The sequence below is a fragment of the Arthrobacter sp. NPDC057013 genome, assembly GCF_042674585.1.
Classification (GTDB): Bacteria; Actinomycetota; Actinomycetes; order Actinomycetales; family Micrococcaceae; genus Arthrobacter.
Window position 1 is genome coordinate 444,022 of record NZ_JBHUSE010000001.1, and the last position, 57,671, is coordinate 501,692.

General features: G+C 67.4%; 46 protein-coding genes and 1 tRNA gene (2 of these 47 only partly in view). 28 read left to right on the forward strand and 19 right to left on the reverse strand.

The window, feature by feature from the left end; translation table 11 throughout:
* The 3 genes in view from ACFTSA_RS02060 to ACFTSA_RS02070 are tightly spaced (at most 55 nt apart) and all read left to right on the forward strand, a layout consistent with a single transcriptional unit that may run on beyond the window.
* Positions 1-397: the 3' portion of an ABC transporter substrate-binding protein gene (locus tag ACFTSA_RS02060; protein WP_377949812.1), read on the forward strand. Its footprint begins 734 nt before the window's first position; 397 of the gene's 1,131 nt are visible here — the last part of the coding sequence; the start codon falls outside the window, past its left edge; it ends in the stop codon at positions 395-397.
* 55 nt (positions 398-452) lie between these two features.
* Positions 453-1,178: an ABC transporter ATP-binding protein gene (locus tag ACFTSA_RS02065; protein ID WP_354257471.1), complete on the forward strand. Its 726-nt coding sequence runs from the start codon at positions 453-455 to the stop codon at positions 1,176-1,178.
* On the forward strand, positions 1,168-2,154 hold the full coding sequence (locus ACFTSA_RS02070; protein WP_377949205.1) for an ABC transporter permease: 987 nt from the start codon (positions 1,168-1,170) through the stop codon (positions 2,152-2,154). Before ACFTSA_RS02065 ends, ACFTSA_RS02070 begins: the two co-directional genes overlap by 11 nt.
* A 263-nt stretch (positions 2,155-2,417) precedes the next feature.
* On the opposite strand, the gene ACFTSA_RS02075 is transcribed toward ACFTSA_RS02070, so the two are convergent.
* A complete protein-coding gene (locus tag ACFTSA_RS02075; RefSeq protein ID WP_377949207.1) occupies positions 2,418-4,589 on the reverse strand; it encodes a hypothetical protein in 2,172 nt (723 codons plus the stop codon).
* A gap of 202 nt (positions 4,590-4,791) precedes the next feature.
* On the opposite strand from ACFTSA_RS02075, the gene cobA reads away from it, so the two are divergent.
* Positions 4,792-6,063, forward strand: coding sequence for a uroporphyrinogen-III C-methyltransferase (gene cobA / locus ACFTSA_RS02080; protein WP_377949210.1), 1,272 nt, complete (start codon positions 4,792-4,794; stop codon positions 6,061-6,063).
* An 87-nt stretch (positions 6,064-6,150) separates the two neighbouring features.
* Positions 6,151-7,617: an FAD-dependent oxidoreductase gene (locus ACFTSA_RS02085; protein ID WP_377949212.1), complete on the forward strand. Its 1,467-nt coding sequence runs from the start codon at positions 6,151-6,153 to the stop codon at positions 7,615-7,617.
* Between the two features lie 156 nt (positions 7,618-7,773).
* On the opposite strand, the gene ACFTSA_RS02090 is transcribed toward ACFTSA_RS02085, so the two are convergent.
* Genes ACFTSA_RS02090 through ACFTSA_RS02100 form a run of 3 tightly spaced genes read right to left on the reverse strand, consistent with a single transcriptional unit; the run spans position 7,774 to position 10,387 of the window.
* A complete protein-coding gene (locus ACFTSA_RS02090) occupies positions 7,774-9,213 on the reverse strand; it encodes an SRPBCC family protein (RefSeq protein WP_377949214.1) in 1,440 nt (479 codons plus the stop codon).
* A 34-nt stretch (positions 9,214-9,247) separates the two neighbouring features.
* Positions 9,248-10,075 carry a DUF1206 domain-containing protein gene (locus tag ACFTSA_RS02095; protein WP_377949216.1) on the reverse strand — a complete coding sequence of 276 codons (828 nt, stop codon included), beginning with the start codon at positions 10,073-10,075 and terminating at the stop codon, positions 9,248-9,250.
* A 21-nt stretch (positions 10,076-10,096) separates the two neighbouring features.
* Positions 10,097-10,387, reverse strand: coding sequence for a hypothetical protein (locus tag ACFTSA_RS02100; RefSeq protein ID WP_377949218.1), 291 nt, complete (start codon positions 10,385-10,387; stop codon positions 10,097-10,099).
* Between the two features lie 168 nt (positions 10,388-10,555).
* Between ACFTSA_RS02100 and ACFTSA_RS02105 the strand changes: the two genes are divergently transcribed.
* Positions 10,556-11,089, forward strand: a complete 534-nt coding sequence (locus ACFTSA_RS02105; protein ID WP_377949221.1) for a hypothetical protein — start codon at positions 10,556-10,558, stop codon at positions 11,087-11,089.
* Positions 11,090-11,168: 79 nt separating this feature from the next.
* Here ACFTSA_RS02105 and ACFTSA_RS02110 read toward each other — a convergent pair whose 3' ends face one another.
* The 3 genes from ACFTSA_RS02110 to ACFTSA_RS02120 form a co-directional block, all read right to left on the reverse strand.
* A complete protein-coding gene (locus tag ACFTSA_RS02110; RefSeq protein ID WP_377949223.1) occupies positions 11,169-12,377 on the reverse strand; it encodes an AI-2E family transporter in 1,209 nt (402 codons plus the stop codon).
* A gap of 82 nt (positions 12,378-12,459) precedes the next feature.
* Positions 12,460-13,140: a FadR/GntR family transcriptional regulator gene (locus tag ACFTSA_RS02115; protein WP_377949225.1), complete on the reverse strand. Its 681-nt coding sequence runs from the start codon at positions 13,138-13,140 to the stop codon at positions 12,460-12,462.
* 6 nt (positions 13,141-13,146) lie between these two features.
* Positions 13,147-14,412 carry a CynX/NimT family MFS transporter gene (locus ACFTSA_RS02120; RefSeq protein ID WP_377949227.1) on the reverse strand — a complete coding sequence of 422 codons (1,266 nt, stop codon included), beginning with the start codon at positions 14,410-14,412 and terminating at the stop codon, positions 13,147-13,149.
* A gap of 141 nt (positions 14,413-14,553) precedes the next feature.
* On the opposite strand from ACFTSA_RS02120, the gene ACFTSA_RS02125 reads away from it, so the two are divergent.
* From ACFTSA_RS02125 to ACFTSA_RS02140, 4 genes are read left to right on the forward strand one after another with little or no spacing between them, the layout of a single operon-like run.
* Complete coding sequence (locus tag ACFTSA_RS02125) at positions 14,554-16,170, forward strand: CHAD domain-containing protein (protein WP_377949229.1); 1,617 nt, start codon at positions 14,554-14,556, stop codon at positions 16,168-16,170.
* Positions 16,171-16,181: 11 nt separating this feature from the next.
* Positions 16,182-18,884: a PEP/pyruvate-binding domain-containing protein gene (locus ACFTSA_RS02130; RefSeq protein ID WP_377949231.1), complete on the forward strand. Its 2,703-nt coding sequence runs from the start codon at positions 16,182-16,184 to the stop codon at positions 18,882-18,884.
* Between the two features lie 28 nt (positions 18,885-18,912).
* Positions 18,913-19,191, forward strand: coding sequence for a YciI family protein (locus ACFTSA_RS02135; RefSeq protein WP_377949233.1), 279 nt, complete (start codon positions 18,913-18,915; stop codon positions 19,189-19,191).
* 22 nt (positions 19,192-19,213) lie between these two features.
* The gene (locus ACFTSA_RS02140; RefSeq protein ID WP_377949235.1) at positions 19,214-19,897 is read left to right on the forward strand and encodes an alpha/beta fold hydrolase; all 684 of its coding nucleotides are present in this window, start codon (positions 19,214-19,216) and stop codon (positions 19,895-19,897) included.
* Between the two features lie 30 nt (positions 19,898-19,927).
* Here ACFTSA_RS02140 and ACFTSA_RS02145 read toward each other — a convergent pair whose 3' ends face one another.
* A complete protein-coding gene (locus ACFTSA_RS02145; RefSeq protein WP_377949237.1) occupies positions 19,928-21,364 on the reverse strand; it encodes a PucR family transcriptional regulator in 1,437 nt (478 codons plus the stop codon).
* A gap of 142 nt (positions 21,365-21,506) precedes the next feature.
* Here ACFTSA_RS02145 and ACFTSA_RS02150 point away from each other — a divergent pair, with 142 nt between their 5' ends.
* From ACFTSA_RS02150 to ACFTSA_RS02160, 3 genes are all read left to right on the forward strand, one after another.
* The gene (locus ACFTSA_RS02150; RefSeq protein ID WP_377949239.1) at positions 21,507-22,937 is read left to right on the forward strand and encodes an aminobutyraldehyde dehydrogenase; all 1,431 of its coding nucleotides are present in this window, start codon (positions 21,507-21,509) and stop codon (positions 22,935-22,937) included.
* 46 nt (positions 22,938-22,983) lie between these two features.
* On the forward strand, positions 22,984-24,339 hold the full coding sequence (gene gabT / locus ACFTSA_RS02155; RefSeq protein WP_331574554.1) for a 4-aminobutyrate--2-oxoglutarate transaminase: 1,356 nt from the start codon (positions 22,984-22,986) through the stop codon (positions 24,337-24,339).
* A 303-nt stretch (positions 24,340-24,642) separates the two neighbouring features.
* Entirely contained in the window at positions 24,643-25,509 is an 867-nt protein-coding gene (locus ACFTSA_RS02160) for a universal stress protein (protein ID WP_377949242.1), read from the forward strand.
* A 30-nt stretch (positions 25,510-25,539) separates the two neighbouring features.
* Here the strand turns inward: ACFTSA_RS02160 and rarD are convergent, their stop codons facing one another.
* Positions 25,540-26,577 carry an EamA family transporter RarD gene (gene rarD, locus ACFTSA_RS02165; protein WP_377949245.1) on the reverse strand — a complete coding sequence of 346 codons (1,038 nt, stop codon included), beginning with the start codon at positions 26,575-26,577 and terminating at the stop codon, positions 25,540-25,542.
* 115 nt (positions 26,578-26,692) lie between these two features.
* Between rarD and ACFTSA_RS02170 the strand changes: the two genes are divergently transcribed.
* From ACFTSA_RS02170 to ACFTSA_RS02205, 8 genes are all read left to right on the forward strand, one after another.
* Positions 26,693-27,691: a DNA topoisomerase IB gene (locus tag ACFTSA_RS02170; RefSeq protein WP_377949246.1), complete on the forward strand. Its 999-nt coding sequence runs from the start codon at positions 26,693-26,695 to the stop codon at positions 27,689-27,691.
* Between the two features lie 181 nt (positions 27,692-27,872).
* Positions 27,873-29,309 carry an FAD-dependent oxidoreductase gene (locus ACFTSA_RS02175; RefSeq protein WP_377949248.1) on the forward strand — a complete coding sequence of 479 codons (1,437 nt, stop codon included), beginning with the start codon at positions 27,873-27,875 and terminating at the stop codon, positions 29,307-29,309.
* Between the two features lie 158 nt (positions 29,310-29,467).
* The gene (locus tag ACFTSA_RS02180) at positions 29,468-30,841 is read left to right on the forward strand and encodes a GAF domain-containing protein (protein ID WP_377949251.1); all 1,374 of its coding nucleotides are present in this window, start codon (positions 29,468-29,470) and stop codon (positions 30,839-30,841) included.
* Between the two features lie 203 nt (positions 30,842-31,044).
* The gene (locus ACFTSA_RS02185) at positions 31,045-32,568 is read left to right on the forward strand and encodes an aldehyde dehydrogenase family protein (protein WP_377949253.1); all 1,524 of its coding nucleotides are present in this window, start codon (positions 31,045-31,047) and stop codon (positions 32,566-32,568) included.
* A 170-nt stretch (positions 32,569-32,738) separates the two neighbouring features.
* Positions 32,739-33,761 (forward strand): alcohol dehydrogenase AdhP, encoded by a 1,023-nt coding sequence (adhP, locus tag ACFTSA_RS02190; RefSeq protein WP_377949256.1) that lies wholly within the window; start codon positions 32,739-32,741, stop codon positions 33,759-33,761.
* Positions 33,761-34,219, forward strand: coding sequence for a DUF779 domain-containing protein (locus ACFTSA_RS02195; protein WP_377949259.1), 459 nt, complete (start codon positions 33,761-33,763; stop codon positions 34,217-34,219). The genes adhP and ACFTSA_RS02195 overlap by 1 nt, the downstream gene beginning before the upstream one ends.
* A 352-nt stretch (positions 34,220-34,571) precedes the next feature.
* Positions 34,572-40,064 (forward strand): peroxidase family protein, encoded by a 5,493-nt coding sequence (locus ACFTSA_RS02200; protein ID WP_377949261.1) that lies wholly within the window; start codon positions 34,572-34,574, stop codon positions 40,062-40,064.
* Between the two features lie 216 nt (positions 40,065-40,280).
* Positions 40,281-41,828: an amino acid permease gene (locus tag ACFTSA_RS02205; RefSeq protein WP_377949262.1), complete on the forward strand. Its 1,548-nt coding sequence runs from the start codon at positions 40,281-40,283 to the stop codon at positions 41,826-41,828.
* A 114-nt stretch (positions 41,829-41,942) separates the two neighbouring features.
* Here the strand turns inward: ACFTSA_RS02205 and ACFTSA_RS02210 are convergent, their stop codons facing one another.
* The 5 genes from ACFTSA_RS02210 to ACFTSA_RS02230 form a co-directional block, all read right to left on the reverse strand.
* Entirely contained in the window at positions 41,943-42,578 is a 636-nt protein-coding gene (locus tag ACFTSA_RS02210; RefSeq protein WP_377949264.1) for a DUF2461 domain-containing protein, read from the reverse strand.
* A 114-nt stretch (positions 42,579-42,692) separates the two neighbouring features.
* On the reverse strand, positions 42,693-44,810 hold the full coding sequence (locus tag ACFTSA_RS02215; protein WP_377949266.1) for an acyltransferase family protein: 2,118 nt from the start codon (positions 44,808-44,810) through the stop codon (positions 42,693-42,695).
* Between the two features lie 66 nt (positions 44,811-44,876).
* Positions 44,877-46,082: a polysaccharide pyruvyl transferase family protein gene (locus ACFTSA_RS02220; protein ID WP_377949268.1), complete on the reverse strand. Its 1,206-nt coding sequence runs from the start codon at positions 46,080-46,082 to the stop codon at positions 44,877-44,879.
* Between the two features lie 158 nt (positions 46,083-46,240).
* A complete protein-coding gene (locus ACFTSA_RS02225; RefSeq protein WP_377949270.1) occupies positions 46,241-47,722 on the reverse strand; it encodes a catalase in 1,482 nt (493 codons plus the stop codon).
* Between the two features lie 30 nt (positions 47,723-47,752).
* Positions 47,753-48,214, reverse strand: a complete 462-nt coding sequence (locus ACFTSA_RS02230; protein ID WP_377949271.1) for a Fur family transcriptional regulator — start codon at positions 48,212-48,214, stop codon at positions 47,753-47,755.
* 76 nt (positions 48,215-48,290) lie between these two features.
* Here ACFTSA_RS02230 and ACFTSA_RS02235 point away from each other — a divergent pair, with 76 nt between their 5' ends.
* Positions 48,291-49,562: an MFS transporter gene (locus tag ACFTSA_RS02235; RefSeq protein WP_377949273.1), complete on the forward strand. Its 1,272-nt coding sequence runs from the start codon at positions 48,291-48,293 to the stop codon at positions 49,560-49,562.
* 40 nt (positions 49,563-49,602) lie between these two features.
* A complete protein-coding gene (gene htpX / locus ACFTSA_RS02240) occupies positions 49,603-50,472 on the forward strand; it encodes a zinc metalloprotease HtpX (protein ID WP_377949275.1) in 870 nt (289 codons plus the stop codon).
* Between the two features lie 28 nt (positions 50,473-50,500).
* Here the strand turns inward: htpX and ACFTSA_RS02245 are convergent, their stop codons facing one another.
* On the reverse strand, positions 50,501-50,956 hold the full coding sequence (locus tag ACFTSA_RS02245; RefSeq protein ID WP_377949277.1) for a GNAT family N-acetyltransferase: 456 nt from the start codon (positions 50,954-50,956) through the stop codon (positions 50,501-50,503).
* Between the two features lie 100 nt (positions 50,957-51,056).
* A complete protein-coding gene (locus ACFTSA_RS02250) occupies positions 51,057-51,548 on the reverse strand; it encodes a YajQ family cyclic di-GMP-binding protein (protein WP_306925085.1) in 492 nt (163 codons plus the stop codon).
* A gap of 199 nt (positions 51,549-51,747) precedes the next feature.
* On the opposite strand from ACFTSA_RS02250, the gene ACFTSA_RS02255 reads away from it, so the two are divergent.
* Both ACFTSA_RS02255 and ACFTSA_RS02260 read left to right on the forward strand, forming a co-directional pair.
* The gene (locus ACFTSA_RS02255; RefSeq protein WP_377949280.1) at positions 51,748-52,002 is read left to right on the forward strand and encodes a hypothetical protein; all 255 of its coding nucleotides are present in this window, start codon (positions 51,748-51,750) and stop codon (positions 52,000-52,002) included.
* Positions 52,003-52,120: 118 nt separating this feature from the next.
* Positions 52,121-52,202 (forward strand) — tRNA-Tyr (locus ACFTSA_RS02260).
* 54 nt (positions 52,203-52,256) lie between these two features.
* On the opposite strand, the gene ACFTSA_RS02265 is transcribed toward ACFTSA_RS02260, so the two are convergent.
* The gene (locus ACFTSA_RS02265) at positions 52,257-53,279 is read right to left on the reverse strand and encodes a LysM peptidoglycan-binding domain-containing protein (protein ID WP_377949283.1); all 1,023 of its coding nucleotides are present in this window, start codon (positions 53,277-53,279) and stop codon (positions 52,257-52,259) included.
* 424 nt (positions 53,280-53,703) lie between these two features.
* Between ACFTSA_RS02265 and trxA the strand changes: the two genes are divergently transcribed.
* Positions 53,704-54,138 carry a thioredoxin gene (gene trxA, locus ACFTSA_RS02270; protein WP_331571612.1) on the forward strand — a complete coding sequence of 145 codons (435 nt, stop codon included), beginning with the start codon at positions 53,704-53,706 and terminating at the stop codon, positions 54,136-54,138.
* Between the two features lie 163 nt (positions 54,139-54,301).
* On the opposite strand, the gene ACFTSA_RS02275 is transcribed toward trxA, so the two are convergent.
* On the reverse strand, positions 54,302-54,580 hold the full coding sequence (locus tag ACFTSA_RS02275) for a putative quinol monooxygenase (protein WP_377949285.1): 279 nt from the start codon (positions 54,578-54,580) through the stop codon (positions 54,302-54,304).
* A 33-nt stretch (positions 54,581-54,613) separates the two neighbouring features.
* Here ACFTSA_RS02275 and ACFTSA_RS02280 point away from each other — a divergent pair, with 33 nt between their 5' ends.
* Positions 54,614-56,287: an AMP-binding protein gene (locus ACFTSA_RS02280; protein WP_377949287.1), complete on the forward strand. Its 1,674-nt coding sequence runs from the start codon at positions 54,614-54,616 to the stop codon at positions 56,285-56,287.
* Positions 56,288-56,374: 87 nt separating this feature from the next.
* On the opposite strand, the gene ACFTSA_RS02285 is transcribed toward ACFTSA_RS02280, so the two are convergent.
* Positions 56,375-57,373 carry a DNA-3-methyladenine glycosylase family protein gene (locus tag ACFTSA_RS02285; RefSeq protein WP_377949289.1) on the reverse strand — a complete coding sequence of 333 codons (999 nt, stop codon included), beginning with the start codon at positions 57,371-57,373 and terminating at the stop codon, positions 56,375-56,377.
* A 149-nt stretch (positions 57,374-57,522) separates the two neighbouring features.
* Here ACFTSA_RS02285 and ACFTSA_RS02290 point away from each other — a divergent pair, with 149 nt between their 5' ends.
* Positions 57,523-57,671: the 5' portion of a VOC family protein gene (locus ACFTSA_RS02290; protein WP_377949292.1), read on the forward strand. The gene runs 256 nt beyond the window's last position; only the first 149 of its 405 coding nucleotides appear in the window; the start codon lies at positions 57,523-57,525; the stop codon falls past the right edge of the window.

The following is a 57,671-nucleotide window of genomic DNA, read 5'->3' on the forward strand; positions in this document are numbered from 1 at the left end:
GCTGACCGGCAAGCCCGGCGAGTTCCCCACCACCATCCTGATCGTGAACAAGAAGTTCGCCGCGGAGCACCCGCAGACCGTGGAAGCCCTGCTCAAGGGCCACGTCGAGTCCGTGAAGTGGCTCAACGACACCCCGGCCGCCGAAAAGGCCGCCGTCGTCAATGCCGCCCTCAAACAGGACGCCGGCAAGGCACTTGCACAGAACGTCATCGACCGCTCGCTGAAGAACATCGTGTTCACGGTGGACCCGCTGGCCGGAGCGTTCAAGAAGCTGCTGCAGGACGGCGTCGACGCCGGTACCACCAAGCAGGCCGACCTCAACGGCCTTTTCGACCTCCAGGCGCTGAATTCAGTGGCCACCGAAAAAACCACAGCTGCGGGGCTGGGCCAGGACTAGCCCCGCCCGCATTTGCACCGCCGCATTTAACGCACCACGAACAAAGGACGGGAACATGCCAGTCGTACTGGAAAACCTGGGCAAGCGCTTCGGCGAAGGCGCCCCGGTGCTGGACGACGTCAACGCCACCATCGGCAAGGGCGAGTTCGTCGCCCTCCTCGGTGCGTCCGGCTGCGGCAAGTCCACCCTGCTGAACATCATGGCGGGACTGGAGCTCCCGACGTCGGGCGCCCTTGAGGTGCCCAGCGACGGCGCCGCCTTCATGTTCCAGGACTCCGCCCTGTTCCCGTGGCTCACCGCCCGCGAGAACGTTGAGCTGGCGCTGAAGCTGCGCGGCGTGGGCAAGGCCGAGCGGCGCGTCAAAGCTGCAGAGCTGCTGGACCTGGTCCACCTCGCGGAAGCCGCGGACCGGCGCCCGCACGAGCTGTCCGGCGGCATGCGCCAGCGCGTTGCACTGGCCCGCTCGCTCGCGCAGGACCGCCAGCTGCTGCTGATGGACGAGCCGTTCGCGGCCCTGGACGCCATCACCCGCGACCTGCTGCACGACGAGCTTGAGCGCATCTGGAAGGAAACCGGACGCACCATCGTCTTTGTGACCCACAACGTCCGCGAGGCGGTCCGCCTGGGCCAGCGCGTCCTCCTGCTCTCCTCCCGACCCGGCCGCGTGGTGCAGGAATGGGAAGTCACCGAAGAACACCGTACCGACGCCGGTCTTGCCGGACAGCTGACCGGGGTCATCACCGCCCGGCTGCGAGAGGAGATCCGCCGCCATGCCAAGTAACTCATCTCCCGTGGCCGACCCCGAGTCCCCGCTGGCCGAGCCGTCCACAACGCTGCTCGAGCCCGTCGAGGCCGGTGAATCCACAAAGATCCACGCCGCGCTGACCCGGTCCTCGACCGGCTCGGCCGACCTGCGTGAGCTGGAGTCCGGGCTGGACTCGCTGCAGTCGGATGCGGTCCGCAAGGCCCGGGTCGACTGGAGCCGGATCCTGCTGCCGGTCGCCGCCGTCGTGGTGCTCATCATCATCTGGCAGTTCTACGTTTCGCTGGGCCTCAAGCGCCGCGACCAGGTGCCCGGCCCCATGGATGTGCTGGAGCAGTTCGGCACGCTGTGGGCTGAGGGCTCGCTGCAGGAAGCCGTCTGGACGTCGCTGCAGCGCGGCCTTCTGGGCTTCCTGATCAGCGTCGCGATCGCCACGCCGGTCGGCCTGCTGCTGGCCCAGGTGGCACCCCTGCGCCGGGCGTTCGGCCCGCTGATCTCGGGCCTGCAGGTTCTGCCGTCCGTTGCGTGGGTCCCGGCCGCGATCATCTGGTTCGGCCTCACCGACGCCACCGTGTACTTCGTGGTGTTCATGGGTGCGATCCCGTCGATCATCAATGGCCTGATCTCCGGCGTGGACCAGATCCCGCCGCAGTACCGCAGTGTGGGCACGGTCCTCGGCGCATCCCGGTTGCAGATGGCCGTGCAGATCATCCTCCCGGCGGCACTTCCGGGCTACCTCAGCGGCCTCAAGCAGGGCTGGGCCTTCTCCTGGCGTTCACTCATGGCCGCGGAAATCATCGCAGTGGGCGGCACCATCGGGTTCGGCCTCGGCTCCATGCTGAATCAGGGCCGCGACCTCGCCGACATGACCATCGTGATGTCCGCGATCCTCCTCATCCTGGCCGTCGGCATCCTGATCGAGCTGCTGGTGTTCGCGCCGATCGAGAAGCGCCTCCTCCAGCGCCGCGGCCTCCTGGCAGGCAGCACCCGCTAAGCACCTCCACGCTGCACCTGAAAGCCCGACGGCGACTCCGCCGTCGGGCTTTTTGCTGTCCTGTTTGGTGCCTGCTGCAGTAGCCAACTGCTTGGGCCTCGTCCGAAGGGGGCACATTCAGACGTGAAACGCCGGGGACTCGGCACGCACTGGGGGTGTCGCTCCTCAAAGTGCCCCACGACGGAGCCAGGGCCAGCTCGTCCGCAGGGCACAAGAAAGCCCGACGGCGGTAATCGCCGTCGGGCTTTCTGCTCACAGAAGGGTCAGCCGCGGGTCAATGTGCCGCAGCCGTTGACCTCGAAGCCCCTTGCCCATGACGGGATGGTGACGACAATGTCGGATGAACCGAAGTAGTTGTCGTAGATGTCAGCAAGGGTTCCACCGAAGCCGGTCAGCAGCGCCATGTAGCAAGTGCTGCTGGTGCCGGACCCGTAATAATCACCTGGCAATATATCGATCCCAATTCGGTAGGTTCCGTCCTTGGTGATGCTGGTTGCCCTTGCACCCGTGGACGGGACAGTGGTCCAGGCGCCACAGCCGCTCGACCTGAACCCGACATCACCGGGAAGGATCTGGACGTACGTCCGGGCGGATCCGAAGTAGTTCGCGTTGATGTCGTCCAGAGTGTTACCAAAGCCATTAAGCCGTTCCCAGTAGCAGCCGCTGCCCGTGCCCGTCGCTTTGTACAGTCCCGGCTTGATCTGCGTTCCTACTCGGTACGTGCCGTCGCCGCGAAGGACCGTCACAGCCCAGACCGGCAGCTTCAGCGCCGGGCTCATCGTGACCCGGGTGTCCGAGTAGATCAGGCTGGCGGAGACGCGCACCGTGATGGAGCGGCCGTTGTCCGCGGCGGTGAGCCGGTAGGTGCGGTAGCGCGCGCCGGAGATGGCGGCACCGTTGCGGTACCACTGGTACGCGTAGGCCGACGGCGCGGGGGAGTAGGTGCCGGGATTGGCTGTGAGGACAGAGCCTAAGGAGGTCGCCCCGGTGATGCGCGGCGCCGTCTTCAGGTTGATGAGCGCCCTGCCAACGGTGACTGCGCCGGTGGTTACCGACCGTGTCGCATAGCCCGGCTTGGAAACCGTGACCTTCACGTTCACCCGTGAGCCGATGTAGCTCGCGTTGAAGTACAGCGCGTACCCGGTGCCGCCCCTGACCGCCACGCCATTCCGGTACCACTGGTAACGGATGGTGGTACCGGCGGGCCAGCCCTGGGACACCTTGACGGTGCTGCCGTACCGGTGCGTTCCGACGACCGTCAGGGCCTTGGTGGCGACGATGGTCCCGGCTGCAATGGCGCGCGGAGCCGAGAACTGGTCCTTTGTAACAAAGCCGGCCTTGGTGGCCCGGACCCGCACCTTGAGTGCCTTGCCGTAGTCGGCCGCGGACGTGGTGTAAGTGCGGCTCACTGCGCCAGCGATGGCCGCCGTTCCCCGGTACCACTGGTAGGACAGCACGGCACCGCCGGGAGCCCACGTTCCTGCGTTTGCGGTCTGCACCTGGCCAACACGGGCGGTTCCACTGACGGTGGGCACGGGCGCCGTTGCGAAGGTCGCCGAGACGCCGGTGACCTGGACGGAGGAGAGTTCCGCCGAGGTGAAGCCCGGCGCGGACAGGGTCACTTTGGCCCACAGCTTCTGTCCGACGTCGGAGGCTGTGACCGTGTAACGCGAGGTGGTGGCCGATCCGATGGCCGCTGCACCGCGGAACCACTGGTAGGCCAGGGCTCCCTGGCTGGCCGAGTCATCCCACTGCGGAGTGCCTACCGACAGCTCCTGGCCGACGGCGGGCTTGCCGGACACGGCGTTGCTCCACACAACTCCGGTGAAGGCTGCGGGGCGGACAGCAACGGCCGTGGCTGACGCTTCGGTGCCGGGAGCCTGGGCCTCCGACGACGCCACAACAGTGAGCTGGACGCTCTTGCCTGCCATGGACGGGACGATGTTCAGTACGTCCGGTTCGCCGACCACGTGGCCGGCGGTCTGGACCGGAATGCCGTCGATGATCCAGCGGTACTGGATCCAGCCTGCCCCGTTCCACTGACCGCCGGTGGAAGTGAGGCTGCCGCCGACGACGGGGTCGCCCTCAATGATCGGAGGGCTGACGTTTTTCGGAGCGGCAGGCGACGTCTCCGTGGGCGCTGTCTCCGTGGGCGTGGCTTCCGCCGACGGTTCTCCAGCCGGTGCCGGATCCACGGGCGCCGGGTCAGCCGGTGCCGGGTCCACAGGCGCCGGGTCAGTGGGTGCCGGGTCAGCGGGTGCCGTGTCAGCCGGAGCCGGTGCGGGCTCCGTAACAGTGGCTGTTTCCATCGGCAGCGCCTGTGCTGCCGGAGCCATCAGAAGTCCGGCAAGCAGCGCGATGCTCCCGGCTGTGGCAATGCTCCTGGTCAGAAAACCAGGGCGCGTCCGCGTACGGACGTTTTCGTGCAGAGACAACTAGTGTCCTTCCCCCATGTTGAGACCGATCGGGGAATCCCGATCGGAGTTATTGTAGGGCTCGCCACAGACACTTTTGGCCAGCATCGGCCCGCGGCCCGATAACACAAGCCCCGGAAGCAATGTGACGCAGCGTTACCTCGCGTGAACTGGTGTTTCCGCGCCGTTGGCCGGGCCCGTAACACAGCCCTACCGTTGATCCATGGCAATTCAGGACATTTACCCCACGGCGCTGCGCCTCCTCGGCCGCCCGGTGCTGGTGGTGGGCGGCGGACGCGTTGCTGCGCGCCGCGCGAAGGGCCTGCTCGACGCCGGTGCCCGCGTCACCGTTGTTGCCCCCGAGGCCACCGCCGCGGTCCGCGAACTCGCCGACGCCGGCCTGCTCACCTGGGAGCCCCGCACCTACCGCTCCGACGACGTCGACGGCGTCTGGTTCGTCCAGACCGCCACCGGCGATCCCGCTGTGGACACGCTGGTAGCTTCCGACGCCGAGGCGCAGCGCGTCTGGTGCGTCAACGCCTCCGACCATGAATCCTCTGCCGCCTGGACGCCCGCCGTCGCCGTGGTTGACGACGTCAAGATCGCCGTCAACGCCGGGGGAGACCCGCGCCGTGCCATGGCCCTGCGCGACGCCGTCGCCACAGCCCTGGAGTCCGGCGACCTGCCCCTGCGCCGCCGCCGTGCCCACCGCGGATCAGTCGCCCTTGTCGGCGGCGGCCCCGGCGACACCGGCCTCATCACCGTCCGTGGACGCCGGCTGCTCGGCCAGGCCGACGTCGTGGTCGCCGACCGCCTCGGCCCCCGCGAACTGCTCAACGAACTTGCCCCGGACGTCCGCGTCATCGAGGTCGGCAAGACCCCCGGCCACCACCCGGTGCCGCAGGCCGAGATCAACCGCATCCTCGTCGAGGAAGCCCTGCAGGGCCACCGCGTGGTGCGCCTCAAGGGCGGCGACCCCTACGTCCTGGGCCGCGGCGGCGAGGAAGCAGAATTCTGCCGCCAGCACGGCATCGAGGTGGAAGTGGTTTCCGGAGTGACCTCCGCGATCTCCGTCCCCGCGGCTGCCGGCATCCCGGTCACGCACCGCGGCCTGGCGAAGGGCTTCAGCGTGGTCACCGGCCACGAGGAACTGTCCGAGGTCCCGGCCCGCGCCGACCACACCGTGGTGCTCCTCATGGGCGTCGGCCAGCTCCGCGAATCCGCGTCCGCCCTCGGCAAAGCCGGCCTGCCCGGTGACACACCAGTTGGTATTGTTGAAAACGGCTACCTGCCGGACCAGCGCGTCACCATCGGCACCCTCGGCACCATCGCCGACCAGGCCGAGGCCGCCGGCGTCGCCAATCCTGCAGTGATCGTCATCGGTGACGTTGTCCGCGTCAGCCCCTTCGCGCCGACGCACTTCAAAACCGCTGACTACAGCACCACCAGCCCCAACAAGCCCCGCACAAGCACCACCCGCGTTCTCACCCCCTGAAACCCACCGATTGCTCCATAACTGCCCTTGTGATGGTTCAAAAGGGCGCCTACGGAGCAATCGATGCAGAAGAAAAGGAACACAGCCGTGTCAACCAGCACCACCGTAGGAACCGCCGCCCGCCCGTTGCGTGTGGCCGTCATCGGATCCGGCCCGGCCGGCGTCTACGCAGCGGACATCCTCACCAAGAGCGAGGCCGTCAAGAGCGGCGAGCTGACCGTGAGCATCGACCTCTTCGACCGCTACCCGGCACCCTACGGCCTGATCCGCTACGGTGTGGCTCCGGACCACCCGCGCATCAAGGGCATCGTGAACGCCCTGCACAAGGTCCTGGACCGCGGCGACATCCGCTTCTTCGGCAACGTTGACTACGGCACGGACCTCTCCATCGAGGACCTGCAGACACACTACGACGCCGTCATCTTCGCCACCGGCGCCATCAAGGACGCCGACCTGAACATCCCCGGCATCGAACTCGAGGGCTCCTTCGGCGGCGCCGACTTCGTCTCCTGGTACGACGGCCACCCGGACGTTCCCCGCGAATGGCCGCTGGACGCCAAGGAAATCGCCGTGATCGGCAACGGCAACGTGGCCCTCGACGTGGCCCGTGTCCTCTCCAAGCACGCCGACGACCTGCTGGTCTCCGAGATCCCGGACAACGTCTACGCCGGCCTGAAGAACTCGCCCGTCACCGACGTCCACGTCTTCGGCCGCCGCGGCCCCGCCCAGGTCAAGTTCACCCCGCTGGAACTGCGAGAACTGTCCCACTCCAAGGACGTGGACATCATCCTGTACCCGGAGGACTTCGAGTTCGACGAGGAATCCGACCGCCAGATCCAGACCAACAACCAGACCAAGACCATGGTCGGAACGCTCACCAACTGGATCGCCGAGCAGCCCGAGGACGTCTCCGAGCTCAAGGCATCCCGCCGCCTGCACCTGCACTTCCTGCACAGCCCGGTGGAAATTTACGACGACGCCGAGAACCCCGGGCGGGTCAGCGGCATGAAGTTTGAACGCACCGAACTGGACGGCACCGGCAACGCCCGTGGCACCGGCGAGTACATCGACTACCCGGTCCAGGCCGTCTACCGCGCCATCGGCTACTTCGGTTCCGCCCTGCCGGAGATCGAGTTCGACCACAAGAAGGGCGTCGTCCCGAACGCCGGCGGCCGCGTCCTGGACGCCTCCGGCGAGCACGTCCCGGGCATCTACGCCACCGGCTGGATCAAGCGCGGACCCGTCGGCCTCATCGGCCACACCAAGGGTGACGCCCTGGAGACCGTGACCCTCCTGCTGGAAGACCGCGAGAACCTGCCGGTTGCCGAAGCACCCGCTGCCAGCGCCGTCGTCGACCTGCTCGAAAGCCGCGGCGTGGAATACACCACGTGGGAAGGCTGGCTGGCACTGGACGCCCACGAACTCGCCCTGGGCGCCGAGGCCACCGCTGCCGGGGGCTCGCACGGCGTTGAGGTTGTGCGTGAGCGCATCAAGGTGGTGCCGCGCGAGGACATGGTCTCCATCTCCCGTGACGGGATCGCCGCCAGCGTCTAGCTTCTAACAGCAACGCGCGTCTAAACAGCAACGCGGGGTCACTTAGCGCCCATTCCTACCGGAATATTGGGCTAAGTGACCCCGCCCGCACCTCGCAAGCTCAGCCAGGGAACCCTGCGGCCGTGGGCCCACCCGCGTTGGTTTAAGCTGCCGTGTTTAAGCTCCCGCGCCGCCGGCGGCCATGAGCTCGAGGCGCTGCAGGGTTTCCCGGTTGCGCACGGTGATGATCGGATCCCGCAGCGCCTTGGGAACAGCCAGGCCAGGCCCGCGGACGGCGTCCTCAATCATCGTCACGCGGCACTGCTCGCCCAGATCCTCGAGGTTGATGACCACCTTGGCCTCGCCGATCGGCCAGCCGCGGGCAATCAGTTCCAGCCGCTTCCCCGGATCGGCCGCCGTCACTTTGGTTGAGTCGTTGATGAGCAGCGGCCAGGCGCCCACCGAGTGGTGGAGCTGAGCTCCGACCTCGGGCCAGCGCGCGTCCACGTCGCGGATTCTGGAGGCGCCGACCACCCAGCCGGAGTAAAGCCACCCGTCCGCGATCACTGTCCAGACTGCCGATGCCGGTGAATTGAAGACCTGCGTGACGGTTGACATGGTGTTCCTTTCGTCGGGCAAACCCTGGCGCCGGGTGGCGGAGGTCCGGTCTGCAGCGGTGAACCCGGCGGGATCCGGGGCACCAATGATGCCGGCGGCGGGGCGCCGGGCGGCCCGGTACGAGCGTTCCCGCAGCCGGCGGGCCCATGGGTAGGTCCCGGCGCCGGGCAGGGTGTGCTTCAGCGGATCGAAACGGATGGCGGTGTCCCCAGCACCGCCGTCCCCAGCACCGCCGTTCTCAGCGGCAGCGTCCACAGCGGGAGCGCCCCCAGGGGCGGTGGCAGTCGCGGCGGCTCTGAGGTGCAGCAGGCCCGCGTGCACCCACCGGCCTGCCGGGCTGGCGTACGACAGCGCCAGGGTCCAGTCTCCGCTGGCCAGCGATTCCTTGAAGTTTCCGCCGGTGTCCGCCCGGCCGGTCGCACGCCCGGGCAGGGACAGCGTTCGCAGCCCCAGAAGGACGGGGCCGTTGACTCCCCTGTATGGCATCAGCGTGGTGAACCTGGCGGTATCAACATCCAGCTTGGGCAGCAACATGTAACGGCCCGGCACGCCCCAACCGGTGGAAGCGAACAGGACATCCCCGACGTCGGCACTGTCGCCGACGCCGTCAAACTCACCGGCGCCGCCGGCACCGGGAGAACCTGCGCGGGTGGGAGCGGCGGAATCGGGAGAAATCCTCAGCGCCAGGCCCAGAATGTCAGGCAGCGACTCAGGAAGGCCCACCGACCGGGAAAACCGCCCGCGCACCCGGCAGGTTCCGGCGTCGTCGAGCCAAGTGATCCCGCTGGCTCCCGGGAGTCCGGCAGCAGCGCGTCCCGCGGCGCCCGTGAGGACGAGTTCGCCGACCAGGCTGATGCCCCGCGGATGGATGGGTCGGACGGGGCGCACGGCCTTGATGGCCCGGAACGCGGCAGCAAAAGCGCGCCCGGCGAGGTCTGCCGTGCGGTTGGAGGTCCGGTTCGGCGCCCCCGCCGGATCGCCGCTGAATCGCCTTTTCATGCTTCGCCTTCCCCTGACCGGACCTTTCCCATGGCTACATCCTTCCGAACTTCGACCGGACCAGCGCGAAGATCCCGTAGCAAATGAAGCCTGCACCGATGGCAAACAGCAGGTAGGGCCCGTACTCGTGTTCGCGGAGGGCCTTCAGGCTGCCGTCGAGGCCGGTGGATTCTTCAGGGGTGTGCTTGGCTGCGGCGATGGCGAAAAGCAGCCCGGCAAGGAAGAGTGCGATGCCCTTCGCCACGTGGCCGGTTACGCCCAGCGAATCGATGAGTTTGCCCCGGCGGGTGCCGTCAAAGTGGAAGAGTTCCTCCTTGAAGCCCCGCCGGAAGCCCTTCACCACAAAGTAGATGCCCACGCCTATGACGGTCAGGCCCAGGGCACTGAGGATCACGCCGCCAAAGGGGTTGGTGAGCAGGGCTGCGCTCACGTCCCTCGTTGACTCGCCGGAGTCGCCGCGAAGCCCCACGGCAAAGCCGCCGAAACTGAGCCCGACGCTGCCGTAGGCGATTGCCAGGAACCCGGAGGAGATCAGCTTCCCGATCCGTTCCTTGCGGCGCAGGTGGCGGGCCCGGAGGGTGGCCTCGCTGAGCTGCCAGAGGGAGAGCCCCGCACAGCCGATCATGCCGGCCCACATGAGTGCCGGGCCCCAGGGGTTGGCGGCCAGCTGTTCGATGGCTCCGGTGGGCTCGGCCTCGCCGGGATGCCCGAAGGCCAGGGCAATTGCGATGGCGCCCACGATGATGTGCAGCAGGGCCATGACAGCGAAACCGGAACGCGCGACGACGTCGAGCGCTTTGGTGTTCGATGCAGCCTCAGCGGCGTCGGCCGCTTCGCTGATCGTCGAGTCGTTGTCCGTCATGCTCCGGTTTAGCCGTTCCGTTTAGCCGTTCATCGGCCCTTCCGCATGGATGCGCTCCGAGCCTTCACCGACGAGCCTTACCGTGCAGCGCACCACGAGGTCGTCCGGTGCCGTGTCAATGTCGACGAGCGCGTCGCCGGCGCTGAGGATGGTGAATACTTCCGAGCCGGCCTCGACGTCGAAGCCCTTGCTCTTGGCGGCCTGCGTTGCGTTGGCCAGCGCCTCGCCCTTCAGCCCGTCCACATATGCCTGGTCGTCCTCGCGTTCGGAGTCGCCGAATGCCCAGCCGAACAGTGTTCCTGTTGATCCCATGGCGTCGATTTTACGCACAGAACCACTGATATTACGGGCTACCGTAACGTTAGTAAGTGTGCTTACCATATGGGGACCATGTCTTTGGTGCGGCTTGCGGGTATCTGAACCTTGGGCCCGCGGAAGCCACTGTTCCCGGATTGAACCTCTTGCCTTAGGAAGGACATCATGGCTGGAAATCTTTTTGCGCGGTCTGTTCACGACCTCACGGCGGCAGCCTGGTTTGGCGGCTCGCTGATGGGCGCCATCGGCCTGAACGGGGCCGCTGCAGAGGCGAAGGACCCGGCCGAGCGTACGCGCCTCTCAAGCCGCGGCTGGATGAAATGGGCGCCGGTCCAGACGGCCGCCTTCGCAACGCACCTGCTGGCGGACCTCTTCATCGCGCTGGAAAACAGGGACAGGATCGCAAGCCAGGAGGGCGTGGCGCGGGACACCGTTTACAAGACGGCCGTCACGGTGGCGGGCGCTGCCGTGACCCTGTATGCGGGCGTGCTCGGGAAGAAGGTGGACAAACTGGCCGATGAAGGTGCCGAGGGTGCCACAGAGCCGCGGTCCGGTTCCTCGGCCAAGCTGCAGTCGGCGCAGAAGCAGTTGAAGGCGCTGCAGTGGGCCATCCCCGCCTTCGCCGCCTCTGTGATCGTCCTCGGCGCCAAGCACGGCGAGATGCAACGGCCCAAGAATGTATTCAAGGGACTGCGCTGACGGCTTCTTAAACCGATAACGCACGACGGCGGCCGGGCACCCAGGTGCCCGGCCGCTTCACCTCCGTTCCGCGGAGTGCCTACGTGGGCTGGCTGTCCGCCGGCGGCAAGTCAGGGTTCATGCCCTGGAGATGCGGATCCTCGGCGGTCCACACCTGAATGATGGCCCACGCCACGGCTGCCAGCGGAACGGCCAGCACAGCGCCGATGATGCCCGCCAGGATAGTGCCCGCCGTCAGGGCCATGAGGATGACGAGGGCGTGGAGCTGGAGGGACTTGCCCATGACCACTGGCTGGAGCAGGTCGCCTTCGAGCTGGTTCACGGCGATGACCACCGCCACCGCGATCAGCGCCGCCACCGGGCCGTTGGCAACCAGGGCCACCAGGGCGGCGAGAATCCCGGCAAAGGTGGCCCCGACCAGGGGAATGAACGCGCCGATAAACACGATGATGGCCAGCGGGATGGCCAGCGGCACCTGCATGATCAGCAGGGCGGCGCCGATGGCCACGGTGTCCACCAGTGCCACGATGGCAGTGCCGCGGACGTAGCCGCCCAGCACCTCAAGGGTCCGCTGGCCCACCCGCCGCAGCCTGGCCTCCCGTTCCCCGGAGAAGGGCCGCAGAAGGAAGTTCCAGATCCTCGCCCCGTCCTTGAGGAAGAAGAACAGGATCACCACCATGAGGCTGGCGCCGGCCAGAAACTCCGTGACCACGGAGAGGCCGGTGATGGCTCCCGACCGGACCTGGCTGCTCGTGGCGAACTGGACGGCGCCCTCCCTTGCCTGGTTCAGCTGCTCGCGGTCAATGGGAACCGGGCCGGAGAGGAGCAGGCTTTCAAGTTCGTCGAGGCCCTCGGAGGCCTGCTGCACCAGCTCACTCCACTGGCTGCGGACCGAGAAATAGATCACGGTGCCGAGGGCCGCCAGCAGAAGCAGCAGGGCAGCGAATGCCACCGCTGTGGCCGCTCCGCCGGGCAGTCCGCGGCGGCGCAGGAGGTTGACGAACGGCCCGATGGCGGCGGCGAGGATCAGTGCGATCAGCACCGGAATGACGAGCAGGCGGACCTGCAAAAGGCCGTAGATGGACACGGCCGCCACGGCAAGGACCAGCAGGATCTGGCCGCAGCGGATTCCCGCCCTTCCCAGATTGTCGGACCACAGCTCCCGGGCCGGCTTGTGCTCCGGCGGCCGGGCAGCCTGGCTGGGCGAATGCGGACCGGATAAGGGCGCTTGGGCCGGATCCTGCCCGGACACCGGATCCTGCTCGGACAGGCGTGCTGTTCGGGCCATGGGAACTCCTACTCATCAGGTCAATCAGTCGACTGGCTTGATTAGTAAGCCTACTGACGTTTTCTGTTGAGGCGAAAGCCCGTTATTCCCCCAGCCACTCCGCGCAGGAGTTGAGGTTCCGGAGCACGCTGGCCACGGCCGCGTCGCCGTCGTGCGCTTCGATAGCGTCCACGAGCTCGCCGTGGCCCGCGTCCGGCAGGCCGTTGAAACCGGCGCGCCGGTGCTGCTTCAGAAGATCTGCGTGGAAAACGTCGCCGAAGCTGACGTACAGCTCGTGCAGGAGGGGATTGCCGGAGGCCTGCGCCACCCGCTCGTGGAAGCCCCAGTCGGTGCGGGCCCAGCGCGCGAAGTCTTCGGCGTGCCAGGCGTCCCCGCGTTCGCTGAGCAGCCTGCGCATGGCCGCGACGTCGTCGGCCGTTGCATGCCGCGCGGCGAGGCGGGCCGCCTGCGTGTCCAGCCCCACTCGGACCTCGAGGACGTGCACGTCCGTGTGTTCCTTGTAGAGCCGCCGGGCGGCCCCCGAGATCTCGCTGGTGGCCCGGACGTAGGTTCCGTCGCCCCGGCGGACCTCGAGCATCCCGCTGTGGGCCAGTGCCTTAACAGCTTCCCGGAGCGTCCCTCGGGATACGCCCAGCCCTGACATGAGCTCGGTCTCGGAGGGTATGCGCTGCTGCAGCGGCCACTCGCCGGTCTGGATCATCCCGCGGAGTTTGGCGGTGACTTCGTCCGTCAGCGGCGGGCGGTGCGACGTGCTCAGGGTCATGGCGTCCTATTCTTTCATTCCGGCGGCGTCGGTGCCGGCGTCGCTGCCAGTGGCGCTAACGCCGGCAGCCCGGCCGCTGCTGAGCAGGTGCGCCACGGCGATCTGCACCAGGGCGATGACCAGGAGCAGGGCAAGCGGCAGGGTCCAGCTGCCCGTCGCGCTGTGTAGCAGTCCCATCCCGAACGGCCCCACGGTGGCGAGGAGGTAGCCGGTGGACTGCGCCAGCGTGGACAGGGCCGTGGTCTCTGCGGTGTTCCGGCCGCTGCGGCTGATGATCACCATCACCAGGGGGAAGATGCCGAGGCCGAAGCCCAGCAGCACCGCCGGGATGACGGCCAGTGAAACGGGAAGGACAAGAAGCGCGGCAATGCCGGCCGTCATGGTCAGGGTGGCCAGGTAGACGGCGGGGCGCAGCATCCGCGGCCGGGAACCGATGGCGATCAGCGTCATGCCGGCAGGAACCGAAACCAGCTGCATGACGCCGAACATGAGGGCGCTGTCCGCCGGGCTGAGGCCCATGGTGGTGAGCATGTACGGGAACCAGCTGAGCAGCGCATAGGCGAGCAGCGCCTGAAGGGTGAAGATACCGGTGAGCAGCAGCCCGGTCTTGGTGCGCAGCAGCGGCCACGGGGACACGTGTCCGGCCGTCTTCCGGACGGTGTTGCGGTGGGCGTGCAGCGTCACGGGCAGGAAGCCCAGGAATGCCGACAGGGCGAGGATCCCGATGGTGCCCAGTCCGGCCGACGGCGAGCCCAGCAGCTGCGACAGTGGAACCACCACCACAGCCATGACGGTGGCGCCGCTGGTCATGGTCACCGTGTAGACGGCCGTCATCAGCGAGGTGCGTGCGGCAAAGTGCTCCCGGATGAAGGACGGCATGGATACGTTGCAGACGGCCAGGCCGGACATTCCAATCACCGTGCCCACCACCAGCATGCCGGTGGTGGGGATGCCCCGGACCAGCAGCCCGCCCGCCAGCATGCCGAGCGAGAGCAGGATGGCCTTCTCGACGCCGAGCTTCCCGGTAAGCCACGACGTGCCCGCTCCGGCCACGGCGAAGCACAGTGTGGGGATGGACGGGATGAGCGAGGCGACCAGCGGCCCGTAGCCCAGAACCTGCTGCAAATCGTGCAGCAGCGCCGAGGCGCCGGTGATGCCGGCCCGCAGGTTCAGGCCAATGAGGACCAGGGCAATAACACCGGCGACGACGGCGGTGCGCGGCTTGGCCGGGTATGTGGCAGTGGTCGGGGGTGCTGAAGAAGTGGTCGCCATCCCTTAACGTTAGACGTTTGACGTTTGATGTCTAGAACTTTGTGGGGAAACTCTCGCGGGTACCCTGACCCGGGCATAGACTCGGGCCAACAGGCGCATCGAGCGCAGTAACCCGGCAAGGGGAAAGGACGCCGCCCGGCCATGACTGCCGAAGGCCTTGAAACGGAGAAGAAGTACGACGTCGACGCCGGTACGGAACTGCCCGATCTCGCCGCCATCGCGGGGGTGGGGCGTGTGGGTGACCCGCACGGTGCTGAACTTGAAGCCGTCTATTTTGACACGGAGGACCTGGTTCTCGCCTCCCGCCGGATCACCCTGCGGCGCAGGACCGGCGGAACCGATGCCGGCTGGCATGTGAAGCTGCCAGCGGAGCCTGCATCAGGGTCTGAGGAGGAGCCAGGGCCGCGCCGGGAGATTCACGCCCCACTCGGCCAGGCCAACGTGGTCCCCGAGAAACTGCTGGCCTACCTGCACGCCTACCTCCGCGGATCCGATCCGGTGCCCGTAGCCCGCCTGAACACCCGGCGCACCACCCATGCGCTTTACGGGGACGACGGCGTGCACCTCGCCGACTTCGCCAATGACACCGTGGACGCCGAGCTTCTTCACGGGTCGGGTGGGAAACCGGCAGGCCAGAAACAGCAGTGGCGCGAATGGGAACTCGAGCTGGTTCACGGCCAGCCGGAGGTGTTCAAGGCAGCGGCGCCGGTGCTGGCGTCGGCCGGTGCCCGGCCGTCAGGGCACGTATCCAAGCTGAGGCGCGCGCTGGGGGAGGCGACTGACAGCACGGCAGCAACTGCCGCAGGGGCGAAGCAGCCCGGCGGCAGGAAACCGGGCAAGAAATGGCCGGCGTCCGCCGTCGTTAGCGCATACCTGGCCGGGCAGATCAGCGAAATCCTGGCCAACGACGCCCGGGTGCGGCTGGAGGAGCCGGATGCGATCCATGCGATGCGCTCGGCCACCCGCCGTGTGCGGTCGGCCCTCGCTGTCTACCGGAAGCTCTATGGCAAGGGCGCCGTAGGCCGGCTGCGCGACGAGCTCAAGTGGCTGGGCCGGATCCTCGGAACGCCCCGCGATGCCGAAGTCATGCAGGACCGGCTGCGGGCGCACTCGGAGAAGCTTCCGCCGGGGGAGGGAACCGACGACGTCAAACAGCGGATCGAGCGGGAGCTGGGCGCCAGGCTGGACGCCGGCTACCGCAAGGCGCAGGAGGTGCTCCTGACCGACCGCTACTTCCGCCTCCTCGACGACCTCGAAGACTTCCGTGACCACCCGCCCGTCCGCCCGGCCGCTTCCGCACCCGCCCGCAAGGCCGCCGGCAAGCTGGTGGGCAAGTCGGCCAAACGGCTGCGCCGCGCCCACAAGTCGGCTCGGCGGGTCAAGGACGGCGCCGGCGAAAAGCCCGGCATGGAGCTCAAAGATGCCACGGCTCACGAAACGGCGCTGCACCAGGTACGGAAGGACGCCAAACGGCTGCGGCATGCCGCCGAGACCGTGGATCCAGTCTTCGGCCGGCGCGCCGCCAAGCTGGCCAAGGCGGCGCACAAGCAGCAGACGATCCTCGGCGACCACCACGACAGCGTGATGGCGCGGATTTTCCTGGGGAAGCTCGCCGGCGGCCCTGACCTGCCGGAGCCGGTGCATGCGGCCTACGGCTCGCTCCTGAAGCGGGAACAGAAGATGGCAGCCAAGGCCGAAGCCAAGTACCGCAAGGCGCACCGGAAGTCCCGGAAGGCCATCCGGCGCGGAGTGGGATAGCGCGGCGGCCGGTGGACGAGCACCCGTCACGCCCGGGGGACACAGTCATCAGCCTGGCCCTGGTGGACGCCGGCATGGTGCCGGAGGTGGGCGGCAAGGCTGCCAACCTCGGTGTGCTCCTGGCAGCAGGGCTGCCGGTCCCGCGCGGATTCTGCGTCACCACCGCGGCATACCGGCAGGTGGCGGCCGCAGCCGGAGTGGATCCTTCCGGGCCGGCGGAACAGTCGCGCAGCAGGCTGGCGTCGGCCTCCATGCCCGGGGACACCCTCAGCGCTATCCTTGCCGCCTATGCCGCCCTGGGCGAAGACGCTACGGTGGCCGTGCGTTCCTCCGCCACCGCCGAGGATCTCCCCGAAGCCAGCTTCGCCGGCCAGCTGGATACCTACCTCAACGTCGTCGGTCCTGACGCGCTGGCGGACGCGGTCCGCCGCTGCTGGGCGTCCCTGTGGACGGACCGGGCGGTGGCCTACCGCGCCGACCACGGGATTGACCAGCGCCCAGTCGGGATCGCCGTCGTTGTCCAGGAGATGGTGGACGCGCAGGTGGCCGGGGTGATGTTCACGGCGAACCCGCTGACCGGTCGGCGGAAGGAAACGGTGATCGACGCCGCGCCCGGGCTCGGCGAGGCCCTGGTCAGCGGTTCTGTGAACCCGGACCACTTTCGGGTCGATGCCGCCACCGGGGAGATCCTTGAGCGCAGCCTGGGCGACAAACTTGTCCAAAGCCCGTCCGCCCCGGACGGGGGGACACGCCTGGTGCACCGGCAGGACGGCGGCGGGCGGCAGGCCTGTCTGACGGACGCACAGGTCCGCTCGCTGGCCAAGGTCGGCACCCGGGTGGAGGAGCTTTACGGGGAGCCGCAGGACGTGGAATGGGCCATCGATCCGGCCGGCGGCATCCGGGTGGTGCAGTCCCGTCCGATCACCACACTGTTTCCGCTGCCCGAGCCTGACAACCACGACGGCGGCACCCGCGCCTACCTGTGCGCCAGCCTGCTGCAGGGGCTGACCCGGCCGCTGACACCCATGGGCCTGGCGTCCTTCACCCTGATGAGCAACAGCTACCGCTCAGCCGGCGGCGGACCTGCCGCCTACCGCTCCGCCCAGGTCGGGATGCGCATGTATGTCGACGTCACGTCCCTGCTGCGGAGCAGGGGCGGGAGGCGCAGCCTTAAGCGAGCCATGAAGGTGGCGGACGCCAGGTCCGTGGATGTGCTGGCGTACCTGGCGGCGGATCCACGGTTTAGCCTCACCAAGGCACCCGGGCTGGCGTCGCTGAAGACGGGGCTCCGGGCGTCGCCGCCCTTGGGGCTGCTGGGGCAGGTCCTCCGCGCGATGGTCGATCCCGCCGGCGCACTGGAGAGGGTCAACGAGGCGGACTCTGAGATGGACCGGATGCTGGCACTGCCGGAGCCGGCCTCCGGCGTCCGGCGGCTGGACTTCGTGGAACGCGTCCTGACCAAAGAGATCACACCCGCCGTGATGCGGGTCCTGCCGCCGGCAGCCGCCGGGTATATCTGGCTGGGCCTGGCCCGGCTGCTGCTGGCCCGGCTGCTGCAGCCCGGCGAGCTGCAGGCCGTACTGCGCGGCTTGCCGCACAACGTGACCACAGAGATGGACCTTGAACTCTGGCGGACGGCCACCGCAGTCCGGCAGGACGCGGACTCGGTCCGTGCACTGACAGGGGAGGATCCGCAGATTCTCGCCGGCCGCCACTTTGGGGAAACGCTGCCCGCTGTCTGCCAGGGCGCGCTGGGCGGCTTTCTCGCCAACTACGGACACCGCGCCGTGGCCGAAATAGACCTCGGTGTTCCCCGCTGGGGCGAGGACCCCGCCCACATCATCAACGTCCTGGCCAACTACCTGAAACTGGCCGACCCGGAGGTCGCACCGGACCGGCTCTTCCAGCGGGCCGCAGAAAAGGCCGACGCCAAGGTTGCCGAGCTGGCGGCCCGTGCCGCCCGGTCCAGGGGCCGGTTGTACGGCAGGATGGTTGACCACAGTCTGCGGCGCGCACGGGAAACTGCCGGCATGCGCGAATACCCCAAGTTCAGGCTGATCACGGCCTTCGCAGTCCTCCGCGGCCAGCTCCAGCAGGTGGGCAAGGAACTCGCGGACGCGGGCCGGATTGCCGTGCCGGACGACGTCTTCTTCGTCGACCTCACCGAAGCGCGGGTGGCATTGCGCGGCGCGGACCTGCACGGACCCGTCGCCGAACGCCGCCAGAGCTACCAGCGGGAACTGCGGCGCCGGCACATCCCCCGCCTGCTGCTTTCCGATGGCACCGACGTCGAGGCGGCCATGGCCGCGACCCAAGCGGCGTCGCCGGCCGACGGCAAGCTGCGGCCGGGAACCCTGGCCGGGGCGCCGGCTTCGGCCGGCACCGTGACAGGCAAAGCCAGGGTCATCCTGGACCCGGCCGGCGCCCACCTCGAGCCGGGCGAAATCCTCGTTGCCCCGTCGACGGACCCGGGCTGGACGCCGCTGTTCATGACCGCCGGGGCGCTGGTCATGGAAATGGGCGGACCCATTTCCCACGGTGCCGTGGTGGCGCGCGAATACGGAATTCCCGCCGTCGTCGGTGTTCCAGACGCAACGCTACGGATCCGAACCGGGGACACCGTCACCGTGGACGGGGCGGCCGGGACGGTTGTGGTTGACGCCTCCCTTGCGTCCGACGGCGTCCCCCGCGCTTCCGGCGGCGGCCTCCCGTGAGTTCGGGACGGCCGGTAGGATCGCGTCCATGGAATTCGTCGTGTTGTACAGCCTGCGCGAGGGCGTCGACCGCTCGCGCGTGATGGAGACGTACCCCCGCCACAAGGCCTACTACGAGGAGTTCCGCGCCGCCGGTGGCGGGCTGGTCGCGCTCGGGCCCTTCCAGGCCCCCGACCCGGCCGGCTCATCGATGGGCATCTTCACGTCGCGCGAGGACGCCGAACGCTTCATCGCCGGTGACCCGTTCACCACTGAGGGACTGGCGGAGCCGCGGATCCTCGATTGGAATGCGGTGCGTTTCGAGTAGGCGTGCCAGAGCAGGAGGACAGGTGAGCACTTTCGTTCTTGTTCCGGGCGCCGGGGGAGCGGGCTGGTACTGGCACCGGCTGGTTCCTGAGCTGGAACGGCTGGGGCACCAGGCCGTCGCAGTGGATATCCGCGAGGACGATCCAGGCCTTGGGCTGCAGGACTACGCCGACATCGTCGTCGCGGCCACCGGTGACCACCGCGATGTGGTTCTCGTGGGCCAGTCACTGGGCGCCTTTACGGTCCCGGTTGTCGCGGGGCGGGTGCCGGTGAAGCTCATCGTCTTGCTGAACCCGATGGTCCCCCTGCCAGGTGAGACACCCGGCGAGTGGTGGGAGGCCACCGGCCAGCCAGAGGCCCTGGAGCTCAATGACAGGCTGAGCGGGCGAAGCGGTGATTTCGATGAGCGTGTGCACTTCCTGCACGACGTTCCCCCGGAGGTAGTGGCCGCGGGCGCCGGGGTGCAGCGCGCCCCGTCCGGCACGCCCTTCGGGCAGCCCTGCGAAATCGACCGCTGGCCCGACGTGCCCACCAAGGTGCTGGTTGGACGCGACGACCGCTTCTTCCCGCTGGACTTTCAGCGCCGCGTGGTCCGGTCCCGGCTGGGTTTAGGGATTGACGAAATCCGCGGCGGACACCTGGTCGCCCTGAGCAACCCGGTTGAGCTCGCAAGCCGGCTGGACGGCTACGCCCGCACACTGCAATGACCGGGCGGATCCGCTTACCCGTGCTCCGGGTCAGCCGGCGTGCCGCGCGCCCAGCCTGGCGACCGCCAGGGCCAGCCACAGCTGCACCCGGTCAGCGGTGACGGAGGGGTCGTACCCGGTCAGTTCGGTGATCTGGGCCAGCCGGTAGCGGACGGTGTTCCGGTGCAGGGTCAGCGCCTCGGCGACGGCGGCAACGGAGCCGTTGTTGTTCAGGTAGCTCTCCAGCGTGGCCATCAGCTCGGCGCCGTGGGCGGCATCGAAGCTGCGGAGCGGATCGAGTGATTCGCTGGCCATGTCGGCCAGCGGCACGTCTTCACTGGCCAGCAGCAGCGAGGTCAGGCTGAGCCGTTCGGGCTCGTTGACGGGCAGCCCGTGGCTGGCGGCGTCGCGCGCCTCGAAGTAGCTCCACCGCAGGCCGTTCGGCTTGGTGTACGCACCGCCGATGCCGATCGTCGCGTGGATGCCGGCCTCGGCGAGGTGGTCGCTGAGGCTCCGGGCCATCGCCGTGGCGCCCCGTCCGTCGTCGGGCACCACCGTCACCAGGTCCTTTCCGACGACGGCGGTCACCGCGTTCTCCAGCGCCTGCGGCAGTGAGGAACTGACCAGCTGCTTGTGGTGCGCCTCGGAGCCAGCCAGAATCACCACGTTCTTGCGTGTGCTGTTGATGCCCGTCCCCGCGAGGCGGCGCTGGGCCTCGCTGGGGTCAAGGGTCCCGTGGATCACGTCCTCCAGCACCTGCCCGCAGAGCGCCCGCTCGGCCTGGCGCTGCTTGACCATGTTGTTGAGCTCCACGCTGATCAGGTTCTGCGCGTAGCCGATGATGCCGGAATCCTCGAACGGCTGCTTCACCCAGAGTGTGCAGGCATCGCGGCGGCCGGTGGGGATGGGGTACGTGGTCCAGGAGTCTGCGGACGGCGGTTCGCTGCCGCTGTTGTACAGCTGGGCGGTGAACTGGCTGAGCGCGATCTCGGTGCGCAGCATGCCGCCGAGGTGCCGCAGGAGTTCGGCCAGGCCGCCGCCGGTCAGCAGCGCCCGTGCCAGGATCTGGTGCCCGGCGATGAGCCGCTCAAGCTTCGAATAGTGGTCCGCGGACTGCGCGTCGGCCACGAGCTTGCTGATGGCGATGAACGGGGTGCCGTACGGGACTTCGACCACCGGCAGCCCCCACCGGTTCGCCTCGGCGATCAAAGCCGGCGGAACGGCGTCGTGCGAGAGCCCTACGCCGAAGCCGATGCCTACCGCGCCGGCCCGCTGGACCTGGCGCACGAACCGCCGCTGTTCGGGCGCACTCTTCATCCGCAGCCCCGTGGTCAGCACCAGTTCGCCCCCGTTGAGGAAGCGCTGCGGGTCCTCCAGTTCGGTGACCGCAACCCAGCGGATGTCCTGGTGCGAAGTGGTCTCCGCCAGGCTGGATTTCTTGAGTCCCAGAGACTGCACGGCCAGCAGCGCCGCGAGGGAAATTGCCATGGATCAAGGGTAGCCGGATGCTGGCCGATCGCACTAAAGCACCGGTTCAAGGGTGTGCAGGTGGCTATTCCCCGGGATGGGGAGCTGGAATAGGCTCGAGTCAGCCGCATCACACCATTCAGGACGAAAGAGGTTGTACACCGTGGTTCAAACCTTGCAGAACTTCATCAACGGAGAGTTCGTAACGCCCGCAGGCACGGGCCTGATCGACATCGTGAACCCGGTGACCGGCGACGTCGTGGCCAAGTCGCCCGTTTCCGTTGAGGCCGATGTCGACGCCGCCATGGCCGCCGCCAAGGACGCCTTCAAGTCCTGGAAGCACGTGACCCCCGGACAGCGGCAGCTCATGCTGCTCAAGCTCGCCGACGCCATCGAGGCCAACAGCGATGAACTCGTCGACGCCCAGCACCGCAACACCGGCCAGGTCCGCGCCCTGATCGCCTCCGAGGAAGTGGCTGCCGGCGCCGACCAGCTGCGCTTCTTCGCCGGCGCCGCCCGCATCCTTGAAGGCAAGTCCGCCGGTGAGTACTTCGAGGGCCACACCTCCTTCGTCCGCCGCGAGCCGATCGGCGTCGTGGCCCAGGTGGCCCCGTGGAACTACCCGTTCCTGATGGCGATCTGGAAGATCGGCCCCGCGCTCGCAGCCGGCAACACCGTGGTCCTGAAGCCGTCCGACACGACGCCGGAATCCACCCTGGTCCTGGCGCGCCTGGCCGCGGACATTCTGCCGGCCGGCGTCCTGAACGTCATCCTCGGCACCGGCGAAACCGGTTCGCTGATGGTGGAGCACAAGGTCCCGGGCCTCGTGTCCATCACCGGGTCCGTCCGCGCCGGCATCGCCGTCGCCTCGGGCGCTGCGAAGGGCCTCAAGCGCGCGCACCTGGAACTCGGCGGCAAGGCCCCGGCCATCGTCTTCAAGGACGCCGACATCAAGAAGAGCGCCGCGGCCATCGCCGAGTTCGCGTTCTTCAACGCGGGCCAGGACTGCACCGCCATCACCCGCGTGCTGGCTGAGGACTCGGTGCACGACGACCTCGTGGCAGCGATGGTGGAACACACCAAGACCCTGCACACCGGTTCCCAGAACGACGAGGAAAACTACTACGGCCCGCTGAACAACGTCAACCACTTCAAGGCGGTCAGCGCCGTCGTCGATTCACTGCCGGCGCACTGCCGGATCGAAACCGGTGGCCACCGCGCGGGCGAGAAGGGGTACTTCTTCGAGCCCACCATCATCACCGGCGCCAAGCAGACGGACGACATCGTGCAGAAGGAAACCTTCGGACCCGTCATCACCGTGCAGAAGTTCAGCACGGAGTCCGAGGCAGTGGAGCTGGCGAACGACGTCGAGTACGCCCTGGCGTCCAGCGTCTGGACCAGTGACCACGGCACGGCCATGCGCCTGAGCCGCGATCTTGACTTCGGTGCGGTCTGGATCAACACGCACATCCTCCTCACCGCCGAAATGCCCCACGGCGGCTTCAAGCAGTCCGGCTACGGCAAGGACCTCTCCATGTACGGCGTCGAGGACTACACACGCATCAAGCACGTCATGTCCGCACTTGACGCCTGACCCGCTCCGCACCCCGCGCCCCCTCCGCAGTAAAGAAAGAAACACCATGACCACCACTGCCAACGAAATCACCTACCGCCTTGAGCAGAAGCGCCGCGTCCAGGCCGACTTCCCGGGCCCCAAGTCCGTGGCCCTGACCGAACGCCGCAAGGCAGTGGTCGCCGCCGGTGTCGCCTCCAGCGTTCCGGTCTACGTCGCGGACGCCGACGGCGGCATCATCCACGACGTCGACGGCAACTCCTTCATCGACCTCGGCTCGGGCATCGCGGTGACCAGTGTCGGCGCGTCCGATCCCGCCGTCGTCGGTGCCGTGAAGGAGGCCGTGGAGCACTTCACCCACACCTGCTTCATGGTCACCCCCTACGAGGGTTACGTCGCGGTCGCCGAGCAGCTGAACAAGCTCACCCCGGGCACCCATGAGAAGCGCACCGTCCTCTTCAACTCGGGCGCCGAAGCCGTGGAAAACGCCATCAAGGTGGCCCGCCTGGCCACCGGCCGGGACGCCGTCGTCGCCTTTGACCACGCCTACCACGGCCGCACCAACCTGACCATGGCCCTGACCGCCAAGGCCATGCCGTACAAGACCAACTTCGGCCCGTTCGCGCCCGAGGTCTACCGCATGCCCATGAGCTACCCGTTCCGCGAGGAAAACCCGGAGATCACCGGTGCCGAGGCCGCCAAGCGCGCCATCACCGCGATCGAGAAGCAGATCGGCGGCGACCAGGTGGCCGCGATCATCATCGAACCGATCCAGGGCGAGGGCGGCTTCATCGTCCCGGCCGAAGGCTTCCTGCCGGCGCTGTCCGCCTGGGCCAAGGAAAAGGGCATCGTCTTCATCGCCGATGAGGTCCAGTCCGGCTTCTGCCGCACCGGCGAATGGTTCGCAGTGGACCACGAGGGCATCGTTCCGGACATCATCACCATGGCCAAGGGCATCGCCGGCGGCATGCCGCTGTCCGCCATCACCGGCCGCGCCGACCTGCTCGACGCCGTCCACCCGGGCGGCCTCGGGGGCACCTACGGCGGCAACCCGGTGGCATGCGCCGCCGCGCTGGCCTCGATCGGCTCAATGCAGGAGTACGACCTCAACGCCCGCGCCAAGCACATCGAGGAACTCTCCTTCGGCAAGCTGCGCGAGGTGGCCTCTGAAGTTTCCGTCATCGGCGACATCCGTGGCCGCGGCGCCATGCTGGCCATCGAGCTGGTTCAGGCCGGTTCCAAGGAACCGAACCCGGAGCTCACCAAGGCCGTTGCCGCCGCGTGCCTCAAGGAAGGCGTCATCATCCTGACCTGCGGAACCTACGGCAACGTCATCCGCCTGCTGCCGCCGCTGGTCATCAGCGACGAACTGCTGCTGGACGGCCTGGAGGTGCTCGCCGCGGCCATCAAGGCCAACGCGTAATTCCACTCCGCTTTTAGCGCGAACTGGCAGGTAATGCCCTCAAAACGCTCCCAACAGGTCATTAGCTGCCAGTTCGCGCGCTGACGGACGTACGACGACGGCGGGCCGGGTACCAAAAGGTGCCCGGCCCGCCGTCGTTGTTGCCGCCGTCGTGCTCACCATTGTGATCCTGCCGCCGGCTTCCCCATCCACCGGCGGCAGTGCCGCGGTAGAGTCATCCTCACCACTGCACTTCACGCCGCAGGCCGGTGACCGCCGCCGGAAACCGGGGACCGGTCTGCACTACCCAAAGAGGGGTTTCGCATGCGATACGTAGTCGGTTACACACCCACCGAGCGCGGCGCGGACGCCGTCGCCCTGGCCACATCGCTGGCCCTGGCCCAGGGCGCCGAACTGGATCTGGTCTATGTGGTGAAGCCGAGCATGCCGTACCTGGCCCTGAACCCGGAGGGCAGCCGGGTCAGTGCCGCGGAGCAGGAGGTGCTGACGGCCGAACGGGAGGGCCTGGCCCTGGTTCCGGAGGGCCTGCCCGCGAAATTCCATGTGCGGGAGGCCGATTCCTTCGCCGGCGGGCTCATCGACGCGGCGGAGGAATATGAGGCCGGGCTCATCGTGGTGGGCGCCGCCAGCACGGGCCTGTTCAAGCGCTACACGGTGGGGTCAGTGGCCAATGCGCTGCTGCACGCCTCGCCGGTCCCGGTGGCACTTGCGCCGCGCGGCTACCAGCGGACGGCGCCCGTCACCCGGCTGACGCTGGCCGTGGGGCAGCGGGCCGGCGCCGAGGCTGCCATTGAGACTGCCATCCGGGCGGCGAAGCGGAGGGGAGTGCCGCTGCGGCTGGTGTCACTGGTGGAACTCGATGCCGCCGGTGACGCCGGGGAGGCCATCAACGCCGCGCACATCCACGCGAGCACGGTCCTGACGGCAGCATCGGGGAAGGTCCCGGCCGGTCACGAGGTCGGCGTGGCCGTGGCCCACGGCCGCACCATCGAGGAAGCCATCGACGGGCTCGAATGGGACGACGGCGAGATCCTCATCGTCGGGTCCTCGCGCCTGGCCGAGAAGAACCGCATGTTCCTCGGCAGCACCGCCAACAAGGTGTTGCGCGCCCTGCCGGTGCCGATGGTGGTGGTGCCGCGCGACTACGACCGCGCGGACTCGGCCCCCTGAGCGCAAACGGACAGTTGCAGCGCCCGGGGCTTAAGTGTCCGCTCGCGCTTCCCTGCGGGCGAGCCGCTTGGCCGCTGAACTCTTGCGTGTCGCGGCCAGCATGTCCACGGTGAGCACCAGCAGGGCAAGCCACACGACGCCGAAGCCAATCCACCGGGCCGGCGTCATGGCCTCGCCGAATACCACCAGGGCAACGATGAACTGCAGCACCGGTGCGAAGTACTGCAGCAGCCCGATGGTGGTCATCGGCAGCCGGCGGGCAGAGGCGCCGAAGAACACGAGCGGCACGGCCGTGATGACACCCGACGCCAGGAGCAGCCAGAAATGTCCGGCGCCGTGGGTGGTCAGGGAGGCGGCGCCGGTCACCGCGAGGAAAATCATCGTGGCCCCGGCCAGGGGAGTGAGAACGATGGTCTCCACGGTGAGGCTGGTGACGGCGTCGGCCCGGGGGCCCACCCGCTTCTTCACGAAACCGTACAGGCCGAAGCTGACGGCGAGGGTCAGGGCGATCCACGGCAGTTTCCCGTAGGACACGGTCAGCACGCCGACAGCGATGAAACCGATGGCGACGGCGGCCCACTGCAGCGGCCGGAGCGTCTCCTTGAGGACGAACACGCCGAGGAGGACGGACACCAATGGGTTGATGAAGTAGCCAAGCGAGGTCTCGACCGCCTGCCCCGTGGTGACGCCGTAGGTGTAGGTCAGCCAGTTCACCGCGATGAGGCCGGCCGCGGCCGCCAGGGTCCAGAAAACGGAGCGGTTCCGCAGGGCGGCACCCAGCACGCGCCAGGCCCTGGTCACCGTGATCAGGAGGGCGCAGAAGATCAGCGACCAGACCACGCGGTTGGCCACGATTTCCACGGCGCTTGCCGGCTGCAGCACGAAGAAGTACAGCGGAAGCAGCCCCCACAGCCCGTAAGCGCCGATGCCGAACAGCATCCCCGCCGTCGTGTCCTTGTCCAGGGCCTTGGGGGCTGGGCTGGTCACGCCCGGGGGCGCGGCGCCGGGTGGTGGGGCAGTCGGAAGGGCGGAGGAGACGTATCCGTCGGGGTTAGGCACAAGACCCATAACACCATCTTAGGGAGCGGTATTCCGCCTGCCTCGGGCCAAAAGTTGCCTGCGGAAAGGAATTAGTCAGTAGGCTTGCCATTATGAGGACGACTCACCGCAGGGCGGCGGCCCCATGAGGCTCCGCCACAGCAACGCTTCCGGCCGCGGATACCGGCGGGTGCGGGCCGGTACGGGGTTCAGCTACCGGGACCTGGACGGCTCCACGCTGCCGCCCGGTCCGGTCCGGGACCGGCTGGAGAGCATCGGCATTCCGCCCGCGTGGACGGACGTGTGGATCGCGCCGTTCGAGAACGGGCACATCCAGGCCACGGGACTCGACGCCGTGGGCCGCCGGCAGTACATCTACCATCCGGAGTGGCGCGAACGGAAAGACCGGGTGAAATTCGACCGCGCGCTCCAGCTCGCAGAATCGCTGCCCACCGCCCGCCGGCTGGTCACCATGGATCTGAGGTCCGACGGCGTGACCCGGCAGCGCGTTTTGGCCGCGGCTTTCAGGATGCTCGACAGCGGCTCACTGCGGGTGGGGTCGGAGCGGTACACAAACGAAAACGGCAGCCATGGGCTCGCCACCCTGCTCTGCGCCCACGTCCGTGTCCGGAAGGGCTGCCTGCACCTGAGTTTCCCGGCCAAGAGCGGCAAGACCTGGGAATCGCTCATCGACGATCCGGACCTTGCGGCGCTGGCCCAGACCCTGAAGCGGCGCGGCGGCAACGCGCGGCTGCTGGCCTACAAGAATGGCCGGGCGTGGCACCCGGTCACCAGCGCCGACATCAACAGTTACGTCAAGGAACGTACGGGCGACGACTTCACCGCGAAGGATTTCCGGACCCTGCGGGGCACCGCCGCGGCCGCCGTGAGCCTGGCCCGGAGCGGGCCGCAGAAAACCGAGGCAAAGCGGAAGCGGGCCATCAGCGTGGCCATGATGGAGGCCGCGGCGGTGCTGGGGAACACGCCGTCGATCGCTCGCAAAAGCTATGTGGACCCGCGGCTGCTGGACCACTTCGCGGCCGGCGAAACCATCGACCCCAAGCGGTTGGACTCGGCGGAGTCGGAGCTGCGGGCGCTGCTGTACCGCGAGGGCGGCGTGGTGGCCCTGCGCAAGAGCGGTTGACGCTGGCGGATCCGGGCCTGAGGCGGCGGGCTGCCGTGGCCCGGGCCCCCGGCGTCCCGGTGCCGCGGGCCGTCACGGACCGCCGTGCACCGTCACGGGTGGGACGCCCGGCCGGGCGGACAATTAGAATTGAAAACTGCGCGCCGGTGGGGCGCGGTCTCCCGTTCCGGAAGGGCTTACGGTGTCCAACACAGCTGAATCCACGGCCAAGCGGCCGCTCCGCGTCGCGATCGTCGGCGCCGGACCCGCAGGCGTCTACGCTGCGGACATCCTGACCAAGTCCAACGAGGTCAAGGACGGCGACTTCGAGGTCAGCATCGACCTTTTCGAGGCGTACCCGGCACCGTACGGCCTGATCCGCTACGGCGTGGCCCCGGACCACCCGCGCATTAAGGGCATCGTCAACGCCCTGCACAAGGTCCTGGACCGCGGCGACATTCGGTTCCTGGGCAATGTCACCTACGGCCGGGACTTGACACTGCACGACTTCCGCGCCTTCTACGACGCCGTCATCTTCTCCACCGGTGCCATCAAGGACGCCGACATGGACATCCCCGGCATCGGCCTCGAGGGCTCCTTCGGCGCCGCCGACTTCGTGTCCTGGTACGACGGCCACCCGGACGTTCCCCGCGAATGGCCGCTGGACGCCAAAGAAATCGCCGTCATCGGGAACGGCAACGTGGCCCTGGACGTCGCACGGATGCTGGTCAAGCACGCCGACGAACTCCTCGTCACGGAAATCCCGGACAACGTCTACCAGGGCCTGAAGAATTCGCCCGTCACCGACGTCCACGTCTTCGGCCGCCGCGGCCCCGCCCAGGTGAAGTTCACCCCGCTGGAACTCCGCGAACTCAGCCACGCACGCGACGTCGACATCGTGCTGTACCCGGAGGACTTCGAATTCGACGAGGCCTCCGACGACGCGATCCGGAGCAACAACCAGACCAAAACCATGGTGAACACCATGACCAACTGGCTCGTCGAGGAGCACGCCGAGGCCGAGCAGCCGTCGTCGCGCCGTCTGCACCTGCACTTCCTGCACAGCCCGGTGGAGATTTACGACGACGGCGGGTCCGGCAAGGTTGCCGGCATCAAGTTCGAGCGCATGCAGCTGGACGGCACCGGGAACGTCAAGGGCACGGGGGAGTTCATCGACTACCCGGTGCAGGCCGTTTACCGCGCCATCGGCTACCACGGCTCTGCGCTCGATGAACTGGAATACGACGCGAAGCGCGGGGTCATCCCCAACGAGGGCGGCCGGGTCCTCGACGCCGACGGGAACCCCGTCCCCGGCATCTACACCACGGGCTGGATCAAGCGAGGGCCGGTCGGCCTGATCGGCCACACGAAGGGCGACGCCCTGGAAACCATCGGCTTCCTCCTCGAGGACCGGCTCACCCTGCCGCCGGCGCAGAACCCCGACCCGCAGGCGATCATCGACCTGCTCGAGGAGCGCGGCATCGAGTACACCACGTGGGAAGGCTGGAACAAGCTGAACGCCCACGAGGCGTCCCTCGGCGCATCCTGGACCGAAGCCGCCCAGGCGGACGGCGGCGTCGTGCGTGAACGCATCAAGGTGGTGCCCCGCGAGGAGATGATCCAGATCTCCCGCGCCTAACCCCGCCCCCGGCTGACGAGTTTTTGTCCAGATAATGGCCGTTTGGCACGTTTCAACCCCCATTATCTGGACAAAAACTCCGACGAGGAGGGGCCTACTGCCGGCGCGGCGGCTGGACTAGACTTTTGCGGGCAAGCGTTTGGGCGAGTGGGAGTTCGATGAAGAACCTGATCCAGCCGGCGGCATCCGAAACCAACGATGCGGTGCTGCTGCAGCGCCGCGCCCTGGCAGGCCACGAATTCCTGGGCAGCTGCGCGCAGAGTGACGCGTTCCCCGATGCCGAGGAAATCCCCGGGCTGCGCCGCCTGATCCGGGAATCCTGGCAGCGGTCCGCCAGGCTGCGGGCCAACCCGGACAACCCCGAGGCGCCCCTGGCCATCGCCGCGGACGAGCTGGAGGAATACCGCCGCCAACACCCGCTCGCCGCCATCATGCCCGTGATCCAAAAGCTCCTCATCCGGCCAAGCCATGACAGCGGCCTGCTGGTTGCTGTCGGCGACGAGGTGGGCAGGCTGCTGTGGGTGGAAGGCGATACCGGCGCCCGCAGCCGCGCGGAAGGCATGATGTTCGTCCCGGGCGCGGACTGGTCGGAAGCGACCGTGGGGACCAGCGCCCCCGGAACCGCCCTCGCCCTGGGCCGGGGAATCCAGATTTCCGGCGCCGAGCACTACCAGCGGTCCGTCCACCCGTGGAGCTGCACAGCGGTGCCGTTCCAGGACCCCGACTCCGGCGCGCTGCTGGGGGTCGTGGACATCACGGGCACGGAGGCGGCCGTGGCGCCGCACACGCTCTCGCTCGTCGAGGCCACGGTGGCGGCGGCCCAGGCCCAGCTGCGCGTGGAACGCCTGCAGCTCGCTGCCGCCCAGGAACGGACCAAAGCACGACGGCGGCACCCGGGTTCGGGGGCTGCCGGCGGTTCCGCGCGGGAAGGCAGCCTGTACCGCAACAGCCTGCAGCTGCTGGGCCGCGATCAGGCACTGTTGAGCATCGAGGGCCGCAGCGTGGTGCTGTCCGCCCGGCACAGCGAGATCCTGGCCCTGCTCAGCACCCACCCGGACGGCCTCAGCGCCGAGGAACTGAGCGTCCTCCTGTACCCGGGTGACGGCTCCACGATCACCCTGCGCGCCGAGATGGTGCGGCTCCGGAAGGTCCTGCAGCAGCTGAACGCTGCCTCGGTACCGGAGTCGCGGCCGTACCGGCTGCCCATGGACCTCCTGCCGGACAGCAGCCAGGTGCTCACCTGCCTGCAGCGTGGTGCCCACCGGATCGCCCTGGACATCTACCGCGGCGCCGTCCTGCCCCGCTCCGAGGCGCCCGGCGTCGTCGAGCTCCGGAACCGGGTGTCCGCGCTGCTGCGCGAGGCCGTCCTGACGGACGGCAGCGCGGACTCGCTGCTCAAGTACGCGGAACTGCCGGAGGCAGCCGACGACGCCGGCGTCCGCCGTGCCGCCCTGAAGCTCCTGCCGCCGCGCTCACCCAAGCGGGCCGCCGTCGTCGCCGATCTGGAACGGCTGGAAGCCGAACTGGGCTAGCATCCGGACTTGGGCCCACGCCTGCAGGGGTTCCCTGGCCGAGCTGGGCCCACGACTTCCGGGTTACCTGGCCGAGCTTGCGAGGTTAGGGAGCAGGTGGGGATGCAGTTGCAACCTGGCTGCAACCTGCACGCTCCTACGCTCGATGCATCGGCGAACACCATGATGGATCGCCACCGTGTTGCAGAGCAAAGGAGCTAGCAATGACCGTTTACGCACAGCCCGGCACCGAGGGTTCGAAGGTCACCTTCAAGGACCGCTACGAGAACTGGATCGGCGGCGAGTGGGTTGCACCCGTGAAGGGCCAGTACTTCGAGAACATCACGCCTGTCACCGGCAAGGCGTTCTGCGAGGTGGCCCGCGGCACGGCAGAGGACATTGAACTCGCCCTCGATGCCGCGCACAAGGTGGCTCCCTCCTGGGGCCGGACCTCGGTAGCCGAGCGCGCCGCGGTCCTGAACAAGATCGCCGACCGCATCGATGAGAACGTCGAACTCCTCGCCGTCGCCGAGACCTGGGACAACGGCAAGCCGGTCCGCGAGACCCTCAACGCGGACATCCCGCTGGCCGCCGACCACTTCCGCTACTTCGCCTCCGCCGTCCGGGCCCAGGAGGGCCGGCTGTCGCAGCTCGACGACGACACCACGGCCTACCACTTCCATGAGCCGCTCGGCGTCGTCGGCCAGATCATCCCGTGGAACTTCCCTATCCTGATGGCCGTCTGGAAGCTGGCGCCGGCACTCGCGGCGGGCAACGCCGTCGTCCTCAAGCCCGCGGAACAGACGCCGACGTCGATCCTGGTGCTGATGGAACTCATCGGCGACCTGCTCCCGGCGGGCGTGGTCAACGTGGTCAACGGCTTTGGCGTCGAGGCGGGCAAGCCGCTGGCCTCCAGCCCGCGGATCCGCAAGATCGCCTTCACCGGCGAGACCACCACGGGCCGGCTGATCAGCCAGTACGCCTCCAACAACCTGATTCCCGTCACGCTGGAACTCGGCGGCAAGAGCCCGAACATCTTCTTCGACGATGTCGCCGAATCCAACGACGCGTTTTACGACAAGGCGTTGGAGGGCTTTGCGCTGTTCGCCTTCAACCAGGGCGAAGTCTGCACCTGCCCGTCCCGTGCCCTGGTCCAGGAAGGCATCTACGACTCCTTCATGGCCGACGCGCTGGCACGGACCGAGAAGATCATCCAGGGCAACCCGCTGGACACCGAAACCCAGATCGGTGCGCAGGCCTCGAACGACCAGCTGGAAAAGATCCTCTCCTACATCGACATCGGAAAGCAGGAGGGCGCCAGGGCGCTCACCGGCGGTGCCCGGGCCGAACTGTCCGGCGACCTGGCCGGCGGCTACTACGTCCAGCCGACGATCTTCGAGGGCCACAACCGGATGCGCATCTTCCAGGAGGAGATCTTTGGCCCCGTTGTGTCCGTGACCCGCTTCAGCGACTACAACGACGCCATGGGCATCGCCAACGACACCCTCTACGGCCTCGGCGCCGGCGTCTGGTCCCGCAACGGGAACGTCGCTTACCGGGCAGGCCGCGAAATCCAGGCCGGCCGCGTCTGGGTCAACAATTACCATGCCTACCCGGCCGGTGCCGCGTTCGGCGGCTACAAGTCCTCCGGCATCGGACGCGAGAACCACGCCATGATGCTGGACCACTACCAGCAGACCAAGAACCTCCTGGTCAGCTACAACGAAAACAAGCTCGGCTTCTTCTAGAGCCCACTCAGGCCGGGCGGGGACGGATCAGCTCCATCCGTCCCCGCCCGCACCACGCTTCCCGCCCGCACTGTGGCGGAAGACCGGCCCCTGGCCACCCCCCAGGAAGGCAGCACCACCCGTCCCGCACCACCTACGAACAACGCTTCAACGACGCAAGGATTTCGCCAATGACGACGACAATGCAAGCAGCCGTAGTAACCGAATTCGCCAAGGATCTTCAGATCAAGGACATCCCCGTACCCACCCCCGGCCGCGGCCAGGCACTGGTGAAAGTGATCACCAGCGGTGTCTGCCACACCGACCTCCACGCTGCTGAAGGGGACTGGCCGGTGAAGCCGTCGCCGCCTTTCGTGCCCGGCCACGAAGGCGTGGGCGAGGTGGTGGCCGTGGGCGAGGGCGTCACGGACCTCGCCGTCGGTGACCTGGTGGGCAACGCCTGGCTCTGGTCCGCCTGCGGTGACTGCCAGTACTGCCGCACCGGCTGGGAAACGCTCTGTGAGTCCCAGCAGAACGCCGGCTACAGCGTGGACGGCTCCTTCGGCGAGTACATGCTGGTGGACAGCCGGTTCGCCGCCCGCATTCCGAAGGGCTCGGATCCCGTGGAGGTGGCTCCGGTGCTCTGCGCCGGCGTCACCGTCTACAAGGGTCTGAAAATGACGGAGGCCAGGCCGGGGGAGTGGGTCACCATCTCCGGCATCGGCGGCCTGGGGCACATTGCCGTCCAGTACGCCGTGGCCATGGGCCTGCGCGTCGCCGCCGTGGACATCGCGGACGACAAACTCGCCCTGGCCAAAAAGCACGGCGCCGAACTCACCGTGAATGCGCTGCATGAGGACCCCGCGGAAGTCATCCAGCGGGAAACCGGCGGCTGCCATGGAGTCCTGGTCACGGCGGTGCACCCGTCGGCCTTCGGCCAGGCAATCGGCATGGCCCGCCGCGGGGGAACCATCGTGTTCAACGGCCTGCCGCCGGGCGACTTCCCGGCACCGATCTTCGAGATTGTGCTCAAGGGCCTGACCGTCCGCGGCTCCATCGTGGGAACACGGCAGGACCTGGAGGAAGCACTGGACTTCTACGCGCAGGGCAAGATCCACCCCACCGTTTCCACGCGGGAACTCTCGGAAGTCAATGCGGTCCTTGACGAGATGAAGCACGCCAAGATCGACGGCCGTGTGGTGCTGAGGTTCTGATGCCCGTCACCAGGCTCGACGCCGCCGTGACGCTGCCCGGGGAGGACTTCTCCCGGGTGGCGCTCACCGCCGAGGCAGTGGGGCTGCTGCGGAAGCTCTGGGCGCAGCACGGCCCGCTCATGTTCCACCAGTCCGGAGGCTGCTGCGACGGTTCCGCCCCCATGTGCTACCCGTCCGGGGACTTCCTCACCGGGGAGTCGGATGTGCTGCTGGGGCGGTTTAATCTCTTCGCGGACGACGGCGAAGGGTCCGGTTCCCCGGACGACGGCGGCTACCGAGGCACTCACGACGGCGGCCAGCCGCTGGAATTCTGGATGTCCAGGGAACAGTTTGGCTACTGGAGCCACACCCACCTGACAGTGGATGTGGTGCAGGGCCGGGGGAGCGGATTTTCCGTCGAGGCACCGGAAGGCAAGCGCTTCCTGATCCGTTCCACGCTCATGGACTGGCCGGTGTAGCCGGTAAGAGAGGACTCCTGAAGTCCAGCTTCACAATACGCAGGCGGGGCCACAAGTTAGTGGCCCCGCCTGCGTATTGCCTGTTAAAACGCCTGAGGAAAACCCCCAATTTGGGGTGGCTCAACAGATAAAAGAACTCCGGACCGGCCGCATCCACAAGGTTTTCACGGGCATGGCCACGGACTATGGCACGGTTACATCCCTCCTAGCGGCAGGTTGTGCCATGAATGTCTCAGCATGGAAGTCAGACGGGGGCACGGATCAAAGTCGATCCGCTGCACCCACCAATCCACCAACAAACCGGCGTCAACGACGCAAAAAGCACCGCAAGCAGTCCATCTCCTTCCGGACGGTGGCAGCAGTAACCACGCTCATGATGCCGATCGCCATGGGGTTGCCTGTCGTGGCAGCCAACGCGGTTCAGGCACCTGTGGGGGAGGGATTTACCATCACTCCCTCCGATCTCTCGTTCATCCTCAAGCAGATCAAGATCGCCGAGGCGCACGTGGCCAACACGACGTCGGCCACGGGCCCCTGCGGGGCGCTGATCGGGACCGGCCCCAACCAGATTCCGAGCCCCCTGGTTTCCCAGGGACTCCGGACGGTTGACGGGTCGTGCAACAACCTTCAGGCGGGCCAGGAAACGTTCGGTGCGGCGGACCAGAAGTTCCCGCGCCTGACAACACCTTCGTTTAAGGATGCCGAGAACTCGCCTCCCGCGTTCGGGCCTTCCCAGCCCACGTCGTATGCGCAGAAGAAGGGCAACGTCTTCGACTCCGAGCCCCGCGTGATCAGCAACCTGATTGTGGACCAGACCTCGACCAACCCGGCTGCAGTCGCCGCGGCAGGCAACCCGGTCCGGACACAGGGCAACGAGGGGGTCGTTCCCTGCACGACTGACCCGGATCCGCTGGCAACCCCGCCCGTGGCCGGTGTTCCCGCCGGCTGCGTGCCGTCCCACAGCACGCTGTTCATCGAGAACGTGACCACCGACGTCGGCCTCTCCCCGCCCTACAACTCGATGTTCACGCTGTTCGGCCAGTTCTTCGACCACGGCGTGGACCAGACCGTCAAGAGCGGCGGAACCGTCTTCGTTCCCCTGAAGGATGACGACCCCCTGATTGCAGGCCCGGACCACGTCTTTGGCAACGCGGACGACCTCGATCCGAACCTGCGCTTCATGGTGCTGACCCGCGGCCAAAACCAGCCCGGTCCGGACGGCGTCCTGGGTGACAACCCCGCGACTCCTGCGGACGAAAGCGCCGACGACATCCAGGATGCGAACAACACGGACTCGCCCTGGGTCGACCAGAGCCAGACTTACACCTCGCACTCCTCGCACCAGGTATTCCTGCGGGAGTACGTCAACAACACCGACGGCAAGCCTGTCGCCACGGGCAAGCTGCTCGGCGGACCTGCCGGACCCACTGCCGGCGGCATGGCCACCTGGACCACGACCAAGGCCCAGGCCTCGGCGCTCCTCGGTATCCAGCTGCTGGACAAGGACGTCCTGAATGTTCCGATGGTCGCCGCGGACCCTTACGGCAAGTTCATCCCCGGTCCCGCCCGCGGGCTTCCGCAGTTCGTGACAGATACCGGACTCGTAGAGGCCAACCGGGCCGACAACGGCGGCCTGGGCACCCTGGTGCCGGCGAACGTCAAGTACTTTGACACGCCGTTCCTGACGGACATCGCCCACAACGCGGACCCGAGTCCGCAGGACACCGACCACAACCCGGGGACGCCGAAGGTGACGCCGGCACCGGATGCTGACAACACGGCTTCTGCCGACTTTGCGAACCAGCCGGCGGGCACCTATGACGACGAGATGCTGAATGCCCACTTCATCGCCGGTGACGGCCGCGTCAACGAGAACATTGGCCTGTCGGCCATTCACCAGATTTTCCACTCCGAGCACGACCGACTCGTGGACGACATCGAAAACATCCTCACCAACGACACGTCCGCCAGTGGCGTAGCCGCGCTGCCCGAGTGGAAGCTGGGTGCCGGGGCCGGCGGCTGGAACGGAGAGCGGCTCTTCCAGGCCGCCCGGTTCATCACGGAAATGGAATACCAGCACCTGGTCTTCGAGGAGTTCGCCCGCAAGGTCCAGCCCGCGATCAACCCCTTCGAGCCGTTTGCCTTCACCCAGACGGAGCTCAACCCCGCGATCCACGCAGAGTTCGCGCACGCGGTGTACCGCTTCGGCCACTCGATGCTGACCGAGACGATCTCGCGCCGGAACGAGGACGGCGCCGGTCCCGACGCCGTGTTCGGCACGTCCGATGACACCAAGGGCAGCCAGAACGACATTTCCCTGCTTGACGGGTTCCTCAACCCTCCCGAGTACACCAACGGCGGGCTTGCCGGGCCCCTGACCTCGGAAGAGGCCGCCGGAAGCATCATCATGGGTATGTCGGATCAGGCGGGTAACGAGCTTGACGAGTTCGTAACCGACACGCTCCGCAACAACCTCCTGGGCCTGCCCCTGGACCTTCCCACGATCAACATGACGCGTGCCCGCTCTGAAGGAATCCCGCGGCTGAACGTCCTGCGCCGTGAGCTCTTCAACAAGACGAATGACGGCCAGCTGAAGCCCTACGTCAACTGGGTCGACTTCGGCGAGAACCTCAAGCACCCGGAGTCGCTGGTCAACTTCGTCGCGGCCTACGGCCTGCACCCGTCCATCACTGGTGCAACCACGCTGGCGGCCAAGCGCGAGGCTGCACGGCTGATCGTCAGCCCCGCCGCCGGGGACGTTCCTCCGGCTGACGCCGCAGCGTTCATGAACAGCACGGACGCCTGGGCGAACAATGGCGCCAGCTCGATCACCGGCCTCGACAACGTCGATCTCTGGGTCGGCGGTCTCGCGGAGACGACGGTTGTCTTCGGCGGCCTGCTGGGCAGCACGTTCAACTACGTCTTTGAGAACCAGCTGACGGACCTGCAGAACGGCGACCGGCTGTACTACCTGGCGCGGACCCCCGGCATGAACCTCAGGACGCAGCTGGAGGGCAACTCGTTCGCCGAACTGATGATGCGCAACACGAACGTGAAGAGCCTGAAGGCCGACGCGTTCGCCACGGCGGACTGCAAGTTTGAACTGAAGAAGCTGGAAGGCACCACAGCCGGCTTTGCAGCCTCGGGCAACACCGTACTGGATGACCCGGACTCAGAATGCGATGAGGGAGCTGTGCTGATCCGCATGCCGGACGGCACGATCAAGTACCGTGGCAGGAACACTGTCGACCCCTCCGGCATCAACGGACAGAGCGTCTACAACGGCACTGCCGGCGTGGACCGCATCTTCGGTGGCAACGACAGCGACACCTTCTGGGGTGGTGAAGGCAACGACATCATCGAAGGCGGCGACGGAGCCGACGTCGCGCTCGGTGGCGAAGGGGACGACATCATCACCGACCTTGCCGGTGACGACGTCCCGAAGGGCGGACCCGGCAATGACGCGATTGACGCCGGCCCCGGCCTGGACATCATCATGGCTGGCGAGGGCAAGGACTTCACGAACGGTGGAGCCAATGCCAACGAAACCTTCGGTGGAGCCGGCGACGACTTCATCATGCTCGGCCAGAGCCTTGACGCCGCGTTCGGCGACAGCGGCGATGACTGGGAAGAGGGTGGCGACCAGCCGGACCTGATGCAGGGCGACAGCGGCAACCTGTTCTTCCTTGATGATTCCCAAAAGCCCGGACACGACATCCTCGTCGGCCAGGGCGGCGACGACGACTACGACATGGAGGGCGGCGACGACATCGGCGTCGGCGGTCCTGGCATCGAGAAGGTCGCCGGAGCCTCCGGTTACGACTGGGAGACCGGTCAGGGCGATCCACAGGCCCAGGACCTGGACCTTGCCCTGCCGCTTGTTCCCCTTGACATCCTGACCGTTGACGTCCGCGACAAGTTCAACGAACTCGAGGCCGCGTCCGGCTGGAAATTCAATGACAAGATCCGCGGCGACAACGTCGTTCCCAGTGCCGTTGGCGGCGGCGGTTTCATCGGGTGCAACGTCCTGAACCAGGAGGGCCTGGACCGCATTGCCGGTCTTGACGACCTGGTGCCGGCACTGAACACTCCGGCGGACACGGTCATCGCGGCATCGGCGTCGAAGGACTGCCCGCTGCTCACGGCGGGTTCGAACGTCTGGGGCGATGGCAACATCCTCCTTGGCGGCGGCGGCTCCGACCTCCTTGAGGGACGCGGCGCCGATGACATCATTGACGGCGACCGCTACCTCGGTGTCCGGCTTAGTGTCCGCACCGACCCGAACAACCCCGCAACCGAGATCGGCAGCGCCAGCATTGAAGCGCCGGGGCAGAGCGCCATGACCAGCCGATACCTGAGGGACGCCAACGGCAACCTCACAGGACCGACGCTCCAGGAAGCTGTCTTCGCGGGAACGGTGAACCCGGGCAACATCGTGGCAGTCCGCGAGATCCTCACGGGTTCCGGCGGCACCGACTCGGCAGTGTTCACCGGACCGGAAGCCGACTACACGGTCACCACGACCGGCGGCGACGGCACCCTCGGCTCCCCGGGATCCACCACCACGGTGACCGACAATGTGGGCAATGACGGTACAGACACCGTGCGGAACGTCGAGCGGCTGGTGTTCGCCGACACCGTTGCACCGTCGGCGCCCGTCATCGGCGCGGCAACCACTACCGGCAGCGGCCAGGCTACGGTCAACTTCACCCCGGCAGCAGGCGGCCTCGCCACCAGCTTCGAGGTGCGGGTGGTCAACGCAGCCGGAGCCCAGCTGGGCGCACTTCGGACGGCAGACGCCGGTTCCACCAGCCTGCTGGTTACGGGTCTGGCCAACGGAACGCCTGTCCGCTTCCAGGTTCGGGCAGTGAACGCAATCGGTGCCAGCGCCTTCTCGGCACTGTCCAACGCAGTCACCCCGTCCGCTCCCGTCCTTGCCAGCGCTCCGGCGATCGGCACGGCGACCGCGGGCAATGCCCAGGCCACGGTGCGGTGGACCGCCCCCCCGGCAGTACCCAGCGCGCCTGTCACGCAGTTCCGGGTCCGCGTCTTCGTGGGAACGGGAGCCACTCCGACCCGCGAAATCACGGTCGGCAACGTGACGAACACAGTGGTCACCGGACTGATCAACGGCACCGGCTACACGTTCGATGTTTCGGCGATCAACTCGGCAGGCACGGGCGCAGCTTCAGCCCGCAGCGCGCTGACCACGCCGCGGACCGAATTCGTGGCACCGACCGTCACAGCCAGGACCCCCGCCTCGGGCGCCACGTCCGTCAGCCAGACGAACAACCTGACCGTGACCTTCAGTGAGCCGGTGGCGAATGTGACCACGACCACCGTGGTGCTGCGGCTCGGCACCACTGTCATCCCCGCCTCGGTTACGTACAACAACGCGACCCGGACGGCGACTGTGAACCCGACCGCCAACCTGCTGGCTGACCGCACCTACTCGCTGGCTGTCTCCTCAGTCCGCGACACTGCCGGCAACACCATCGCGTTCACGTCATGGCAGTTCACCACCGGCCCTGCCCCGACGGTCGTTTCGGTGACGCCGGCCATCGGTGCCAGCAATGTGAGCCGTACGGCGAACGTGACGGTCCGCTACAGCGAGCCCGTGACGAACGTCAACACCGGAACCGTGGTGCTGCGGCGCGGCGGACTGACCGGCCCGGTCGTTACGGCGACGGTGACCTACAACGCCGCGACGCGGACCGCGACGCTCAACCCGTCGGCAACGCTGGCGGCCAACACCACCTACACCGTGGCAACGTCCTCCGTACGGGATCTGGCGGGCAACCCGCTGGCGTTCCGGTCCTGGACGATCCGGACGGGTGCCGTGTAGTCGAGTTGGGGGCTGGCGGCCCAAGCAGGGGCCGCCAGCCACCAGCAAGGAACCACGCCCGGCCCTCCACACCGCGCAGCCGCAGCGCGGGAGGAGGGCCGGGCGTGGTTTTGCGTTGCTGCCGTCTCAGTATTTGGGACAAATGTGGCCGTCCACTGGATGGACACTATCCTTGATAGGTCTGTTTCCATCCCCTATCAGGACTGTGGACTTCCAATGAACCTTTTCCGGACCAAATCCATCGAGCAGTCAATTGCCGACGCCGATGAGCCCGGACGCAAGCTGAAGCGCTCCCTGAGCACCTGGGACCTCATGATCATGGGCGTCGCTGTTGCCGTCGGCGCCGGCATCTTCTCCGTGGGCGCCAAGGCCGCTGCGAACTTCGCCGGCCCCGCCGTCACCATCTCCTTCCTGGTCGCCGCCATCACCTGTGCCCTGGCGATCATGTGCTACGCCGAGTTCGCCACCGCCATCCCGGTGGCCGGCTCCGCCTACGTTTTCACCTACGCCACCATGGGCGAGATTCTGGCCTGGATCATCGGCTGGAACCTCATCCTGGAACTCTTCACCGCCGCTGCGGTGATTGCCAAGTACTGGGGCATCTACCTCAGCAAGGTCTTCGCCCTCATGGGCGTGGAAATGCCGCCCGCCATATCCATCGGAGGCGTCGACCTGTACTGGGGCGCCTTCCTCATCGTGGCGGTCTTCACCGTGCTGCTGGTGCTCGGGACCAAGCTGTCCGCCCGTGTCGGCAACATCTTCACGCTGATCAAGATCGCCGTGGTGGTGTTCGTGATCATCGTGGGCTTCAGCTACGTGAGGTTCTCCAACTACACGCCCTTCGTCCCGTCCTCTGAGCCGACGGCCAACGCCGGCGCGGCCGACGTTCTGAAGCAGTCGTTCTTCGGCTTCCTCACCGGCGCCGCCCCCGCGCAGTACGGCACCATGGGCATCTTTGCCGGCGCCGCGCTGGTGTTTTTCGCCTTCATCGGGTTCGACGTGGTGGCCACTTCGGCGGAAGAGGTCAAGAACCCGCAGAAGACGCTGCCCCGCGGTATCTTCGGGGGGCTGGCCCTGGTGACCCTGCTGTACATCCTGGTGTCCCTCGCCCTGACCGGCATGGTCTCCTACACGCAGCTCGCCGAGGCGGAGAGCCCCACCCTCACCACGGCGTTCGAGGCAGTCGGCAACACCGACGCCGCGAAGGTGATCGCCTTCGGCTCCCTCGTGGGCCTGACCACCGTGATCATGGTGCTGCTCATGGGTCTGGCCCGCGTGGTGCTGGCCATGAGCCGCGACGGCCTGCTGCCGCGTTCCCTCTCCAAGACCAGCGAAAAGCGTTCGACGCCCGCGCGCCTGCAGATCATCTGCGGCGCCGCCGTTGCCCTGGTTGCCGGGCTCACCAACGTGGACCTGCTGGAGGAAATGATCAACATCGGCACGCTGTCAGCGTTCGTGATGGTCAGCCTGGGCATCCTCGTGCTGCGTAAGAAGCGCCCCGACCTGAAGCCGGCCTTCCGCGTGCCGTTCGGCAAGGTCCTTCCTGTCGTATCCGCGGTGCTGTGCCTGTACCTGATGACCAACCTCGCTGTGGAGACCTGGATCTTCTTCGGCATCTGGCTGGTAGTGGGCATTGCCATCTACTTCGCCTACGGTCAGCGGCACTCCCGCCTCAACGAGAAGTTCGCTGGCGCCAAAGCAGCCGTGGACGGCTCCGCAGGCGGCCTCGACGACCGGGACGACGACGCGCTGACCAAGGTCTAGCTGCCTGTCCAGGTTCGGGCCGGCCAACGTCCGGCATGGTCCGGGCCGCCCTGAAGCGGCCCGGGTCTGGCCCCGGCCGGAGCTATTGTTGGCGACCGCCCGCTGGTGCTTCTGTTACGGGGCGGCATGCCGCCCCACCCAGTCCACCAGCGGGCGGAGCTGTTCCCAGCGGGCGGCGATCTCGCGTTCGGCCTCCGCCGAGCCGAGCCACTCGGGCTCCCCGAGGGTAACACCCGCGGAGAGCGACTTGTGCTTGAGCAGTTCGGCCCGGGGATGGTCCTTCGGGAAGCCCCGCGGAACGGTTTTGAGTTTCTCGCCCTCAATGGCGAACCCTGCGGCCGCGATGGCATCCACGATGTGCTGCAGCTGCTCGCCGGTATTTCCCGCGTCCACGGAATTCCGGTAGCGGACCAGCTGCGCGGGTGAATGTGAGTGGTAGCCGCCGCCAACCAGCAGGCCGTCGGCGCTGATCTGGAGGTAGTAGCCAAGGCCTTCCTGGTATGAGGCGAAGGCGCCCTGCGCGGTCTTGTACGGCGACTTGTCAGGTGAGAAGCGGACGTCGCGGTTGGGGCGGAAGATCCTGCCCGGACCAAAGCGCGGCTCGAGGTCAGCGAGAAGCGCCTGGAGCGGGGCTTTGACGGACTCCTGGTAGACCGTGGAGTGGGCCTGCCACCAGTCGCGGTTGTTGTTCTCCTCCAGCTCAGCGTAGAACTTGGTTGCCGCGGCGGGGATGCCCTCGAAGGTGCTCATGGTTGAAGCCTAGGGACTCAGCCCCGGCCCGGCCATGGGCCCGGCCGCCTATGTGGAAAACAGACAGGTCCGGCAACCGCACGCACAAACGCCCGGGCCACTGTTACAGCCGGGCTATTTCGGCAGCCGGTCCAGCAGCATCGGTGCCAGGAGTTCGCTGTACACGCGGTTGAGGTGGTTCGCGTCGTAGTAGACATTGACGCCGCCCACCACGGTGTAACACCTGGCCGGATCACAGAAGTAGTCGGTGAAGTCCAGCAGCCGAATGTCCTTGACGTAGCCTGCCTTGGCAGCGACTGACAGGGGGTCCTCCGGCTGGGCCACGGCGCGGTCGACGGCGCAGGCTGCAGGATCGGAGGTGTGGAGGCTGGTGCAGTCAGGAGGCCTGACCGCCTGGTTCAGGGGCGGATCGGCGAGCACATAGACCTTCGAGCCGGCGTCGGTCCAGCGCCGCCACGTTGCCTGCAGGCCGTCGGTGAACTGCTCCAGCTGGGGCTTTCCGGAGCCGTCGTCGACCGTTTGCGCGCGGGCAAACATTGACGTGAACACCGCCATCGGGCGGTCGCGGGCAACGGTCTCGGTCACTTGGTCAGCCCATTCGGAGCAGATCCTGGCCGCGCCGGGGTCGTTCTTTCCCTCATAGGCCTTGAAGACCACGTCCGCCACCGGGCATCCGCCGAGGAAGGCTGTGTTGACTATCCATCCCCGCTCCTTGGCCGCGGCGAAGACCGCACCCTGCCACTGCTGGCCGTGCGAGTCGCCCACCAGCCAGACGACCGGCGCGCCGGCCTTGCCCTGCGAGAAGTCGCAGCGCAGGTGCGTCTTGGTGCCCCCGGCCTTCAGCTCGTCGCGCAGGCTGCACTCGTCCGGCGACTTCCAGTACTGGTTCTGCTCCGCCATGACCGGAGCCGCGGACGGGCCAAAGCGGTCCGCGCAGTCTGCTCCCGGCAGCTGCGCAAGCGGGCCGTAGCACGGCTGCGATGCGGCGGCCGCCGCCGCGCTCTCTGCGGCGGAGTTGCTGGCCTTCTCGAGCTGCAGCTGGACGACGGCAAGGCCGGCCAGGACGGCTATGCCCACCGCCATCGCTGCAAAGGTCCGCCGGGAGGACGCCGTGAGGATCCTCGCCGACTGGCCGTAATCCTCCACGAAGGCCTTCGTCAGGCCGGCCAGAACAACGGACAGCAGGATGATGGCCGCCTTGTCCATCGTGCCCAGCGGCCGCGCGAGCGCGAAGGGCAGGAGGACGATCAGGGGCCAGTGCCACAGGTAGAGCGAGTACGAGATGTTCCCCAGGTACTGTACCGGGCGGGAGCCGAGGAGCGGCTTCAGGGCAGGTTCGCGGTTATCGCACCCGGCCAGAATCACCAGCGCCGTTCCCAGCACGGGAATTGCCGCAAGCCAGCCCGGAAAGGGCGTCCCGTCGTCGAACATCAGGGCAGAGCAGGCGATCAGTGCGAGACCGGCGAGTCCCGCCGCCCTGGCGTAACGGACGGGAACCCGAATCCGTCCGGCGGCGAGGGCCACCAGAGCCCCCGCACCGAACTCCCAGGCCCGGACCGGGGTGACGAAATAGGCCTGGTTCGGCGCCAGGTTGACCATGGCCGCGGAGCTAACAAGGCTGATGGCAGCCACCGCGGCAAGTCCCGTCAACAGGACACGCCCCACCGGCTTGTCCCGCCGGCCGGCGAACGCGAAAAGGGCCAGGAGCAGCAGCGGCCACAGCAGATAGAACTGCTCTTCCACCGAGAGGGACCAGTAATGCTGCGCGACGGTGGCCGACGCCGTCGACGCCGAGTAGTCCACGGACTTGGCGGCCAGCATCCAGTTTTCGGCGTACAGTGCGGCCGCGAGGACCTCATGGGCAGTGTCGCCCCAGCGCGAGAAAGGCAGCCAGAGCATGGTAGCCGCGAGGGAGACGGCCAGGACAAGGAACGCCGCGGGCAGCAGGCGGCGGATCCTTCTGGCGTAGAAAGCGGCAAGCCGGATGCGTCCTGTAGAGATCCGTTCCTTGAGCAGGTGCGACGTGATGAGGAACCCTGAGATCACGAAGAAAACATCAACGCCCACATAGCCGCCCGTCAGCCGGGTGGGCCACAGGTGGTTCAGGACAACCAACGTCACGGCGAGGGCCCGGAGCGCCTGGATGTCGACGCGGAACGTCTTCCTGCGCCGGGGGCGCAACGTGGTCCCGGCCTTGGCGGTGGGCAGGGGCGCGACTGCGACGGTGCTCATCGGGGTGTCCTTGTGCAGCTGGTGGGGGATGTCCTGACAGATGGTGCCCGGCCTGGCGGGCGGCTGTCAGCCTGCCTGGTGCCGCGTCCTGGTTCTCCTGGCCGCACCCAAGGCGGCGCTCAGCAGCCGTGCGGAGCCCGACGGCGGTGCCTTGGGGTGGCTTGCCGCGGGAGGGTAAATGCGCGCCGCCTCGGCGCGTTTTCGCGCCACGTGCGCCGGCAGTTCACCGTACAGCGGACCCCGGTCCGCGGGAATTCCGGGATCGTCGCCGTCCAGCGCGAGCGACCAGCCGCTGCCCAGGGAGGTCAGCGACTCGTGCTTGACGTCGTAATACCCCTTCTTCATTCCGACGGCGAGACCCCGGGCGCCTGCGGACGCTGCCAGCAGGTGGAAGTGGAAGCGGCTGGTCACCCAGGTCTGGTGCTCGGACAGCGGCAGGCCGTGGGCCCAGATGTGCAGGAACGGCAGGAACCGCTCTTCCGGAATAAGGTCAGCCAGCTGTTCGTAGGCGGCGCGGTCGGCGCCGGGGATGGCTTCCACATAGTAGGCGTTGGTGCCCTCGCCGGCGGCCTTTTCGACGGCGGCCCTCGCCACTTCCACAGCCGTCCCGAAACGCTCGGGGTCCGCTGTGTCGCTCTGGATGCAGACGTAGAGGCCGGGTTCGGCGGTGGAGCGAGCTATTTCGGCGGTGACGCCGAGGAAGGCATCGTCCAGTTCCTGGCTGATGCCGTAAGCCCGGGCGCCGGCCTCGTCGCGGGCGGCCGCGTGGGCGAAGTCCTGGAACAGGGGCATCTCGGCGGGGGCCGACGTGAGTTCGGGCATGAGTCCCTGGCCGGTGGCGATCAGGCGGGCGCCTGTGATGCCGTGTACGGCGCGCATGGCCAGGACCAGTCCGGCGTGGTGGGACCAGTTCTCGTTGATGAAGCCGCCGCCGATGAGGTGCAGCGATTCAGCTTCGCGCAGCTTGAGGAGGCCAAGATCGTAGGAAGGGGAGCCGAGGCCGGTGACCCGGGCCCTGATGGTCTCCGCCGCTTCCTCGAGCGGCAACTCAGCGGTCTCATGCACCAGGCGCCACAGTGTGTTGGTGACGTGCAGGCGCGGGTGCAGTCCCTCGAAAAGTACCTGCGCCAGGCCGGGCTGGGGGCAGTCCAGCCAGACGTCGGCGTCAGGCCGCACCTCGGCGAGATACTTCAGCCACGCGGCGGCGATGAACTCGTCGCCGAAATTGGGGTTGCCCGAAGGGCCGATCAGATAAAGAGGACCCGACTGCATGCTGATGACTATATCTTCCTGCGAACGTGTTGCCCGCGTCGGCGGCGTAAGGTTGCGGCCGGCGGTTTTTTCAGTGTGAACCCGGACGCAGGGAACCCCGCCGCGGCCGTGAACGGGTCACTGTGCCGCGGCGGGGTTCCTGTTGCGCTCTGGTGCTGTTAGCCGATCTTGTTGGCGGCCTCAGCGTCGGAGAGCGGTGCAGCGCCGAGGTTGGCGCGGAGCTTGGCGCCGAGTTCGGCGTCAACGTTGGTCCAGTACTGGATGGCGCGTTCCTTGATGTCGGCGCGCTTCACGCCGCCCACGGCACCGGTGATGGTGTCCAGGAAACGGGCCTTCTCGGCGTCGTTGTAGACCTCGCGGTACAGCGCACCGGCCTGGACGAAGTCGCCGTCCTCAGCGTGCAGGGAGTGCGCGGCGTGCGTCAGCGCGCCGTCGTTCTCCCAGCCGCCGCCGACAACGTCGGTGTCAAGAGCAGCCGGGCCACCGAACGTGTTCGGTGCGTAGACCGGCACGGACGGAGCGTTGAACAGGAAGCGTCCAGCGCCGTCCTGGCTGTAGTTGTTGACCTGGTTCTTCGGCTGGTTCACCGGGATCTGGGCGTGGTTGGTGCCCACACGGTAGCGGTGCGCGTCGGCGTAGGAGAAGATGCGGGCCTGGAGCATCTTGTCCGGGGACGCGGCGATGCCCGGAACGAAGTTCGACGGCGCGAAGGTGGCCTGCTCGATCTGCGCGAAGTAGTTCTCCGGATTCCGGTTCAGTTCCATGGTGCCGACCTTGATCAGCGGGTAGTCCGCGTGCGGCCAGACCTTGGTCAGGTCGAACGGGTTGAACCGGTAGGTCTTGGCGTCCTCGTACGGCATGACCTGGACGTGCAGGTCCCAGGAGGGCAGGTTGCCGGCTTCGATGTTCTCGTGAAGGTCGCGGATGTAGAAGTCCGCGTCCGAGCCGGCAAGGGCCTCGGCCTCTTCGCCGGTGATGTTCTTCACGCCCTGGTTGGAGTGGAAGTGGTACTTGACCCAGAAACGCTCGCCCTCGGCGTTGATCCACTGGTAGGTGTGCGAGCCGTAGCCCTGCATTTCGCGCCAGGAGGCGGGCAGTCCGCGGTCACCCATCAGCCAGGTGACCTGGTGTGCGGACTCGGGGGACAGCGTCCAGAAGTCCCACTGCATGTCGGCGTCACGCAGGTGCGTGCCCGGCAGGCGCTTCTGGGAGTGGATGAAGTCCGGGAACTTGATGCCGTCGCGGATGAAGAACACCGGGGTGTTGTTGCCCACGAGGTCGTAGTTGCCCTCGGAGGTGTAGAACTTCACCGCGAAACCGCGGGGGTCACGCCACGTGTCGGGGGAGCCGTTCTCGCCTGCGACGGAGGAGAAGCGGATCAGCATCTCGGTTTCGACGCCGGGCTGCAGGAACGCGGCCTTGGTGTACTTGGAGATGTCCTCGGTGGTCTTGAACGTACCGAAAGCGCCGCCGCCCTTGGCGTGCACCACGCGCTCCGGAACCCGCTCGCGGTTGAACTGGGCGAGCTTTTCCACCAGGTAGTGGTCCGTGAGGATGATCGCGCCGTCAGCGCCGACAGCCTTCGAATGCGCGTCGGACGTGACCGGCGCACCTGACTGGGTCGTTGAAATGGCAGTCATTGTTCTCCTTATTACTTAATTACTTGTTATTTACGTTGCAGGAAGTTTTTGGGCCCGCTGGCACTCTCCGCAGATCCCCTGGTACATGACATCCGCGATCTGGATGGTCATGGGGTGGGAATCTTCGCTCCAATGCGGGGTGAGGCACGGTGCGTGGCCGACAGCGCAGTCGACATCCTCCACCCGGCCGCAGCTGATGCAGATCGCGTGGTGATGGTTGTCGCCCACCCGCGTCTCATACAGCGCCGGCGAATGCGGAGGCTCGAAGCGGCGCAGCATCTGCAGGTCCGTCAGGTCACCCAGCACCACGTACACGGACTGCGCCGTCAGTTCCGGCAGTTCCTCGCGGGCAGCCGCCAGGATGTTTTCCGCCGGGGAGTGCGGGTGATGCTCGACGGCGGCCAGGACCGCCAGCCGCTGCTTGGTCACCCGGCGCCCGTGGGCGCGCAGGGCCGCGGCCCATGCTTCGTGGCTTTCCGGGTGATCGGTCATGACTCCATTGAATCACTTATTTTGACTAGATCACAATAAGGCGGGGCTAAGTTCCTGCCGACGCTAGAGTTGCCGGGTGGGAAAACTTCTGGCTGACATCACTCCGCTGCGCGAAAGCCCTGATTTCCGGCGGCTGTGGCTGGGGTCGGCGGTTTCCAACGTGGGCAGCCAGCTCACTCTCGTCGCGGTCGGCCTGGAAGTCTACCGGCTCACCCAGGACAGCCTGTACGTCGGGCTGCTCAGCATCTTTGCCCTGGTGCCGCTCGTCGTGGGCGGCCTGCTGGGCGGGTCCGTCGCCGATTCCCATGACCGCCGCACGGTGGCCCTTCTGTCGTCCGCGGTGCTGTGGCTGACCACCGGCGGGCTCGCCCTCCAGGCATGGCTGGAGGTGGGCAATGTGTGGCTGCTGTATGCGCTGGTGGCCGTGCAGAGCGGTGCGCAGGCGATCAACCAGCCGGCCCGCAGCGCCATCATTCCCGCGCTGCTGCGGAAGGAGCTCCTGCCGGCCGCCAACGCGCTGAACATGGTGACGTTCGGGCTGGGCATGACGGCGGGGCCGCTGTTCGCCGGTGTGCTGGTGGCCAGCGTGGGCTTCGGGTGGACGTACACGCTGGATGTCGTCAGCTTCGTCTTTGCGTTCTGGGCCCTGCTGAAGCTTCCGCCCATGCCTCCCGGCGAACACGCGGGCAGGGCCGGGATGCGCTCCGTGGTGGAGGGCTTCCGCTTCCTGGGCACACGGCCCAACCTGCGGATGACGTTCATCCTCGACCTCATCGCGATGATCCTCGCCCAGCCGCGGGCAGTGTTGCCGGCCATTGGCGCACTCATGATCGGCGGCGGGGAAACCACGGTGGGCATCCTGCTCGCGGCCGTGGCGGTGGGGGCCTTCCTCGCCGGCCTCTTTTCCGGGCCGCTCGGCGCGGTGCGGCGGCAGGGGACGGCCGTCGTCTGGTCGGTCATGGGGTGGGGCGCCTCGTTTGCGGCGTTCGGCCTCGTGGTGGTGCTGGCGGGGCGGTCGGGCTCCGGCGGCGTGACGTTCTGGCTGATCCCGGCAGCACTCTGCTGCGCCCTGGCGGGAATTGCCGACTCCGTGAGTGCCGTCTTCCGCACCACCATCCTGCAGGCCGCGACCCCGGACCACCTGCGCGGCCGGCTTCAGGGGGTCTTCATTGTGGTGGTCGCCGGCGGCCCACGGCTGGGCGACATGCTGGCAGGCGGCGGCACTAAGATTCTTAGTGAGGGCTGGGTCCTGCTGCTGGGCGGCCTCCTGTGCATCGTGGTGGCCTGGTTGGTGGCGCGGTGGCAATCCGGTTTCCTGAAGTACGACGCGCGGAATCCCGTTCCGTAGCGGCGGTGCCGGTTCCGACTTCTGAGCTGTGGAGGCAAAAGTGCACAATCACCACAACGGACTGAAAACGGCGGCGCTGTTCGGCGTGCTGTGGGCGATCCTGCTGGGCCTGGGTGCCCTGATTGCCGCCAACACCCGCAGTTCGGCGCCGATCCTGATCATGGCGCTCATCGGCGTGGGAACCACGGCCTACGGCTACTGGAACAGCGACAAGATCGCGCTCCGGTCCATGCAGGCCTACCCCGTCTCCGAAGCCCAGGCGCCGCAGCTTTACCAGACGGTCCGGGAGCTCTCCACCCGCGCCAACCAGCCCATGCCGCGGATTTACGTCTCGCCCACCATGGCGCCCAACGCCTTCGCCACCGGGCGGAACCCGCAGAATGCGGCCGTCTGCTGCACGGAGGGGATCCTGCAGCTCCTCACCCCGCGGGAACTCCGGGGTGTCCTCGGCCATGAGCTCATGCACGTCTACAACCGCGACATCCTGACCTCGTCCGTGGCGGCGGCCGTGGCAGGTGTCATCACGTCGGTGGGGCAGATGCTGCTGTTCTTCGGCGGCGGGGACAGGCGCAACTCGAACCCGCTGGCGCTCATTGCGATGGCGCTGCTGGCGCCGCTGGCGGCGTCCCTGATCCAGGTGGCCATCTCGCGCACCCGGGAGTACGACGCCGACGAGGACGGTTCGCAGCTCACCGGCGATCCGCTGGCACTCGCGTCCGCCCTGCGCAAGATCCACCAGGGCGTGCAGGCCGCACCGCTCCCGCAGGACCAGCGGCTGGTCAACGCCTCCCACCTGATGATCGCCAACCCGTTCCGCGGCGGCGGGCTCAGCAAGCTGTTCGCGACGCACCCGCCGATGCAGGACCGCATCAGCCGCCTGGAGCGGATGGCGGGCCGTCCGCTCAGCTGACTGGCCGCCGTCGTAACATTCCGCCGTTTCACAGCGAGCGGGCGTAGCAGACGGACAGCGGCTCGCCCGCGTAGGGTCCGAAGTTGTCGATCAGGCGGTAGCCCTCGCGCTCGTAGAAGCGGATGGCGTCGGGCTGGGCCGTTCCGGTTTCCAGCTTGAGTTCGCTCAGTCCCAGGCGGGCGGCTTCGGCCTCGAGGCTTCGCAGGACTGCCGTGGCCGCCCCGCTTCCGCGGTGGCCGGGGAGCACGAACATCCTCTTGATCTCCGCCGACCCGGCATCGAGCCGTCGCAGGGCGCCGCACGCGACGGCCGCCCCCTCGTGGTTCCGGGCCACCAGGAACACAGTGATGTCCTCGGCGCTGGGCGGCGAGCCCGGTTCGTGGTCGTCGCTGCCGTAGCGGGCATCCAGCTCGGCCCGCTGCATGCTGCGGAGCCTCGCCCCGTCCTCGTCGTCCCACGGCTCAGGGGTGACCGCGAAATTCATGTCCTGTCCTTTCATCGCCTTCCCGGATCCACGGCGGCAGGATGTGCAAACGGGCCGGGGACACCCGAATTGGTGTGTCCCCGGCCCGTTGACGTTTTGCTTAGCTGCGGAAGTTCACGAACTGAAGATCGGCCTCGTCGAAGTCCTTCAACAGGGCCATGGTGGCCTGAAGGTCGTCGCGGGACTTGGACGTGACGCGGAGTTCGTCGCCCTGGATCTGGGACTTGACGGACTTCGGGGCCTCGTCGCGGATGAGCTTGTTGATCTTCTTGGCCAGGTCCTGCGCGATGCCTTCCTTGATGGAGGCCTCCAGCCGGAATTCCTTGCCGGACGCATAGGGCTCGCCGGTGTCCAGGGACTTGAGCGAGATGCCGCGGCGGATCAGCTTGGACTGCAGCACATCCAGCACGGCCAGGACGCGCTCCTCGGAGTTCGCCTTCATCAGGATCTTCTCGCCGCTGAAATCGACCTCGGCTCCGACGCCCTTGAAGTCATAGCGCTGGGCGATTTCCTTCTGCGCCTGGTTCAGCGCGTTGGCCACCTCCTGCTTGTCTACTTTGCTTACGACGTCGAATGTGGACTCGCCTGCCATGACTCTCCTTTGCTGGTGCATGCGTCGCCCGGGCCGTGAGGCTCCGGACAGGGTGTGGGTATCTGGATTCCAGCGTAGTACGGATGGCGGTGATGTGAAGGTGGGCGGCATTCACAGTTCACTCATAGCCAAGTCATGGTGGGAACGAAGTTTTGGCGCCCAGAGTTGTTGCAGTTGGAAGCCGCTCGGAAGGAAAGCAATGACCCACAAGGCCGTCCGCTACGTCACCAAGTCCACCGCCGCAGCCGCCGGAACCATCGCCACCGCCGCCTCATCCGTGGCGGCCGCTGCCGTGGCTGCGTCCATCGTCCTCAGCCCCGTAGCCGACGCCTCGACCCGGATGGAGGGAGTGCAGGCGGATCTCCAGCGGGCCGTGCAGCTTAACCAGATCACCGAGGAGCAGGCGCTGCGGTTCGAGGCCAAGCTCGCCGGCCGGATCCTCGGCGAAGCCTGATTTTCCGCGGTTTTTGGGCCCACAGCTCCCCGATTTTATTCTTCGGCAGAAGTTCTGTAAGGTTGTCTTGCCCGCGGTTGATGGAAACACCGGCCGGGGTGATCTTCTTTTGAAGTTCGGCAGATTACCCGAGCGGCCAAAGGGGGCTGACTGTAAATCAGCTGGCAACGCCTACGGGGGTTCGAATCCCTCATCTGCCACATTTGAAAGACCTCCGGAACCTCCTGGTTCCGGAGGTCTTTTGCTTATCCAGATCAGTTCAGCGCGATGACAAGCATCTGGGTGGTGCCCGGAATGCAGGTCTGCAGGACCGCCCGGGGGAACCCGCCGAACACCGCCGCGACGTCGTTGGTGGTGCCAGGGTTCGGCACCTGGCTCCGGGCAGAGACCCGGTAGGAGCCGTAGCCTGGAATGTCGACCCGTTCGCCGACGCTGATGCCGGAGAACCGGGCCCAGCCGCCGCAGAAGTCGTGCTCGGTGATGAAGAGCGAGTATCCGTCGGTGGGCGTGAAATGGATGGGGCCGATGCAGCTGTCCACCATCGCCTGGCCGCCGGCGCCGGCCACATAGATGGTCCGCACTGCAGGAGCCGGAGCAGGTACAGGAGCCGGTGCGGGTGCGGCCGCTGGCGCGGGCGCGGGTGCAGACACGGCGCGGCCGCTGAGCTTGAGGGTCTGGCCCGGAAATATGACCGAGCTGGATCCAAGGCCGTTGGCTGCCAGCACGCCGCCGGCGCTGAGGTTGAAGCGTGCGGCAATGGAGCTCACCGTGTCGCCGGCCACCACCCGGTACCTGGCGGGCCTGGGCGCGGGGGCCGGTGCAACCTTGCCGACGGCCACTGTCTTGGCGGGTGCCTTCACCGCCGCCTTGGTGGGTGCCTTGGCGGCCGTCTTCGCTGCCGGCTTCGCTGCCGGTCTCGCGGGTGCCGGTCTCGCGGGTGCCCCCGGCGGCACCGTGGTGGCAGGCGCGGCGGCCACCGCCCTGGCCGGCACACTTGCGGCGGGTGCGGCAGCCGCTGCCGGCGAAGTCGCCGGGACCGGCTGTTCTACTGCCTGTCCGACAGTGGCAGGTTGGCCGACGGCGGCACCCGGGCTCCCGCCGTCGGACGCCACCAGCGCGCTGACGCCCAAGGACGCCCCCAACAGGGCGGCGGACACCGCGGTGGAAATGATCACCACGCGTGCAGCGGGCCTTCCGGCCAGCGGCCCGTGCCGGCCCCGCGGACCGTTGCCGTGGCCGGGGATGTTCTGTGGAACTGGCATGTCGTGCTGGTTCATGGCGGACCCTTGCTTCGTGCGCAGGCGGAGTCCGGATGCGCGTCGGACGGTGACGCGCAGACACAGGAGGCGCTCGGGCCCAGAGGCGGAAGCACGGCATATGGGGCGCATGACCGCTATTCATGAGTGGCGCACGCTGCTCGCTAGCGTGCCGGCCCCAGCCTGATTCGAGTGTAGGAAGCACCGCGCAGGGACTGCACGAGTAGGGGATACCTGTTTTTCCGGGAGCGGGCACCTGTTTTTCGCGGGTAGCCACCGAGCAGGTAGTCACTGAGCAGGTAGCCACTGCGCCGGCGGCCAGGGGGCGGCCACCGGGCGCAGGCCTGACCGGACGCGCCGGGTGCAAAATATTCCCGGTGACGCGGGGAGCGAACAAGGCTCCGGCGCGCGGGACTTACGGTCACGGCTCGCGTACGGTTGAACCATGGCTACCGTTGACATCACAGGTGAACAGTTCGCATCGACCATCGAGGGCAACGACATTGTCCTGGTGGACTTCTGGGCTGAATGGTGTGGCCCCTGCCGCCAGTTCGCGCCCACGTACTCTGCGGCGTCGGAGAAGCACCCGGACGTCGTCTTCGCGAAGGTGGACACCGAAGCCGAGCAGCAGTTGGCAGCGGAGGCGGGCATTTCCTCGATCCCCACGCTGATGGCGTTCCGCGAGAAGGTGCTGGTGTTTTCACAGCCTGGCGCGCTGCCCGCCCCGCAGCTCGAGCAGGTCATCGACGCCGTCAAGGCCCTCGATATGGAGGAAGTCCACGCGCACGTGGCCCGCTCCCAGGCCGAGGCGGCCGCTGCCGCGGGCAACAGCAGCAAGACCTCCGGGCCCCAGGACGGCTCGCAGATCCCCGACTTCTAAAGGGTCTCTAAACCACAACGGGGCCCAGGCCCGCGGGGTTCCCTGGCCGAGCTTGCGAGGCTAGGGAGCGGGTGGGGAGGCCCACGTTCCGCCTAATACCCCTTGGGTATTGGCGGAACATGACCCCGCGTTGCTTGTTGTGAGGACTGCCGTTCTCAGGGAGCTAGAGGCGCTCCACCTGGGCAGGTTCAGCCAGGAGGGCGCTGAGGGATTCGTTCAGGTCCTGCAGGGCAATGCCCTTGGAGTGCGCGTCAAGGGCCTCCTCCGACTCCCACCGCTCGGTCAGGACCAGCTTCTCCTCCGTCGCCTCGGTGAGCTCGTACCGGAGGCAGCCGGGCTCGTTGACTACCTCGTCAATGGCGATTTCCAGGGCGAGCTTCACGCGGAAGAACTCGCCGTCGTTGGGGATGAACGTGGCCTGCAGGTCGATGGGTGCACTCATGGATTTCACAATACCGGCTTGATAGCGTGCCTTATGCGCGCTTACACCGCCGGGGACGCGGACGTCCCCCTGCTCGAGGAAACCATTGGCGAGAACTTTGAGCGCGTGGTGGCGCGGTTCCCCTTAAACGACGCGGTGATCGAGGCCGCCCCCGTGCCCGGCGCGGACGCCCGCCGCTGGAGCTACACCAAACTGAACGACGACGTCGACCGGCTGGCCCGCGCGCTCCTCGCCCTTGGCGTCGCGAAGGGGGAGCGGATCGGCATCTGGAGCCCGAACTGCGCGGAATGGACCATCCTGCAGTACGCCACGGCGAAGGTCGGGGCGGTTCTGGTCAACGTGAATCCTTCGTACCGCAGCCATGAGCTCGAGTTCGTGGTGAAACAGAACGGCATGCGGATGCTGGTCGCAGCACCGTCGGACCGGAACAGTGACTATGTGGGGATGGCACGCCAGGCTCTCGCGGTGTGCCCGGACCTCCGGGAGCTCGTGTTCCTGCCGGACTTCGAATTGGACGGGCTCGACGCCGGAGTCCCCCTGGGTGACCAGGAGCTCACGTACGCTGAGCTGCTCAAGCGGGCTGACGCCGTCGGACATCCCGAACTGAGGGCCCGCATGGCGGGCCTGGATCCGCACGACCCGATCAACCTGCAGTACACGTCCGGAACTACGGGCTTCCCCAAGGGCGCCACGCTGACGCACCACAACATCCTCAACAACGGGTACTCCATCGGCGAGCTGCTCAAGTACACCGAGCACGACCGGGTGGTGATTCCGGTGCCGTTCTACCACTGCTTCGGAATGGTGATCGGCAACCTGAACGCGCTGAGCCACGGTGCTGCGACCATCATCCCGGGACGCGGGTTTACCCCCGCCGCCGCGCTGGAGGCCGTGCAGGATTTCGGCGGCACTTCTCTCTACGGGGTGCCCACCATGTTCATCGCCGAACTGGCGCTGCCCGACTTCGCCTCGTACGACCTTTCCACGCTCCGCACCGGGGTCATGGCCGGATCGCTGTGCCCCATCGAGGTGATGAACCGGGTGATTTCGGAGATGAACATGAAGGACGTGGCCATCTGCTACGGCATGACCGAGACGTCGCCGGTGTCCACCATGACCCGGGACGGGGATACGCTGCAGCAGCGCACGGAAACCGTGGGGCGGACCATGCCGCGGCTCGAAAGCAAGATTGTGGACCCTCTCGGTCAGGTGGTGGAGCGCGGCGTGATCGGTGAACTGTGTACCCGCGGCTACGCCGTGATGCAGGGGTACTGGAACCAGCCGGACAAGACGGCCGAGGCGATCGACGCCGATGGCTGGATGCACACCGGCGACCTGGCGCGCATGGACGACGACGGGTACGTGGTGATCGAGGGCCGGATGAAGGACATGGTGATCCGCGGCGGCGAGAACATCTACCCGCGCGAAATCGAGGAGTTCCTCTACACGCATCCGTCCATCCAGGACGTCCAGGTGATAGGCGTGCCCGATGCCAAGTACGGCGAGGAGCTCATGGCCTGCATCATCCTCAAGCCCGGGGCCGAACCGCTGGATGAGGCGGCGGTGGCGGACTTCTGCCGCGGGAAGCTGGCGCACTACAAGGTGCCCCGCTACGTCGAGGTCCGCGACAGCTTCCCCATGACGGTGTCCGGCAAGATCCGCAAGGTGGAGATGCGCGAGGAAGCCGTCGCCCGCCTCGGCCTCTAGCGCGAACGTACCTCTAAAAGCAACGCGGGGTCAGATATCGCCCCCTCCACTGGGCGCTAAGTGACCCCGCGTCGCAGTTAAAGCGGGTCAGTGGCCACGGTGGTCCTGGATGGTCATGCGCGGGCCGAACGTGGGTTTCCGGAAGCCGCTCAGGCCAAGCATCCGGACCACCCGCTGCCGGTGCCCCCTCCACGGTGCGAGGAGCGCCAGCATGCCGGCGTCGTCAGTCCGCCGGCCGGTCAGCGCCGCGCCAACGTATGCGGCCAGGTGATAATCACCCACCGCGATGGAGTCGGGGCAGCCGTGCGTCCGCTGCACCACCTCGGCGGCCGTCCACACCCCTATTCCCGGGATAATCTGCATCTTGGCGGCCGCTTCCGCCGGAGGCAGGGAAGCCAGACGTTCAAGCGCGACGGCGGATCGCAGGGCACGCATGACGGTCGCCGAACGCTGCGGGCCGACTCCCGCCTTGTGCCACTCCCAGGACGGGATGCGGAGCCAGGCCCCGGCGGTGGGCCGGACCAGCAGCCCGGCTGGCGCGACTGTCCCGGCGCCGGGGGCGGGAGTCCCGTGCCGGTACATGAGATAGCGGAAACCGCGCCGCGCCTCGATGACGGTGACCTTCTGCTCGAGGATGGTGGGCACGAGGGAATCAATCATCCGCCCGGTGGAGGGCAGACGGACGTCCGGGTTCCGGCGCCGGGCCTCACGGACCATGCGGGGGAGTGTTGCGGCGAAGGTGGGCTCGTCAAACTCCGCCCAGTCGTCGTCGGCGCCGAGGAGCCGGGGAACGCCGGCGATGGCGGCGCCGGAACCGGGGCCCCACGCCAGGGCATCGACGTAGGGGCCGCCGCCGTCCGGCCCGGATCCCGTCCGGCCCGCCTCGGTGAGCCGCAGCGTGACCGGGCCATCCGGCGTCGTGAACGCCATCCACAGGCCGTCCGGCCGCGCGGAAAAGGAGGGGTCGCCGTTGCCGCGCATCAGAATGCCCAAGGTGAGGTGCAGGTTGTACGGGCCGCCAGGATGCCACCTGAGGGACGCATCCGCCGCGGCCGCCAGCCGGGTGGGCGCGTCAGCAATGGTCATACAAACATCGTCCCACGCCGGACTGACAAAGCTGCCACCGGTTCGGCTGGAGGAAAGCACCAGGCCCTTATCCCGTGGCCGGGGCAGGACTACAATCCACGTGTGGCGCGGGTCCGCCGTGCCCTTTCTTCAAGTTGTAGGTGATCGCAATGGGTGGAGTGGTGCATTTTGAAATCCCCGCGGACGACCGGGACCGGGCCAGGAACTTCTACAATCAGGCGCTCGGCTGGCGGATCGACCCCATGGCTGAGATGGACTATGACGTGGTGGTCACAACCCCGATGGACGAAAAGACCGG

Bases quoted from the DNA above. Each gene is read 5' to 3' on its own strand.
- ACFTSA_RS02225 (WP_377949270.1), bottom strand. From the start codon at position 47,722: ATGACTGCCATTTCAACGACCCAGTCAGGTGCGCCGGTCACGTCCGAC.
- ACFTSA_RS02250 (WP_306925085.1), bottom strand. From the start codon at position 51,548: ATGGCAGGCGAGTCCACATTCGACGTCGTAAGCAAAGTAGACAAGCAG.
- ACFTSA_RS02215 (WP_377949266.1), bottom strand. From the start codon at position 44,810: ATGAGCACCGTCGCAGTCGCGCCCCTGCCCACCGCCAAGGCCGGGACC.
- ACFTSA_RS02095 (WP_377949216.1), bottom strand. From the start codon at position 10,075: ATGACGGACAACGACTCGACGATCAGCGAAGCGGCCGACGCCGCTGAG.
- ACFTSA_RS02135 (WP_377949233.1), top strand. From the start codon at position 18,913: ATGGAATTCGTCGTGTTGTACAGCCTGCGCGAGGGCGTCGACCGCTCG.
- ACFTSA_RS02255 (WP_377949280.1), top strand. From the start codon at position 51,748: ATGACCCACAAGGCCGTCCGCTACGTCACCAAGTCCACCGCCGCAGCC.
- ACFTSA_RS02160 (WP_377949242.1), top strand. From the start codon at position 24,643: ATGCGATACGTAGTCGGTTACACACCCACCGAGCGCGGCGCGGACGCC.
- ACFTSA_RS02205 (WP_377949262.1), top strand. From the start codon at position 40,281: ATGAACCTTTTCCGGACCAAATCCATCGAGCAGTCAATTGCCGACGCC.
- ACFTSA_RS02110 (WP_377949223.1), bottom strand. From the start codon at position 12,377: ATGGCCCGAACAGCACGCCTGTCCGAGCAGGATCCGGTGTCCGGGCAG.
- ACFTSA_RS02120 (WP_377949227.1), bottom strand. From the start codon at position 14,412: ATGGCGACCACTTCTTCAGCACCCCCGACCACTGCCACATACCCGGCC.
- ACFTSA_RS02280 (WP_377949287.1), top strand. From the start codon at position 54,614: ATGCGCGCTTACACCGCCGGGGACGCGGACGTCCCCCTGCTCGAGGAA.
- trxA (WP_331571612.1), top strand. From the start codon at position 53,704: ATGGCTACCGTTGACATCACAGGTGAACAGTTCGCATCGACCATCGAG.
- ACFTSA_RS02285 (WP_377949289.1), bottom strand. From the start codon at position 57,373: ATGACCATTGCTGACGCGCCCACCCGGCTGGCGGCCGCGGCGGATGCG.
- ACFTSA_RS02145 (WP_377949237.1), bottom strand. From the start codon at position 21,364: ATGGCAATTTCCCTCGCGGCGCTGCTGGCCGTGCAGTCTCTGGGACTC.
- ACFTSA_RS02170 (WP_377949246.1), top strand. From the start codon at position 26,693: ATGAGGCTCCGCCACAGCAACGCTTCCGGCCGCGGATACCGGCGGGTG.
- rarD (WP_377949245.1), bottom strand. From the start codon at position 26,577: ATGGGTCTTGTGCCTAACCCCGACGGATACGTCTCCTCCGCCCTTCCG.
- ACFTSA_RS02100 (WP_377949218.1), bottom strand. From the start codon at position 10,387: ATGGGATCAACAGGAACACTGTTCGGCTGGGCATTCGGCGACTCCGAA.
- ACFTSA_RS02105 (WP_377949221.1), top strand. From the start codon at position 10,556: ATGGCTGGAAATCTTTTTGCGCGGTCTGTTCACGACCTCACGGCGGCA.
- ACFTSA_RS02245 (WP_377949277.1), bottom strand. From the start codon at position 50,956: ATGAATTTCGCGGTCACCCCTGAGCCGTGGGACGACGAGGACGGGGCG.
- ACFTSA_RS02195 (WP_377949259.1), top strand. From the start codon at position 33,761: ATGCCCGTCACCAGGCTCGACGCCGCCGTGACGCTGCCCGGGGAGGAC.
- ACFTSA_RS02115 (WP_377949225.1), bottom strand. From the start codon at position 13,140: ATGACCCTGAGCACGTCGCACCGCCCGCCGCTGACGGACGAAGTCACC.
- ACFTSA_RS02230 (WP_377949271.1), bottom strand. From the start codon at position 48,214: ATGACCGATCACCCGGAAAGCCACGAAGCATGGGCCGCGGCCCTGCGC.
- gabT (WP_331574554.1), top strand. From the start codon at position 22,984: ATGACCACCACTGCCAACGAAATCACCTACCGCCTTGAGCAGAAGCGC.
- adhP (WP_377949256.1), top strand. From the start codon at position 32,739: ATGACGACGACAATGCAAGCAGCCGTAGTAACCGAATTCGCCAAGGAT.
- ACFTSA_RS02220 (WP_377949268.1), bottom strand. From the start codon at position 46,082: ATGCAGTCGGGTCCTCTTTATCTGATCGGCCCTTCGGGCAACCCCAAT.
- cobA (WP_377949210.1), top strand. From the start codon at position 4,792: ATGGCAATTCAGGACATTTACCCCACGGCGCTGCGCCTCCTCGGCCGC.
- ACFTSA_RS02210 (WP_377949264.1), bottom strand. From the start codon at position 42,578: ATGAGCACCTTCGAGGGCATCCCCGCCGCGGCAACCAAGTTCTACGCT.
- ACFTSA_RS02185 (WP_377949253.1), top strand. From the start codon at position 31,045: ATGACCGTTTACGCACAGCCCGGCACCGAGGGTTCGAAGGTCACCTTC.
- ACFTSA_RS02275 (WP_377949285.1), bottom strand. From the start codon at position 54,580: ATGAGTGCACCCATCGACCTGCAGGCCACGTTCATCCCCAACGACGGC.
- ACFTSA_RS02090 (WP_377949214.1), bottom strand. From the start codon at position 9,213: ATGAAAAGGCGATTCAGCGGCGATCCGGCGGGGGCGCCGAACCGGACC.
- ACFTSA_RS02180 (WP_377949251.1), top strand. From the start codon at position 29,468: ATGAAGAACCTGATCCAGCCGGCGGCATCCGAAACCAACGATGCGGTG.
- ACFTSA_RS02265 (WP_377949283.1), bottom strand. From the start codon at position 53,279: ATGAACCAGCACGACATGCCAGTTCCACAGAACATCCCCGGCCACGGC.
- ACFTSA_RS02125 (WP_377949229.1), top strand. From the start codon at position 14,554: ATGACTGCCGAAGGCCTTGAAACGGAGAAGAAGTACGACGTCGACGCC.
- ACFTSA_RS02065 (WP_354257471.1), top strand. From the start codon at position 453: ATGCCAGTCGTACTGGAAAACCTGGGCAAGCGCTTCGGCGAAGGCGCC.
- ACFTSA_RS02070 (WP_377949205.1), top strand. From the start codon at position 1,168: ATGCCAAGTAACTCATCTCCCGTGGCCGACCCCGAGTCCCCGCTGGCC.